50 protein-coding genes (1 of these 50 running past the window's edge) are annotated in these 57,671 nt (G+C 38.1%); 35 read left to right on the forward strand and 15 right to left on the reverse strand.

Annotated features, from left to right (window positions below; all coding sequences use genetic code 11):
* Nucleotides 1-561 precede the first annotated feature (561 nt).
* The 4 genes from rpsA (at nt 562) to SOP96_RS11850 (ending at nt 7,347) form a co-directional block, all read left to right on the forward strand.
* Nucleotides 562-2,358, forward strand: coding sequence for a 30S ribosomal protein S1 (gene rpsA, locus SOP96_RS11835; protein WP_326321146.1), 1,797 nt, complete (start codon nt 562-564; stop codon nt 2,356-2,358).
* Between the two features lie 217 nt (nt 2,359-2,575).
* On the forward strand, nt 2,576-5,173 hold the full coding sequence (locus tag SOP96_RS11840; protein WP_326321147.1) for a T9SS-dependent M36 family metallopeptidase: 2,598 nt from the start codon (nt 2,576-2,578) through the stop codon (nt 5,171-5,173).
* A gap of 128 nt (nt 5,174-5,301) precedes the next feature.
* Complete coding sequence (locus SOP96_RS11845) at nt 5,302-6,273, forward strand: EamA family transporter (RefSeq protein WP_326321148.1); 972 nt, start codon at nt 5,302-5,304, stop codon at nt 6,271-6,273.
* Nucleotides 6,274-6,354: 81 nt separating this feature from the next.
* Nucleotides 6,355-7,347, forward strand: a complete 993-nt coding sequence (locus tag SOP96_RS11850) for an alpha/beta fold hydrolase (RefSeq protein WP_326321149.1) — start codon at nt 6,355-6,357, stop codon at nt 7,345-7,347.
* Nucleotides 7,348-7,406: 59 nt separating this feature from the next.
* Here SOP96_RS11850 and SOP96_RS11855 read toward each other — a convergent pair whose 3' ends face one another.
* On the reverse strand, nt 7,407-8,369 hold the full coding sequence (locus tag SOP96_RS11855; protein WP_326321150.1) for a Gfo/Idh/MocA family protein: 963 nt from the start codon (nt 8,367-8,369) through the stop codon (nt 7,407-7,409).
* Between the two features lie 129 nt (nt 8,370-8,498).
* On the opposite strand from SOP96_RS11855, the gene SOP96_RS11860 reads away from it, so the two are divergent.
* From SOP96_RS11860 to SOP96_RS11890, 7 genes are all read left to right on the forward strand, one after another.
* Nucleotides 8,499-9,152 carry a protein-L-isoaspartate(D-aspartate) O-methyltransferase gene (locus SOP96_RS11860; protein ID WP_326321151.1) on the forward strand — a complete coding sequence of 218 codons (654 nt, stop codon included), beginning with the start codon at nt 8,499-8,501 and terminating at the stop codon, nt 9,150-9,152.
* Nucleotides 9,153-9,268: 116 nt separating this feature from the next.
* Entirely contained in the window at nt 9,269-9,664 is a 396-nt protein-coding gene (locus tag SOP96_RS11865) for a DUF1801 domain-containing protein (RefSeq protein WP_326321152.1), read from the forward strand.
* 196 nt (nt 9,665-9,860) lie between these two features.
* A complete protein-coding gene (locus SOP96_RS11870; RefSeq protein ID WP_326321153.1) occupies nt 9,861-10,841 on the forward strand; it encodes a 2-hydroxyacid dehydrogenase in 981 nt (326 codons plus the stop codon).
* Nucleotides 10,842-10,975: 134 nt separating this feature from the next.
* Nucleotides 10,976-11,266, forward strand: coding sequence for a hypothetical protein (locus SOP96_RS11875; protein WP_326321154.1), 291 nt, complete (start codon nt 10,976-10,978; stop codon nt 11,264-11,266).
* Between the two features lie 201 nt (nt 11,267-11,467).
* Complete coding sequence (locus SOP96_RS11880) at nt 11,468-15,667, forward strand: T9SS type B sorting domain-containing protein (RefSeq protein WP_326321155.1); 4,200 nt, start codon at nt 11,468-11,470, stop codon at nt 15,665-15,667.
* Between the two features lie 200 nt (nt 15,668-15,867).
* Nucleotides 15,868-16,284, forward strand: coding sequence for an endonuclease domain-containing protein (locus tag SOP96_RS11885; RefSeq protein WP_326321156.1), 417 nt, complete (start codon nt 15,868-15,870; stop codon nt 16,282-16,284).
* 287 nt (nt 16,285-16,571) lie between these two features.
* Nucleotides 16,572-18,557 (forward strand): urocanate hydratase, encoded by a 1,986-nt coding sequence (locus tag SOP96_RS11890; RefSeq protein WP_326321157.1) that lies wholly within the window; start codon nt 16,572-16,574, stop codon nt 18,555-18,557.
* Between the two features lie 345 nt (nt 18,558-18,902).
* On the opposite strand, the gene SOP96_RS11895 is transcribed toward SOP96_RS11890, so the two are convergent.
* The 5 genes from SOP96_RS11895 to gapS4a all read right to left on the reverse strand — a co-directional run bounded on the left by SOP96_RS11895 (nt 18,903) and on the right by gapS4a (nt 22,350).
* Entirely contained in the window at nt 18,903-19,304 is a 402-nt protein-coding gene (locus SOP96_RS11895; protein WP_326321158.1) for a hypothetical protein, read from the reverse strand.
* Nucleotides 19,305-19,409: 105 nt separating this feature from the next.
* Nucleotides 19,410-19,802, reverse strand: coding sequence for a hypothetical protein (locus SOP96_RS11900; RefSeq protein ID WP_326321159.1), 393 nt, complete (start codon nt 19,800-19,802; stop codon nt 19,410-19,412).
* A 2-nt stretch (nt 19,803-19,804) separates the two neighbouring features.
* Nucleotides 19,805-20,101 carry a hypothetical protein gene (locus SOP96_RS11905; protein WP_326321160.1) on the reverse strand — a complete coding sequence of 99 codons (297 nt, stop codon included), beginning with the start codon at nt 20,099-20,101 and terminating at the stop codon, nt 19,805-19,807.
* A gap of 197 nt (nt 20,102-20,298) precedes the next feature.
* Nucleotides 20,299-21,405 carry a GapS4b family protein gene (gapS4b, locus tag SOP96_RS11910; protein WP_326321161.1) on the reverse strand — a complete coding sequence of 369 codons (1,107 nt, stop codon included), beginning with the start codon at nt 21,403-21,405 and terminating at the stop codon, nt 20,299-20,301.
* A 9-nt stretch (nt 21,406-21,414) separates the two neighbouring features.
* Nucleotides 21,415-22,350, reverse strand: a complete 936-nt coding sequence (gene gapS4a / locus SOP96_RS11915; RefSeq protein ID WP_326321162.1) for a GapS4a family protein — start codon at nt 22,348-22,350, stop codon at nt 21,415-21,417.
* A 432-nt stretch (nt 22,351-22,782) separates the two neighbouring features.
* Between gapS4a and SOP96_RS11920 the strand changes: the two genes are divergently transcribed.
* The 3 genes from SOP96_RS11920 to SOP96_RS11930 all read left to right on the forward strand — a co-directional run bounded on the left by SOP96_RS11920 (nt 22,783) and on the right by SOP96_RS11930 (nt 26,829).
* Nucleotides 22,783-23,493, forward strand: coding sequence for a DUF6261 family protein (locus SOP96_RS11920; RefSeq protein ID WP_326321163.1), 711 nt, complete (start codon nt 22,783-22,785; stop codon nt 23,491-23,493).
* 120 nt (nt 23,494-23,613) lie between these two features.
* Complete coding sequence (locus SOP96_RS11925) at nt 23,614-24,207, forward strand: TonB-dependent receptor plug domain-containing protein (protein WP_326321164.1); 594 nt, start codon at nt 23,614-23,616, stop codon at nt 24,205-24,207.
* 993 nt (nt 24,208-25,200) lie between these two features.
* Nucleotides 25,201-26,829, forward strand: coding sequence for an NADP-dependent glyceraldehyde-3-phosphate dehydrogenase (locus SOP96_RS11930; RefSeq protein ID WP_326321165.1), 1,629 nt, complete (start codon nt 25,201-25,203; stop codon nt 26,827-26,829).
* A 488-nt stretch (nt 26,830-27,317) separates the two neighbouring features.
* On the opposite strand, the gene SOP96_RS11935 is transcribed toward SOP96_RS11930, so the two are convergent.
* Complete coding sequence (locus tag SOP96_RS11935; RefSeq protein WP_326321166.1) at nt 27,318-28,148, reverse strand: alpha/beta fold hydrolase; 831 nt, start codon at nt 28,146-28,148, stop codon at nt 27,318-27,320.
* 170 nt (nt 28,149-28,318) lie between these two features.
* On the opposite strand from SOP96_RS11935, the gene SOP96_RS11940 reads away from it, so the two are divergent.
* Nucleotides 28,319-28,825, forward strand: a complete 507-nt coding sequence (locus tag SOP96_RS11940; RefSeq protein ID WP_326321167.1) for an RNA polymerase sigma factor — start codon at nt 28,319-28,321, stop codon at nt 28,823-28,825.
* 11 nt (nt 28,826-28,836) lie between these two features.
* Entirely contained in the window at nt 28,837-29,430 is a 594-nt protein-coding gene (locus SOP96_RS11945; protein ID WP_326321168.1) for a hypothetical protein, read from the forward strand.
* A gap of 32 nt (nt 29,431-29,462) precedes the next feature.
* On the opposite strand, the gene SOP96_RS11950 is transcribed toward SOP96_RS11945, so the two are convergent.
* The gene (locus SOP96_RS11950; RefSeq protein ID WP_326321169.1) at nt 29,463-30,011 is read right to left on the reverse strand and encodes a YdcF family protein; all 549 of its coding nucleotides are present in this window, start codon (nt 30,009-30,011) and stop codon (nt 29,463-29,465) included.
* Between the two features lie 29 nt (nt 30,012-30,040).
* Nucleotides 30,041-31,576, reverse strand: a complete 1,536-nt coding sequence (locus SOP96_RS11955) for a S41 family peptidase (RefSeq protein ID WP_326321170.1) — start codon at nt 31,574-31,576, stop codon at nt 30,041-30,043.
* Nucleotides 31,577-31,708: 132 nt separating this feature from the next.
* Between SOP96_RS11955 and SOP96_RS11960 the strand changes: the two genes are divergently transcribed.
* Complete coding sequence (locus SOP96_RS11960; RefSeq protein WP_326321171.1) at nt 31,709-32,809, forward strand: MBL fold metallo-hydrolase; 1,101 nt, start codon at nt 31,709-31,711, stop codon at nt 32,807-32,809.
* On the opposite strand, the gene SOP96_RS11965 is transcribed toward SOP96_RS11960, so the two are convergent.
* Nucleotides 32,810-33,097 (reverse strand): GNAT family N-acetyltransferase, encoded by a 288-nt coding sequence (locus tag SOP96_RS11965; RefSeq protein ID WP_326321172.1) that lies wholly within the window; start codon nt 33,095-33,097, stop codon nt 32,810-32,812.
* Between the two features lie 197 nt (nt 33,098-33,294).
* Here SOP96_RS11965 and SOP96_RS11970 point away from each other — a divergent pair, with 197 nt between their 5' ends.
* From SOP96_RS11970 to SOP96_RS11980, 3 genes are all read left to right on the forward strand, one after another.
* On the forward strand, nt 33,295-34,188 hold the full coding sequence (locus SOP96_RS11970; protein WP_326321173.1) for a helix-turn-helix domain-containing protein: 894 nt from the start codon (nt 33,295-33,297) through the stop codon (nt 34,186-34,188).
* A gap of 88 nt (nt 34,189-34,276) precedes the next feature.
* Entirely contained in the window at nt 34,277-35,278 is a 1,002-nt protein-coding gene (locus SOP96_RS11975; RefSeq protein ID WP_326321174.1) for an aldo/keto reductase, read from the forward strand.
* A 51-nt stretch (nt 35,279-35,329) separates the two neighbouring features.
* Nucleotides 35,330-36,520, forward strand: a complete 1,191-nt coding sequence (locus SOP96_RS11980) for an MFS transporter (protein ID WP_326321175.1) — start codon at nt 35,330-35,332, stop codon at nt 36,518-36,520.
* Nucleotides 36,521-36,768: 248 nt separating this feature from the next.
* Here SOP96_RS11980 and SOP96_RS11985 read toward each other — a convergent pair whose 3' ends face one another.
* Nucleotides 36,769-38,988 (reverse strand): NADP-dependent isocitrate dehydrogenase, encoded by a 2,220-nt coding sequence (locus SOP96_RS11985; RefSeq protein ID WP_326321176.1) that lies wholly within the window; start codon nt 38,986-38,988, stop codon nt 36,769-36,771.
* A gap of 166 nt (nt 38,989-39,154) precedes the next feature.
* On the opposite strand from SOP96_RS11985, the gene tpx reads away from it, so the two are divergent.
* Together tpx and SOP96_RS11995 are read left to right on the forward strand one after the other, a co-directional pair.
* The gene (gene tpx, locus SOP96_RS11990; RefSeq protein ID WP_326321177.1) at nt 39,155-39,655 is read left to right on the forward strand and encodes a thiol peroxidase; all 501 of its coding nucleotides are present in this window, start codon (nt 39,155-39,157) and stop codon (nt 39,653-39,655) included.
* 259 nt (nt 39,656-39,914) lie between these two features.
* Nucleotides 39,915-41,126: a DUF763 domain-containing protein gene (locus SOP96_RS11995; RefSeq protein ID WP_326321178.1), complete on the forward strand. Its 1,212-nt coding sequence runs from the start codon at nt 39,915-39,917 to the stop codon at nt 41,124-41,126.
* 63 nt (nt 41,127-41,189) lie between these two features.
* Here SOP96_RS11995 and SOP96_RS12000 read toward each other — a convergent pair whose 3' ends face one another.
* Together SOP96_RS12000 and SOP96_RS12005 are read right to left on the reverse strand one after the other, a co-directional pair.
* Entirely contained in the window at nt 41,190-42,029 is an 840-nt protein-coding gene (locus tag SOP96_RS12000) for an SDR family NAD(P)-dependent oxidoreductase (protein WP_326321179.1), read from the reverse strand.
* 298 nt (nt 42,030-42,327) lie between these two features.
* Entirely contained in the window at nt 42,328-42,756 is a 429-nt protein-coding gene (locus SOP96_RS12005; protein ID WP_326321180.1) for a DUF4268 domain-containing protein, read from the reverse strand.
* Nucleotides 42,757-42,912: 156 nt separating this feature from the next.
* Between SOP96_RS12005 and SOP96_RS12010 the strand changes: the two genes are divergently transcribed.
* From SOP96_RS12010 to SOP96_RS12035, 6 genes are all read left to right on the forward strand, one after another.
* Nucleotides 42,913-43,320, forward strand: coding sequence for an RrF2 family transcriptional regulator (locus SOP96_RS12010; RefSeq protein WP_072884541.1), 408 nt, complete (start codon nt 42,913-42,915; stop codon nt 43,318-43,320).
* 84 nt (nt 43,321-43,404) lie between these two features.
* Entirely contained in the window at nt 43,405-44,097 is a 693-nt protein-coding gene (locus SOP96_RS12015) for a phosphoadenylyl-sulfate reductase (protein WP_326321181.1), read from the forward strand.
* A 19-nt stretch (nt 44,098-44,116) separates the two neighbouring features.
* Nucleotides 44,117-45,025 (forward strand): sulfate adenylyltransferase subunit CysD, encoded by a 909-nt coding sequence (gene cysD / locus SOP96_RS12020; RefSeq protein ID WP_326321182.1) that lies wholly within the window; start codon nt 44,117-44,119, stop codon nt 45,023-45,025.
* Between the two features lie 67 nt (nt 45,026-45,092).
* Nucleotides 45,093-46,334 (forward strand): sulfate adenylyltransferase subunit 1, encoded by a 1,242-nt coding sequence (locus SOP96_RS12025; protein WP_326321183.1) that lies wholly within the window; start codon nt 45,093-45,095, stop codon nt 46,332-46,334.
* 39 nt (nt 46,335-46,373) lie between these two features.
* Nucleotides 46,374-47,258 carry a sulfite exporter TauE/SafE family protein gene (locus tag SOP96_RS12030; RefSeq protein WP_326321184.1) on the forward strand — a complete coding sequence of 295 codons (885 nt, stop codon included), beginning with the start codon at nt 46,374-46,376 and terminating at the stop codon, nt 47,256-47,258.
* Nucleotides 47,259-47,349: 91 nt separating this feature from the next.
* On the forward strand, nt 47,350-47,640 hold the full coding sequence (locus SOP96_RS12035) for a putative quinol monooxygenase (RefSeq protein ID WP_326321185.1): 291 nt from the start codon (nt 47,350-47,352) through the stop codon (nt 47,638-47,640).
* Between the two features lie 125 nt (nt 47,641-47,765).
* Here the strand turns inward: SOP96_RS12035 and SOP96_RS12040 are convergent, their stop codons facing one another.
* Nucleotides 47,766-49,073 (reverse strand): T9SS type A sorting domain-containing protein, encoded by a 1,308-nt coding sequence (locus tag SOP96_RS12040; RefSeq protein ID WP_326321186.1) that lies wholly within the window; start codon nt 49,071-49,073, stop codon nt 47,766-47,768.
* 212 nt (nt 49,074-49,285) lie between these two features.
* Complete coding sequence (locus SOP96_RS12045) at nt 49,286-50,104, reverse strand: T9SS-dependent choice-of-anchor J family protein (protein ID WP_326321187.1); 819 nt, start codon at nt 50,102-50,104, stop codon at nt 49,286-49,288.
* 96 nt (nt 50,105-50,200) lie between these two features.
* Between SOP96_RS12045 and SOP96_RS12050 the strand changes: the two genes are divergently transcribed.
* The 7 genes in view from SOP96_RS12050 to SOP96_RS12080 are tightly spaced (at most 42 nt apart) and all read left to right on the forward strand, a layout consistent with a single transcriptional unit that may run on beyond the window.
* Nucleotides 50,201-52,336 (forward strand): TonB-dependent receptor plug domain-containing protein, encoded by a 2,136-nt coding sequence (locus tag SOP96_RS12050; RefSeq protein WP_326321188.1) that lies wholly within the window; start codon nt 50,201-50,203, stop codon nt 52,334-52,336.
* Nucleotides 52,337-52,347: 11 nt separating this feature from the next.
* The gene (locus SOP96_RS12055; protein ID WP_326321189.1) at nt 52,348-53,475 is read left to right on the forward strand and encodes an HmuY family protein; all 1,128 of its coding nucleotides are present in this window, start codon (nt 52,348-52,350) and stop codon (nt 53,473-53,475) included.
* Between the two features lie 42 nt (nt 53,476-53,517).
* Complete coding sequence (locus SOP96_RS12060; protein WP_326321190.1) at nt 53,518-54,396, forward strand: heme/hemin ABC transporter substrate-binding protein; 879 nt, start codon at nt 53,518-53,520, stop codon at nt 54,394-54,396.
* Nucleotides 54,380-55,423, forward strand: coding sequence for a FecCD family ABC transporter permease (locus tag SOP96_RS12065; protein ID WP_326321191.1), 1,044 nt, complete (start codon nt 54,380-54,382; stop codon nt 55,421-55,423). The genes SOP96_RS12060 and SOP96_RS12065 overlap by 17 nt, the downstream gene beginning before the upstream one ends.
* Complete coding sequence (locus tag SOP96_RS12070; RefSeq protein WP_326321192.1) at nt 55,420-56,190, forward strand: heme ABC transporter ATP-binding protein; 771 nt, start codon at nt 55,420-55,422, stop codon at nt 56,188-56,190. Before SOP96_RS12065 ends, SOP96_RS12070 begins: the two co-directional genes overlap by 4 nt.
* A 1-nt stretch (nt 56,191) precedes the next feature.
* Nucleotides 56,192-56,842, forward strand: coding sequence for a class I SAM-dependent methyltransferase (locus tag SOP96_RS12075; protein ID WP_326321193.1), 651 nt, complete (start codon nt 56,192-56,194; stop codon nt 56,840-56,842).
* A gap of 4 nt (nt 56,843-56,846) precedes the next feature.
* Nucleotides 56,847-57,671, forward strand: partial view of a hemin-degrading factor gene (locus tag SOP96_RS12080; protein ID WP_326321194.1) — the 5' portion only. The gene runs 204 nt beyond the window's last position; the window shows 825 of its 1,029 coding nt (coding positions 1-825); it begins with the start codon at nt 56,847-56,849; its stop codon lies beyond the right edge, outside the window.

Raw genomic sequence — 57,671 nt, forward strand, 5'->3', positions numbered from 1 at the left:
TTTTTTTGGGGCCGGGCGCCGCCCCCCCCCCCCCGGAACCAAAAAAATTAGCTCAGACAATTGCTGCAATCCGGGCTAGGGTTTCAGTAGCCATTACAATAATTGTCATGGTGACCAGTTTTGCTTTATTAAAATTTTTCTATTAGCATCGGAAATTCAGCTTTAAACTACATTTTATGGTGTTGATGTAATGAAAAAGACTTTATTACAACTGTGGCTGAGGTCCCCGAAGCCACCGTACCTGCTTTCCTAGCCTTGATAGAAACGGTTACCCCGCAGCAAGAGTGGAGGGCGCAGGCTTTAGTCGGGAGCGCACCGGAGCGAGGAGTATGAGTGGATAGCAAGATTAAGCTTCTTAAAAATATTGGCAATGAGCAGGTTATAATTAAAAGCGTGTTGCGTATGACGCTTGTTTATTTCAAATAAATGTTGTACTTTTGCACCCACTTTTGTGGCGAAAGGTTTGAAAAGTAAATAACTAAAAATTAATTACTTCCGTATTTTTCAATTCACATTCATTCAAACCGTTGAAAGAGAAGGAATACAAATTTTATTAGAATTATGTCAAAAGAGACAAATTCAGCAGAATTAATATTAAACCAAAACGTAGCACCTGAACAATTTGACTGGGATTCTTTCGAATCTGGTCTTGATGCTGATGCTAGAAAAGAGAAAAGCGATCTTGAGGAAATCTACAACGGATCTTTAAACAACCTGGACGATAACGACGTATTGGTTGGTAAAGTGGTTAGATTAACTGACAAAGAGGCTATCGTAGACATCAACTTCAAATCTGAAGGTGTTATTTCTCTTAACGAATTCCGTTACAACCAAGGCCTTAAAGTAGGTGATGAGGTAGAAGTAATGGTAGACAGAAGAGAAGACAAAACCGGTCAGTTACAATTATCTCACAGAAAAGCAAGAACGCTTAAAGCTTGGGATAAAGTAAACGAACTTCACGAAACAGGTGAAATCGTAAACGGTTTTGTAAAATCAAGAACGAAAGGAGGTATGATCGTAGACGTACACGGAATCGAAGCATTCTTACCTGGTTCTCAAATCGACGTTAAGCCAATTAAAGATTACGATCAGTTCGTAGGTAAAACAATGGAATTCAAAGTTGTGAAAATCAACCCTGAGTTCAAAAACGTAGTTGTATCTCACAAGGCATTGATCGAAGCAGATATCGAAGGTCAGAAAAAAGAAATCATCGCTCAGCTTGAAAAAGGTCAGGTTCTTGAAGGTACTGTTAAGAACATTACTTCTTACGGTGTATTCATCGACTTAGGAGGTGTAGACGGATTGATCCACATTACAGACCTTTCTTGGTCCAGAGTGAACCACCCATCTGAAATCCTTGAAGACGGACAAACTGTGAAAGTGGTTATCCTTGATTTCGATGATGAGAAAACAAGAATCCAGTTAGGTATGAAGCAACTTGAAGCTCATCCTTGGGATGCTCTTTCTGCTGACCTTAAAGTTGGAGACAGAGTTAAAGGAAAAGTAGTTGTTCTTGCTGATTATGGTGCATTCGTAGAAATCGCTCCGGGTGTAGAAGGATTAATCCACGTTTCTGAAATGTCTTGGTCTACTCACTTAAGATCTGCAGGAGATTTCGTGAAGGTAGGTGATGAAGTGGAAGCTGAAGTATTAACTTTAGACAGAGACGAAAGAAAAATTTCTTTGGGTATTAAGCAATTAAACAAAGATCCATGGGAAAATATCGAAGCTAAATATCCTGTAGGATCCAAGCATGTAGGAACAGTAAGAAACTTCACTAACTTCGGTGTATTCGTAGAATTAGAAGAAGGTATTGACGGATTAATCTATATCTCTGATCTTTCTTGGACGAAGAAAATCAAGCACCCGTCTGAATTCTGTGCAGTTGGTGATAAATTAGATGTTGTAGTTCTTGAATTAGATATTCAGGCAAGAAGATTATCTTTAGGTCACAAGCAATTGACTGAAAATCCTTGGGATGCGTTTGAAACGAAGTATGCTGAAGGAACAATCCATGCTGGTAAAGCGGTAGAAGTTCACGATAAAGGAGCTTCTGTACAATTCGAGGATGCTGAAGTTGAAGCGTTCTGCCCATCAAGATTATTGGAGAAGGAAGACGGATCTAAAATCAAGAAAGGGGAAGAAGCTGATTTCAAAGTAATCGAGTTCAACAAAGAATTCAAGAGAGTGGTAGTTTCTCACACAGGAATCTTCAGAGATGAAGAGAAAAAGAATGCAAGAGAAGCTTCTAACAACAGATCTAACAATACATCATCTTCAAACAATGAAGAAAGATCTACTCTTGGAGATATTGATGCATTAGCAGAATTGAAAAGAAAAATGGAAGAAGGTAAATAATCTTCACATATTTTTGAAATAGGCCACTCGTTTGAGTGGCTTTTTTATTTTATACATATTTTGCGAATATTTTTAAGCTATTTGAACAAAGTAAAGTAATTCTTTATAAGGTGAATTTATTAATTTTTAATCTATATTACTAATTATTTATAAATAAATTTTAATTTAGTTGTTTTAATTGTATTTTGTTTTTAATTTAGCTTTTTTATTTGCTATTATGAAAAATGATAAATTGCAATTGTTATTGGCTATCTGCATGTTTTTACCCTCTTTTATTTTTGGTCAGGATCATGAAAACTTAATAAAAGATTATATCTCTCAAAATAAGATCAGGGAATACAAAAAATCTGATCTTACAAACTTCATCGTTGATAATATTGACAATTCAAAATCAATGAACGCTGATGTTGTAAAATTTCAGCAGACCTATAACGGATATCCGGTTTATAATGCTGAAGGGACAGTACTCATCAGGGATCGGAAAGTTATATATTATTCAGATACATTTTTGAAAGATTATAATTCCGCACTATCGGCTGTTCCGGCAATAACAAAAGTTAAAGCATTGCAAAGAATTTCTGAAGAACTTCAACAGCCGGAAATCCAATCATATCCAATATTAGCATTTGATGAGCGTGAACCTGAAAACGATAAAATGGTAAAGCAGAGATTAGTATATGTTTCTGATAATGGAATCCTGAAACTGGCCTATAACTTTTCTGTTCCTGAGCCGAATGCGCTGCATTATTGGGATATTCTTATTGATGCTGATAACGGAAAAATGATCAGCAAAACAGATCTTAATCTATCTTGTAATTTTCATCACGACGCTTATTCTCATCATGAAGATCATTCTCAACATCATTTTATTGGTCCTGTATTGGAGCATTCAAAAAATATTTTTTCACTATTAGCTCCGGATAATGCAAGTTATAATGTTTTTCCTTTACCCATTGAAGCTCCTACTTTCGGTTCAAGATCTGTTATCAGTAACCCATGGATTTCGTCAGCCTCTCCTGAAGGATGGCATTATGATGGTAATACCCGCTATACTATTACAAGAGGGAATAATGTCTACGCATATGAAGACAATGCCGCAGTGAATTCAGCCGGATTTTCCCCGGATGCTGGCGCAGCAAGAAATTTTAATTATTATTTCGGAATTAATGATGATCCTTTTACCAATCAGAGTGCAGCTATTACCAATTTATTTTATCTGAATAATAGAATACATGATATCTTTTATACCTTTGGATTTACTCCTTCTGCAAGAAATTTTCAAAATACCAATTTTGGATTGGGCGGTTCCGGAAACGATTATGTGCAGGCAGAAGCTCAGGATGGAGGAGGTACTAATAATGCAAACTTTGCAACACCTGCCGATGGAAGCAGGCCGAGAATGCAAATGTTCCTCTGGTCTACTGTAAACCGGGTCTTTTTTTACAATGCTCCAAGCGTAGCCGCGAATAGGCAGCCGGGAGCAGGAACAGCAACATTCGGGACTGCTCTTGATGCTGTAGGAATCACCGATAATGTTCAGTTATCATCCGTATTAGATGGTTGTACAGCAATTCCAGCGGGATCACTTAGCGGAAAAATAGGTTTGATAGAAAGAGGGAACTGCAATTTTACTGTGAAAGTAAAGAATGCCCAAAATGCCGGAGCCACTGCTGTAATCATATATAACGATTCAGCGAATGGTGATGCTATCGGGAATATGTCTGGAACAGATGCCACTATAAACATACCTTCTGTCTTAATTTCAAATACTGAAGGAGAGTATATCAAGACCCTCATTTCAGTCAATACGACTGTAAATGTAACGTTAAAAAATGATCCTGCACTTGGTATAACTCCTGATGGAAGTTTTGATAATGGCATTGTTGTTCATGAATATGGACACGGAATTTCAAACAGATTGACAGGAACGGGCTCCAACTGCCTAAGTTCCACTTCAAGCAGAGAACAAATGGGAGAAGGATGGTCAGACTTTTTTGCCTTAATGCTTACCAATAAGCCAGGTGACAATTCTTCTATCCCGAGAGGAATCGGAACTTATGCAATAGGGCAACCTACAATAGGCAAAGGAATCAGACCTGCCAGATACTCGCCGGATTTTGCAGTCAATGATTACACTTACGGTGATACAAACGGTATGGAATTTACAAATTCAAACGGACAATTAGTGCCGGATGTACATTCAATAGGGTTTATTTGGGCCTCTGTGCTTTGGGATCTTCACTGGCAATATGTGGCAAAATATGGCTATTCATCAGATGTTACAGCCAATACAACCAATGGGAGCTCAAGAGTGCTGCAGCTCGTTACCAATGCTTTAAAACTTCAGGTTTGTAATCCGACATTTATAGATGGAAGAAATGCAGTACTTAATGCAGAATTGGCAATGACACAAGGTGCAGACAGATGTATGATCTGGAGAACTTTTGCCAAAAGAGGGTTGGGTGTAAACGCTTCAGCAGGATCTAAAACCAATATTAATGATCAGATCGAAGACTTTACGACACCGGGAGATTGTATTTTGGCAACCGATGAAGTCAATGCAAACAATAATACAATTTCTATTTATCCTAATCCTGCTAAAAATGAATTTTTCATTAATTTCTCAGGTAAAATTTTAGGAAAAGTACGTGTTGAAATTTATGATATGTCCGGTAAACTGGTTTCAGCAGAGAATAAAGTGTCTCCTGATACTAAGAAATCAATTTCTACTGATCAGTTAGTAAACGGAACTTATCTTGTAAAAGTAAAAGGAATCGGAATCGATGCAACATCGAAACTGATTGTAAAAAAATAAATTGATATAAAATCAGCAGAAATATTCAGGCGCAAGCGAAGCTTGCGCCTGAATATTTTATCTATAATCACCATGCCAAATTATTTCATTTATTAGCCGTACCTTTGCAGGCTTTTAAAAAATGAATCATGCAGAAGAAAAATATATTGAAAGGAGTATTGTTTGTAGGAATCGGAGCCAGCATCTACGGAATGCTCGCAACCTTTGTAAAACTCGCTTATCAGGACGGCTATACAACTTCAGAAGTTACCACCTCGCAGTTTGTTTTAGGCCTAATCGGGCTTTTGATATTAAATTTTATTCAAACCATTACATCAAAAAAAACACTTTCGTCACCTAATTCCGGAGAAGTGAGAAACTTACTGTTGGCAGGGACTTCTTTAGGCTGTACAAGCTTGTTTTATTATATTGCCGTACAGTATATCAATGTTTCAATTGCGATTGTGCTGCTGATGCAGTCGGTATGGTTTAGTGTTGTTGTTGAAAGCTTTACGACCAAAAAGCTTCCGCAGAAGCGGAAAATTATATCGGTAATCATCGTTTTGGCAGGAACAGTTTTGGCGACAGATTTGGTCAATACACAAATTGAACCTGATTTTAAAGGGATATTTTGGGGCCTAATGGCAGCATCATCATACACGCTTACCATGTTTACCTCAAACAGACTGGCCACCCATCTGCCGGTTTTCAGGAAAAGTATCATCATGCTTGCCGGAGGGTCTGTTATCATCTTTTTGTTCCTAATTTTTGCCCAGATCGGACCGCTATATATTGATGGTTTAAAAAAAATCTATCTCAATTTTACGGAAAATACCGAACATATCCATGTTTTCAGATATTCAATTCTTTGGAAGTACGGTTTTATTCTGGCATTGTTCGGAACAATCATTCCGCCGATTTTATTTAATATCGGTTTTCCTAACGCAGGACTGGGATTGGGAAGTATTGTCTCTTCCCTGGAGCTGCCGGTTTCCGTAACGATGGCTTTTGTGTTGTTAGGCGAAAAAGTTGGCATTATCCAATGGATGGGAATTGCAATGATTCTTTTCGCAATTGTCTTAATGAATCTTCCCTCAAGAAAGGATATTGCTGTGGTATAATGTTTGAAGAAATATCGTATCTGAAGAAAAACAGTCAAAACCATCTCTTCGACAAAAATTTTTAATTTAAAATAAATCTTTATGAAATATTTTAAGAATATTCTTACTGCATTACTATTGATGCTTTCCGGTATGCTTTTTTCGCAAATAAAGCCTCTTGATGCAGAACTCACCAATTATCAATACCCGTTTGAAGTACATTTTCTGAAGTTCAGATCCCAGAATAACGATCTCAAAATGGCGTATATGGATGTAAAACCTAAAAACTCCAACGGAAAAACCATTATGCTTCTTCATGGTAAAAATTTTAACGGAGCGTATTGGGAAAAAACGGCAAAAGCTCTTTCAGATAAAGGCTTCCGGGTAATTATTACGGATCAGATCGGCTTTGGGAAATCATCCAAACCGCAGCATTATCAGTTCTCATTTTCACAGCTTGCCGAAAATACAAAAGCAATTTTAGATCAGCTTAATATAGATAAGACCATCGTTTTAGGACATTCCATGGGCGGAATGGTTGCCACGAGATTTACCCTTCTTTATCCTGAAAGAGTTGAGAAGCTGGTTCTTGAAAACCCAATCGGACTGGAAGATTACAAAACATTTGCGTCCTACCAGACAATAGACCAAGCGTATCAATCCGAATTGAAAAATACGGCAGAATCATACAAAAATTATCAGCTTAAATTTTATTATGATAATAAATGGAAACCTGAATATCAGCCCTGGCTGGATTTGATTGCCGGCTGGACCTTACACCCGGATTACCCGAAAGTAGCTTGGAATGCTGCTTTAACATCGGATATGATTTACAATCAGCCTGTTTGTTATGAGTTTAAAAATATTAAAGTTCCCACGCTTTTAATCATCGGAACAAGAGACCGAACTGCTATTGGAAAAGACAGAGCGCCGAAAGAGCTGCAGCCCAAAATGGGACAGTATCAGCTGTTGGGCAAAAAAACACAGCAGGAAATCAAAGGTTCCAAATTGGTGGAGCTGGAAAGCGTAGGCCATCTTCCGCATATTGAAGTCTATGATCAATTCTGGAATGTATTATATGATTTTATCAGGTAAGCAAAATAATTCCGGCTGCCAGGAACTGGCAGCCGGAATTTTATTTCAAATTTTTCCAATCAGGAAATAAGTTCCATAATCCGTAAAGCTACTTTCAGGGCTTCCGTTCCGTCTTCAATAGGAACTTCCACATTTTTATTTTCCATAATAGAGTCAGCGAAAGAATTTAGTTCATCGAGAATAGCATTATTCGGCTGAATATCAGGATATTCAAATAAAATCTGATTCTTTTCACCGTCCGCATTTTCAATAATCATATCAAAAGGAGTAGGATGTTCCGGTGCATCTTTCATTCGGATCACCTCGGCTTTTTTCTCCAGAAAATCAACGGAAATATAAGCGTCTTTCTGGAAAAAACGGCTCTTTCTCATCGCTTTCATAGAAATTCTGGAAGTGGTAAGATTGGCAACACATCCGTTTTCAAATTCAATTCTCGCATTGGCAATGTCCGGAGTTTTACTCACCACACAAACGCCGCTTGCATGGATATTTTTTACTTTCGATTTTACAATGCTTAACAAAATATCAAGATCGTGTATCATTAAATCCAGCACTACCGAAACATCCGTTCCGCGCGGATTAAATTCCGCAAGTCTGTGGATTTCAATGAACATCGGGTTTTTAATATATTCTTTGGTGGCAATAAAAGCTGGATTGTATCGTTCAACATGGCCTACCTGCGCTTTGATTCCCTTTTCCCGGCATTGTCTTAAAAGCTCTTCAGCCTGCTCAAGCGTTTGGGTTACCGGTTTTTCTATAAAAAAATGAAGACCTTTTTCAATGGCCTGTAAAGCATAATCGTAATGATAAATAGTAGGTGTTACAATATCGAGCATGTCAATTTTGTTCAGCAATTCATCAAAATTTTCGAAATAAGGATATCCGAATTCTGCTTCAAGTTTTTTTCCGTTTTCAGCATCTTTATCATGAAAACCTACAAATTCATATTTATCCGACTGATTCAGAAGCCTTAAATGAATCTTTCCCAAATGTCCGGCACCTACCAAACCTGCTTTTAACATACGCTTATTAAATTTTTGTAAATATAAGAATTTTAGAAACGGTAAACAGATGATAGGTTTTAGGTTGATAAATACTGAATGTTTTTTTACTTTTGTAAAAATTAAACCTGAAATCTAAACTAAATTTAAATGGCGCAAGACTCGTTTGTACACAAAGGAAAAAGAAAAATTTTGGTGGATTATCTCAGGAACAGAATCGGGATTTCAGATGAAAATGTACTTTCGGCAATGAATGAAGTTCCGAGGCATCTCTTTATAGAAAGCATCTTTGAAGATTTTGCCTATGAAGACAGGGCTTTTCCTATTCTTGCCCATCAGACGATTTCTCATCCTTCAACTGTTGCGGAACAGTCCGAGCTTTTACAGGTAAAAGAAGGTGAAAAAATCCTTGAGATCGGCACAGGTTGCGGGTATCAGACAGCCGTTTTACTGGCAATGAAAGCATTGGTATTTACCGTTGAAAGACAAAAAGATCTTTTTGATTTTTCTAAAAAGAAATTCAGGGAAATGGGCCTTTATCCTAAATTTCAGAGTTTTGGCGACGGTTTTGCCGGGCTTCCCACTTTTGCTCCTTTTGATAAAATCATCGTGACCTGCGGCGCTTCCGTTTTACCTACCGAATTGCTGAAACAGCTTAAAGTGGGCGGTAAAATGGTGATTCCTTTAGGTCCTGCTGATGAACAGGTTTTATACAGGTTTACCAAAATCTCACCAACCGAATTTGAAAAAGAAGAGTTTGGAGCCTATAAGTTTGTTCCGATGCTCGGAAAAACTAATCAATAATCATATAAAGGAAAAAATTTCAATACTTTATTGATATTTTGCATATATTGAAACGGTCTCAATAATCTAAGTAATTTGATGGTTCTAAATTAATCATAAAAAAAAATCAAGATAAGATGAATTCCAGCATTCTAAATTACAACGAATCACAAACAGAATCTGATAGATTAATTTGTGAAAAACTCTATGAAATCATTAATGAAAATCTTGTTGATTCTGATTCAAAAATCTGGCACGCTCATCCTGTCTGGTTTTTAGATGGAAATCCTATTGTAGGCTATAGCAAACAAAAAGGAGGAATCCGATTAATGTTTTGGAGCGGAAAATCATTCAATGAGGAAATTTTAGATGTTCTTGGCGAAAAGTTTCAGGATGCCTCTGTTTTTTACAATGATATCTCAGAGATTAAAGAGAATGTTATTAAAAGATGTTTAGAAAAGGCTGAAAAAATTCAGTGGGATTATAAAAATCTGGTTAAGAGAAAAGGCCAGCTCATTCAAATAAAAAAATAATTGGTTATTTCGGAATGAAAATTGAATTAAACTAAAAGCCTGACATAAAAAAGAAGTCCTTCGCAAAATGGGCTCCTGAGATTAGGTGAATAATGAGATACCAACAATCAATAATTTTTAATAGCAAACCATAAAGACCTCATTTTCTTGAAAATGAGTTTTTTTATTAAAATAATTTAACCTGTCACAAAGTAATATGAAAGTATTTATCAATAAACAGATTCCGGAAATAGGAGTTCACATGCTGGAAGAGGCAGGTCTGGAAGTTTTCATTCCTGACCACGATAATTTGCCGAGAGAAGAATGGATAGGATATTGCCAGAGCCACGATATGATTTTAAGTGTAGGATCTGAATTTAAATTTGATATAGATTTTTTCAATGAATGTCCGGATTTGAAAGCCATTGCTCTCTATTCTGTTGGTTTTGATCATGTCGATATCCAGGAAGCCAACCGCAGGAAAATCCCAATAGGAAATACGCCCGATGTGCTAAGCAAAGCGACTTCGGATATTGCATTTCTTCTGATGCAGTCGGTTGCCAGAAGAGCGAGCTACAATTTTGAAAAAGTAAAATCCGGTAACTGGGGAGATTTTGATCCGCTTCACGCACTCGGACAGGAACTCTACGGAAAAACTTTGGGCATTTTTGGATTGGGTAGAATCGGCTATGAAATGGCTAAAAAGTCGAAAGCTGCTTTTGATATGGAAATTATTTACCATAATCGCCACAGAAATGAAGAAGCTGAACAAGAATTAAATGCAAAATATGTTTCCTTTGAAGAACTCGTTTTACAATCTGATGTGCTGAGTATTCATGCCAACTTCAAGCCCGAGCAGGAAGAACTCTTCAATGCATCGGTTTTTGAAAAAATGAAAGAAAATGCCATTTTTATAAACACTGCAAGAGGAGGATTTCACAACCAAAAAGAGCTTTATGAAGCGCTCGCTGAACATAAAATATGGGGAGCCGGTCTGGATGTAACCAACCCGGAGCCTATTTATAAAGACGATCCGATTTTGGAACTGTCAAATGTTTGTGTTCTTCCCCACGTCGGTTCGGCAACCGTAGAAGCAAGAAACGGGATGGCAAAAATAGCCGCAGAAAACCTTATTGCCGCTTCAAAAGGTGAAAAAATGCGAGCTTGCGCCAATCCTGAAATTTATTCTGAAAAATAAAAAACTAATTGATTTTATTCTTAAATTTAATGTACCTAATATTAATATAGTTTTACTGTAGTAATAAATCAAACCACCTGTTGCAAACTTGGAATTATTTTTGTTTATGTTGAATAACACTAAATATAAATATTATGATACCCGAAAACAGCGAACAGGAACAGGAAAGAAGACTGGAGCAGAGAGATTATCAGCCTTCCGAAGATATCTTCAATCAGGAAGAACACATTCCCTTAGACGGAGATGGAAAGCCCGTTTTTAATGAAAATACAGAAGACGATACGTTAGATAAAGGACTTGATATCCCCGGAACCGATGACCAGGCCGGAACCAATGATATTGGGGAAGACGAAGAAAACAGCTATTGGGGATACAGCGATAACGAAGACGACCACGAAGAACAAAATAACGATTTGATACGTTAACCTTGCCTTAACCGGTAGGGTTTTTTTATTGTTTGACTTTAAAGAATTATTAAATTTTCTCAGTTAAAAACCTAAATGTTGAAAGAAGATTATATAAATGTTAAGCATATTAATTTAACATAAATAATTACCATTGGTGTGGGAATTACAGTTTTTAATTATTAAATTTATCATTGATTAGTGATTAATTATAATTAAATTATGCTGAAATATTTACAAATTTTGTTCGTTTCCATTAGCATGTTCACATTTTCTCAAGCTCCTGTAAATGTGAAGGTGAAAGATGCCGCAGGAAATGAAAGTTTTAACGTTACTTGTAACAATAATCTGGACACAAACGGATGCATAGCCTTAAATGTTGAATATCCTGTTCTGAGGCAGACAGCAAGCTACCAGGTCAGCCAGGAACCCTACAGTCCGCCAGTTCCTATTAATCAGGGAACACCGCTTAATGCCAATTACGATGACCTATTTGCAGCAAAGCTGGATCTGCCGTTTAAATTTTGCTTTTATAATCAATATTTTCAATCGCTGGTTGTAGGTTCCAACGGAATGGTCACCTTTGATCTCACGCAGTTAGGGAATATCAATTATCCGAACGTACAGTGGACGAATCCAAGTCCAAATCTTCCGAAAAACTCTATTTTCGGAGTTTATCATGATATTGTGTTTTCTTCGGGAGATGCGTCGGAAATTTATTATTCTACCGTTGGAACTGCTCCGTATAGGAAATTTGTCATTAATTTTTTTGAAGGCCGCGTCTCCGGATGTACCGACAGATCCTCCTCACAGATTGTTTTGCACGAAACAACCAATATCATCGAAGTTTTTGTTGAAAAAAAGCTTACGCCGTGTCTAACCCGGAAATTTGAAAATGCCTTAATCGGTGTTCTCAACAGTGACGGAACACAGGGTGTATCTCCTGCAAACCGTAATACAGGGGTTTGGCAGTCTCTCCAGGAAGGATGGAAATTTAGCCCGTTGGGAAATGTGATTGAACCACAGGTTACCTGGACAAATGCTGCCGGACAAACTGTAGGAACAGGTGTTCAGACAACCGTTTGTCCTACCCAGAACGATACTTATACGGCCAATGTAAAATTTAACATCTGTGGAAACAGTGAGCTTACCTTAACGGATGCCTTTCCGATAACCTTCGATCCCACCTATCCCGTAGCAAAAAATTATACCCAGAACTTTTGTGGAAATACCTCAGTCAATCTTACCTTAAGCAGTTTTCAGGGAAATGTCACCACGCAGAATCCTGCAAATTTTCAGTTCAGTTTTCATACCAGTCAGCAGGATGCGCAAAACAATATTAATCCGCTGCCAAATAATTATTCACTCACAGCCAATACGGTTTTATATGTCAGAATTCAGAACCCGGCTGCACCTTCCTGTTTCAGGATTGCGGTGCTTACCTTAAACCTTATTTCTAAAAGTTTGCTTACAAATACAATTGAAATCTGCGACACCAATAACGACGGAGTAGAATCCAATTATAATGTAACTTCTTTAAATCCGGAACTTTTCCCTGCCGGAACCACCGGAATTTCTTACCATCCTTCTCAATCTGATGCCCAGAACAATACAAATGCATTAACCACGGTAAATATTACATCGGCTACCAATCTCTGGATAAGATTGCAAGACGGTAATTGTACCTATATTTTAGGGCCTGTTAATTTTCAGCTAACGCCGGGGGTGAACTTAACAAATCCTGTGAACTTTACGTATTCGGTGTGTGATATTAATGCCGATAACCAGGAGCCATTTAATTATTCAACGGTTATCGGTCCGCTGATTACCAATCAGAGCGGGGCTGTATTTGAAGCGTATAATACCTATAATGAAGCATTTTCCGGAGCGGGAACAGCTTTAAATACCATTAAAAGCGGAATCTATACTATTTACATCAGAGTTGAAATTCCAAACGGGTGCTTCGCGGTAGCTACTGTAAATATGAATGTCACCTTCACAAAAATTGTTGCTAATGAGAAGAAAGAATACATCTGTTTCAACGGAACAGAAGATATTACGGTGAATCTTTCTACACTCATTGCCGGAATGCTGGTTTCTCCATCTTCAGTTCCTGTTATAGAATTTTACGCGACAGCAGCAAATGCCAATGCAGGAATCAATCCTATCAGTCCCAATCAGACGATTACAACAAACGGAAATCTTGTTACACAGACTTATTTTGTTCGGTTTGAAAATTCTGATGATTGCTTTACCGTACGACCATTATTGGTAAATCTTGTACATCCTGTAATTGTACAGTCTGCATTTACAGTATGTGACTTCAATAATGATAATACCGAAAATGTACAGCTTTCCCAGTTCTCTCCGGCAATTATCGGAAATCAGAACGCCACAACGATTTTCTACCAGACTTCAGCGAATGCCATTGCAGGAACCAATCCGATTACCAGTATTTCTTTAAATGGAGCACAGCAGATTTTCTTAAAAATAACATCGTATAACTGTCAGCAGATTTATCCGGTGAATCTAAGCCTTACCTCAACACCAACGGTAAATCCTGAAGTTAATATAACGCTTAACAGCATCTGCGATAATAACAATGACGGCAGTGAAAACTATAACCTAACCCAGGCTCAGCCCCAGATTTATTCAGGATCAAATGTAAGTTTTACCTATTATCTGAATTACAATCCTGCAACAAATGTATTTTCCGGTCAGATTGCCAATCCGGCACAGTTTCCTGTTTCTGCAGGAAGTGCAACGGTGTATGTAAAAGTAAAATTCAATAATAGTGAATGCTTTTCAGTTTCAAAACTCAACATTCAGATCGCATTTTTACCGCCGGTTGTTTTAAATCCAGCCGTTCTGGAAAAATGTGATGAAGAATTTAATCTGAATGAAACATTCGTGCTCAGTGATGCAGTTTCCCAATTATTTATTGCCTCACAGAATACGTATCCTTTGTCATCAATAACAATCACCTATTATAATACTGCAGCTCAGGCGAATGCAGGAAATCCGGCCAATCAGATTGGACCGTCCGTAACAACAACTGTTTCTTCCGTTCAGGTATGGGTGAGATTTCAGTCACAGACTACCGGGTGTTATTCCGTAGCGCCAATCCAGCTCAAAACGTATTTTCCGCCGAAAGCTATTAACTCAACCATTACCGTCTGCGATGAAAATTTAGACGGAAGCTACGAAGTAAATCTCTTGAATTTTACCAACCTCATGGTGGATATTCCGAATCCTGCCAATTCATTCTCTTTTTATCTTACTCAGCAGGATGCCACGAATGGAACCAATGCTATCGCCAATCCGGGTAATTTTTCAGCCAATCCTTTTCCTGCGCAGATATGGGTGAAAGTTCAGAACATTCCGGGCTGTGATGATATTGCTGCTGTAAATTTCACATTCGGAAACAAAGTAGTTTTACAGAATTCCGGACCTTTCACGATGGCGGTCTGTGATGCGGGAAATAACGGAACGGAAACTGTTGATCTCACACAATTCCAAAACCAGATCTATGCAGGAACAAATGTTACTTTCACGTATTATCCTTCTCTGGCTGATCTTAACAGTGGAACGAATGCTATTGCATCACCTTCAGCCTTTAACTATATTCAGGGGCCCGGCTCAAACATTGTCTATGTAAAAGTAAGTGTTCCCGGTTCCTGCCCCAGTGTTGCACAGATTAATCTGTCACTGAAATCAACGCCAATATTTGATATTCCGACGCTTTATTTCTGTCCGGAAGGATCACTGGATTATACCGTAAATATTGAAGGGTATACCATTACAAGCTATGTGTGGACGAATCCTTCAGGCCAGGTTATTTCAACAACAGATACCATCACCGGAGTTACGGTACTCGGAACCTACACCCTTACCGTCACCGCTGCTAATGGATGTACTTATACGGATACTTTCGAAATTAAACATTTTGATGTTCCCGTAATACAAAGCCTGGAATTCAACGGAAATACGGCGGTAGTGTATGCTACAGGTCTGCAGACCATCCTTTATTCTATCGATGGAGTAACATGGCAGGCCGGAAATACATTCTACAATCTGCCGACCGGAATTACCACCTTCTATGTAAAATACGTAAACAGCGACTGTATCGTAAAACAACAGGGTGTTGTTCTGGATATTAAAAATGCCATTACACCGAATGGAGATGGTATCAATGACCACTGGATCGTTAAGGACCTCCAGGTTTTTGGCGACAGAAGATCTACCGTTAAGATTTTTGACAGGTATTCGGTACTGGTATTCGAGCAGAGTTCCAATACCCAGTTTTTCTGGGACGGTACTATTAAAGGACGTGCAATTCCAACTTCCAGTTACTGGTATGTTATCACCCTTCCGGACGGTAGAACCTTCACCGGCTGGATTCTGGTAAAGAATAATAATTAAACCTTAATCAATTAATAAAAACCTCATTGAATGTTCAGTGAGGTTTTTTTATTTTTGAAAACATTCCTCATGCCCTCAAAGAATTTTCCTATGTGGATGTATAACGAACAGTAATTCCCCTCCTTCGGAGGGGTGGATTTGACCAACGGGAGAAGACGGGGTGGTTAAAAGAACAACAACAAATAAAAAAACAACAAATAATGAAAAAAGTCCTCACCGAAATAAACGGAATTGCCATTCGTAGAAACTTCGTAGAAAACCTACCTTATAATCCCCAATTAAAACCCTTATTAAACGGGAAAAGAAAAGCTGGAATCCTCAGTGAAGTTGTATTCTGGAAACAGGTTCGGGCAAAAAGCTTCCACCAATTACATTTCGACAGGCAGCGGATTATCGGGAATTATATCGTTGATTTTTATGTCAAAACATTAGGCCTCGTTATCGAAATAGATGGTTGGAGTCACCACAACAAAGAAATCTACGATGACGTAAGACAGCGATATCTCGAATCTTTAGGGTTAACAATATTCAGAACAACGGATTTTGATGTAAGAAATAACATCGCTGTTGTAATGAAAGACTTGGAAAATTTCATTATCGAACATTATAAATATTAATAAATTACTTATCTCCAGGATCAAAATTCCCCTCCTTCGGAGGGGTGGAATCGACCAAAGGGAGAAGACGGGGTGGTTAAAAACAGAACAACAAATCAATAAATAGCAAACTATAAGACCACCCCGTCAAAAATTCTTCGAATTTTCGCCACCCCTCCAGAGGAGGGGAATTTAATGCCCGTCAAATTTTCACGCATTAGTTGCAGGGATTTTTGAATTTGAATATCTTTAAAACCTTGAATTTTCAACCAACTGTAAACATTAAACATAGAACTTTAAACTGCAATATGACTTTCCAGGAACAGATACAGCAAGGCATCCCGAGCCAACTGCCACAGCCGAAACCATACGAAACCAACATCAACCATGCTCCCAAGCGTAAAGAAATTTTAGGCGAAGAAGAAAAAAAGCTTGCCTTGAAGAATGCTTTGCGGTACTTTGAGCCTCGGTTTCACGCAGAATTATTGCCTGAATTCAGGGAAGAGCTCGAAAAATACGGAAGAATCTATATGTACCGTTTCCGTCCGGATTATGAGATGAAGGCAAGGCCGATTTCAGAATATCCCGGAAAATCCGAACAGGCAAAAGCAATCATGCTGATGATTCAGAACAATCTGGATTATGCAGTGGCGCAGCATCCGCACGAGCTGATTACCTATGGCGGAAACGGAGCGGTTTTCTCCAACTGGGCGCAGTACCTTTTAACGATGAAATATCTGTCGGAGATGACGGATGAGCAGACTTTGGTCATGTATTCCGGGCATCCGATGGGACTGTTTCCTTCCCACAAAGATGCGCCGAGAGTGGTCGTAACCAACGGAATGATGATCCCGAATTACTCCAAACCGGACGATTGGGAAAAGTTTAATGCATTGGGCGTAACGCAGTACGGACAGATGACGGCGGGAAGCTATATGTACATCGGGCCGCAGGGAATTGTTCACGGAACAACGATTACCGTTCTTAATGCATTCAGGAAAATAAATAAAGAACCGAAAGGTGGATTGTTCGTTACCTCAGGATTGGGCGGAATGAGCGGTGCGCAGCCGAAAGCAGGAAATATCGCGGGCTGTGTTACGGTATGTGCGGAAGTCAATCCGAAAATCACCAAAATCCGCCACGATCAGAAATGGGTAAACGAAATTCATGAAAACCTGGATGAACTGGTGGCAAGAGTAAGAAAAGCGCAGGAAAACAAAGAAACCGTATCCCTGGCTTACCTTGGAAATATTGTTGAGGTTTGGGAAAAATTCGATCAGGAAAATTTAAGAATTGATATCGGTTCAGATCAGACATCGCTTCACAATCCGTGGGCGGGAGGCTATTATCCTGCGGGGCAGAGCTTTGAAGAATCCAATAAAATGATGGCTGAAGATCCTGAATTATTCAAAGAAAAAGTGCAGGAAACGTTGAGACGACACGCCGAAGCAATCAATAAACATACCGCCAAAGGAACCTACTTCTTCGACTATGGAAATGCTTTCCTTCTCGAAGCTTCCAGAGCCGGAGCGGATGTCATGGCGGAAAATCCTACACTCGGAAGAGAATTTAAATTCCCTTCTTATGTTCAGGATATTATGGGACCGATGTGTTTCGATTACGGTTTCGGGCCGTTCCGTTGGGTTTGTACCAGCGGAAAACCGGAAGACCTGCAGAAAACGGATGACATTGCCTGTGCGGTGTTAGAGGAAATTCAACAGCATTCTCCGGAAGAAATCCAGCAGCAGATGAAAGACAATATCCAGTGGATCAAAGGGGCACAGGAAAATAACCTGGTCGTGGGTTCGCAGGCGAGAATTTTGTATGCTGATGCCGAAGGCAGAATGAAAATCGCCGAAGCATTCAACAAGGCCATCCGAAACGGGGAGATCGGGCCGGTAGTGTTGGGAAGAGATCACCATGATGTTTCGGGAACGGATTCGCCGTACCGCGAGACTTCCAATATTTATGACGGTTCCAGATTTACCGCAGATATGGCGATCCACAATGTGATTGGTGACAGTTTCCGTGGGGCAACCTGGGTGTCCATTCACAATGGAGGCGGAGTAGGATGGGGTGAAGTGATCAACGGAGGTTTCGGAATGCTTCTTGACGGAAGCGAGGATGCCGACCGAAGATTAAAATCCATGCTGTTCTGGGATGTTAACAACGGGATTTCCCGCAGAAGCTGGGCCCGAAATGAAGGGGCTGTTTTCGCCATCAAAAGAGCGATGGAAGCAGAACCAAAACTCAAAGTAACGCTCCCGAATTTTGTGGATGAGAATCTTTTTTAATTTGACAATTTGAAAATAAGCTAATTTGAAAATATTTTCAATCATTCCGTCATTGCGAGGAGGGAACGACGAAGCAATCTGTTGAACTCGTCAAACTATTTGAAAGGATTGCTTCGCTTTGCTTGCGATGAAGGATACGTTCTCAATATATCCGATTGCAACGGTCGCCCTAACTGACGGAGTGACACTTGTATGGTTACCCACACTTTGTCAAAGTTCCGATCTTTGACAAAGTTTAAAAATAAGAAAACCTGCTGTACGGCAGGTTTTTGTTTTATGATAGCGCGGATTTGGAATCCTTGCTTTTTTATAGTACTCACAGATTGTAAATTTGCGAAATTGATTTTATTGAATTGGAATAACTAATCTATTACTTTCTTCCACTGACCATTGAACCTGGTATACATTTCCATCAATTTGGTCAAGCAGTAGAAAATTAAATGTATTTTCGGAAGGATATAGGGTAAATCTGCCATTCACTTCTTTTTCTTCACTTACTAATGGAAATTTATTAAGGTCCAATGTAACACGTGCATCCGTTTCTGTAATCCCAAAATGTACCTGCCACATTTTTCCATTTCGTGTATTTAACTTGATAAATGTCCAAAAATTTTTAGTTGGAAATAATTGATACACTTTGTTTTCCGATAATTGCTTCGACTTAATAACAGTATTTGGTTTTTCTTGGCTGAATAAAAAACTTAGAGATAAAATAAAAATAAAAGTAAAAATTTTAATGTTCATCATTAATTTTATTAAAACTATGAATTGATTGCGTGTAGTTAATTATTGCTTTATGTTAATTTTGATATTGTTTAAGCAACTATATTTCACTTTTGTGTATATAATTTATTAAACCATAACTTTGCTATTTAGAAAAATTATAATCAAAATATAAGCTATAATTAATAAAATTATTTTTGCACTAAAAAGTATCCAAGAAGTATAATTTAAATATTCAGGAGAATATATAATATCATCATCATTATTACCATTTCGCTTTTTCGTATAATAAAATACAGACCATGTAATTGATTGATATGTATATTGAAGTAGATCAGCTGCGAGGCTTAATATGATGAAGGTGGCAGCATATTTTAATGAAGCGTCCAGTATGATTTTATCTTTAACGGTTGTTTTGAATATCCAAATTATTGCAATGCCTGCCAAACTCAATTGTCTGGAAATATCACTTAATTTACCTGTAAAAGTGTAGTAATCTTGTTGATATTCTGAAAGTTTCATAATTATTTATTTCTGGGTCCTGTTCCTTTGATATTTGTTTTGATTTTACCTTCTTTTTGGCTTAACGTACTTCCTGCTATACTTTTTGAATCGGAAGAAGTTCTTTCATCTTTCAAAACTTTTGATGCGGCTGTTGCTGTCTTTTTTGAAGTGGTCTTTTTAGAATCTTTTGCTTGCGAAAGAGCACTTCCCGCAGAAGCTTTTGAATTTTTTCCAGTTGATGGACTATTTAAAACTTTAGAAGCTTTACTTGCTACTTTTGATGATGTTGCTTTATTTGAACCGTTTTTTTTTGCCATATTTACTGATGATTTACATTGTCGTATCAAATATAGAAAAACAGCAATTTATCAATCTCCGTATTTCTACTGAATTTTAATAATGTTAAAATAAAAAACTGTGTTTAAAATAACACGGATTTACATTTTATTTATGTACTTACCACGGACTACAAATCCACTATATTGGGTATTATTTAAACACACTCTGCCAAAGTTCAGATTTTTTTAAGTTTCTCATAACTTTCAACTTTCTTTATTTCAAATATTTCAAGCAACTTTTTTCTAATTTTATTTTCGTTACTACTATTTTTATGTTGCTTGTTAAATAGTAAATCAATAGTGATTTGAAAATCGGAATTTTCATCTTTTGATTTCACATAGTCTGGAAACCCTAAATTAATTGTTGCAAATGCGGGAATTCCTTCATAATTAACTTTGTATTTCAATTTGATCGAACCAAAAATTAATTTGGGGTAATATTGGATTTTATTTAATAAAATATGATTTTGTAAATCTTTGCCATTTATCCTTAAATTATCAATCTCATCTAAGAAAATTTTAACATCTGGATGGCTATCGACACTCTCATCTAAAGAAATCTCAATATCTGTGGTAGAAACATACTCAGTAAAAATATTAAAGTTTTCTGTAAATGAATAAAAAAATTGAATTCTCGTAGTATTGTCAAAATGATTAAATTTTACGGTTATTATGTCATTGGCAGATTTTATAATAGCTTTTTTAAACAGATTTTCCTTTAAAGAATTAATAATAATTGAGTTGACTTCCAATGTTTCTTTTGAAGTTGAGTTTTGTTGAACTGAAATTTGAATATCACCTTCTGAGTTTTTTTTTAAAGTTATAGAACCTTTATGATAAGTTTTATTTTGAGTCCAATCATTTAAAAGATTTTCTCTAACAATTTTGAAATCATATACAGCTGTATTTACATCTTCAAAGTAAAATGTAGGTTCACCGATAACTTGGTAATTTGGTTTATATGTATGTCTTTCAACTATTAATTGATTGATATCTATTTTTTCAGTTAAAATTTCTGGAAAATCAAAATCTTTCGAACATTTTATTGAAGAAGTCCTGTATTTAATACTTTCTTCTTTTGACTTTTGAGTTTCATATAATGATTCATAATCATTTGGGCTAATAATGCTTTTCATTAATAATGGAACAGAATTATTTTTTTCGTTATGTCCAAGAAAAATGCCCTTTTCCCGTAATAATAAGTTAATATTTGAATTGCTTATATTTGATTTAACAAGTAATTGACGTATGTAGTCACCTTGAGGTAAGATTTCTTTATTCATTTTGTGAAACTATTTATTTCGAAAATCGGAAGGGAATTGATTAATCTCTAAATTCTTATTTAAGATATACATTGGAAAATTAGTTAATTTTTCTTTTACACTTTTTTCATTTATTAAGTAATCATAATTTCTAAAGTTTAAAATTATTTTATTAACTGAATTTAAGTGGTCAAATGATTTTGCAAAATTTAAAAATTGTGCAAACTTTGATTCTTCAAAATAATCATTGATAAAAATTGACAGCAATATACCTTCTTTAGATATAATCCGTAATGCGATTATATCGGAATATAAATAATTTAAAGGAAAAATTTTACCAAAAGAATTTTGCTGTGAAACAATATTTAATCCACTATTATGATATACAAAATCAACATTTTCAGAACCGAATGTTTTTTTGACATTGAAAATACTGTCATATAAAAAAGTAACCTTATTATTATCTAGCAGGATAATTCTGTCAAAAATTAAATCACTGTCAATTTGTATATTGTTAACCTTTGAAATTAAATCGAAGCTTAAATCGCTTTTATTTGATAGCCAAACTAAGATTCCAACAGTTTCCGTTTTTGTAACTTCTGTATAATTTTGATTAAGGTTATTTATTATTTTAGAATTACTAAAACATTCAATTGTCTGTGCTAGGTCTGCTAAATGTTCTTTGAAAACTGTGGTCGGAGAATTTGGATATGAATCAGCAGTATATTTGGAGGAAATAATCCCGATGTCTAGACTGTAGTCTTCTAATGGGTTTCGATACGATACTAAACCATCTATTCCATGTGTTTTTCTATTTGATTCTGAGTTTTTTTTTCTGTGTTTTGAACCTTTTATGCAAGAAATAGATTCATTCTCTATAAGTGAATTAAAATTTAGAATGTTTTCAAAAATAAATTTACAAACATTTTCACCTTTTTCTCCAACTGATTTGGACCACTCTCCCATTTTTATTAGTTTTAATTATAAATTCAAATATAACGATTAATAATATTCTAAAAATGAGGTTTACCATAATAATCAAAAAAAATAACTAAAAAATAAATCAAATTATCATATTAACTCTTATACTCGCGAAAACTTAGAAAAATCTTTAAACTAGCATTCTCTATCTGAATTTTACTTAGGACAAGTCTGTTTGTAACCTCCTTCAACTGCATGAAGTCTCCCACAACTTGCGGGAAACCTTCTGCATCTGCATTTTGTATAAAACAAGTCTGTTTATAACCTCCTGCAATTGCATGAAGTCTCCTGCAAGTTGTGGGGAACTTCATGAAACTGCATTTTGTTTCCCGCAAAATGTTTTAAACTAAATGCAGAATTTTTTATATTTGTTCGTCTCAATTCATAAATAATTAACAATAAAAACACATTTCAAGTATGAAAATCTCATTAGTGAGGCTGAGTACCAAAGATCTGGCTACTCTTGCTCAAAGAATTATTTCGAATGCCCAGTCGGGAAAATACCCTGTTATTTCCAACCATCCTCTTGTCTCAGCGATACAGACGTCTTATGCGGCGTATGATGAGGTGTACACCAAGCAGATCTACAGCGGGAAAGGAGCGGATGTTGCCAGTGCAGATTCTGCACGCGATGCTGCGTACAAAAGCCTCAAGGCATTTCTCAACGGCTACCGCAAGCTTTCCACGGCAGTCAATTATCAGCTGGCCGAAGAGCTGTACCAGGTGTTTAAGCAGTTCGGACTGAACCTGAACCGATTAAGCTATTCGTCGCAGACTGCCCAGATGAAAAAGCTGATTGAGGAACTGGAACGCCCTGAAAACGCACAGAAAATCACCGCCCTTTCTCTTGATGCAGCATTCAACGAGATGAAAACAAAGCATGAAGCTTTTGAGCTGATCTTCGCCGATCAGGCGGAAGCCAATGCAGACCTCCGTCAGATGTCCAGCGCATCGGCCATCCGAAAGGATCTTGAGAAAAACCTGAAATCGTATTTCAACCTGCTCACGGCCATGAAGGACGTACCGGGATGGGAGCTTTTCTATAACGATGTGAACGAACTGGTAAAAGCCGCCAAAAATTCTTCATACGGAAAAGGCAAAGAAAACGATCAGCCTAAAAGCGAATAGCTTTATCGACCCAGCACCGCGCTGGGGTTTTTATGACTGTACGGAAGGATTATGGAAAATAAATGACATGCCTTTCCAACCTTTTCAGCGGGCACTGCATCTTTATAATAAAAGTATGCTATGAAACTAACGATACCAACCCCATGTCATGAAAACTGGAACCGGATGTCTCCCGCTGAACAGGGAAGATTCTGCTCCGTATGCTCTAAAACCGTACAAGATTTTACCGCCGTTCCCGATGAAGAAATCGTTGACGCTTTTTCGCAAAATTCGGAAAATGTCTGCGGGCGTTTTAAAACGTCACAGCTCAACCGCGACCTGCAGTTTTCCTTTATCAACAACCTTTTCGCAAAGTTTGCGGTAGGTTTTATCCTGACCGCCGGAGGATTTACCGCTGTTAAAGCCCAGCAATGCGAACCTAAACGCGACAGCCTGGACGGGGAAAAAATTAAAGGAAAAGTGGTTTCGCCTGTACAACAGGATTCTGTTAAAACGAGAAATATTGTTCTGGGAGGCATCCATTCCGAAAGCATAAGAACGAATGTTCCTTTGTATGTGGTTGATGGAAAAGTAATGAGTGAGAAAAGATTCAGAAACATTGATACCCAAAATATTGAAAGCGTACGGATTATAAAAGATGAGCCTGCTATTGCCGCTTATGGAAGGAAAGCGAAAAACGGCGTTATTGTAGTGACGATGAAGGTAAAACGGTGATCTTAAAACAATGAGTAATTGTTTTGAAGTGGGTTGTTGTTATTCTGAATAGAGCGAAGCGGCGTGAAGAATTTTTAACCGCAGATTTCTCGGATTTGCACGGATGATTGAGTATTTATGGCGTGGGTGAGACTCTTCCTTCGTCGGAATGACAAATGCGAATGATTTTTTATAACAATAAATACTTGTTTGATAGTTCGGCGGTTTGTAGTGATGGATGTTCTAAACCACCCCGTCAAAAATTTTTTCAAATTTTTGCCACCCCTCCAATGGAGGGGAATTTTTATTGGTGTTGATTGGTATTGGTTGTGTCATTCTGAATAGAGCGAAGCGGCGTGAAGAATTTTTAACCGCAGATTTCTCGGATTTGCATTTATGATTGAGTTTTTATGGGGGTGTATGAGATTCTTCCTTCGTCGGAATGACAGTGGCGAATGATGTTTTAATAACAATAAATACTTGTTTGATAGTTCGGCGGTTTGTAGTGATGGATGTTCTAAACCACCCCGTCAAAAATTTTTTCAAATTTTTGCCACCCTTCCATTGGAAGGGAATTTTTATTGGTGTTGATTGGTATTGGTTGTGTCATTCTGAATAGAGCGAAGCGGCGTGAAGAATTTTTAACCGCAGATTTCTCGGATTTGCACGGATGATTGAGTGTTTATGGTGGTGGATGGGATTCTTCCTTCGTCAGAATGACAAATGCGAATGATGTTTTTATAACAATAGATACTTGTTTGATAGTTCGGCGGTTTGCAGTGATGGATGTTCTAAACCACCCCGTCAAAAATTTTTTCAAATTTTTGCCACCCCTCCATTGGAGGGGAATTTTTTTGTCTTACTTATTCGAGGGATGGAGAATTTTAGATATCATATTAATTTTATTTTAAATAGAACAAATCTATTAATTCAACCTTTTTAAAATCAATTTTTAGGTCTACCTTTATTCTATTCAAATAAAAAACACTTACTATTAATTAATAAAGAAGATCTATGGAACCATCAAACGCACCTTCATTTCACGAAATATTCAAATCTTACAACGAAATTCCCGAAGAGTATAAAGTTCCCGAAATCCATCAGCGCGAATACCTCCTTAATGGAGAGTTGGTCGTGTGGAGTGGTGACGTTCAGGAAATTTACTCGCCGGTTTGCATTCCTACGGAAAACGGACTGCAGCGCAAACTCTTGGGCAGCGTTCCCAATATCGGCCCGAAAGAAGCAATGGATGTTCTGGAGGCCTGTGTGAAAGCTTATGACAACGGGCTGGGAGAGTGGCCTACGATGTCGGTGGAAGGAAGAATCAAATGCATGCAGAAGTTTGTGTATCTGATGATCAAGGAGCGCGATGTGATCATCAGGCTTCTGATGTGGGAAATCGGAAAAACTTTGGCCGATTCCACAAAAGAGTTTGACAGAACGGTAGATTATATCAACCAGACGATTGATGCGCTGAAGGATCTTGACCGCGAGTCGTCCCGTTTCCAGCAGGCAGAAGGCACAATCGCACAGATCAGAAGAGCTCCTTTGGGAGTGGTTCTGAGCATGGGACCGTTCAATTATCCTTTAAATGAAATATTTACCACGCTTATTCCTGCGCTGATTATGGGAAACACGATTTTGTTTAAACTTCCTAAGCATGGTGTTCTGGCGCATTATCCGCTGTTAAAAGCTTTTAAGGAGGCATTTCCTAAAGGAACGGTCAATACATTGTACGGAAAAGGATCTGAGATCATCACCCCGATTATGGAAAGCGGAAAGGTGAATGTCCTTGCTTTCATCGGTTCGAGTAAAGTGGCGAATGGGTTGAAAAAGCTTCACCCAAAGGTTAATCGTTTACGTGCTATTTTAAGTTTGGATGCCAAAAATGCAGCGATTGTTACCAAAAATGCGAATCTGGATGTTGCAGTCAACGAATGCATCCTGGGATCGCTCTCTTTTAACGGACAGCGTTGTACGGCTTTGAAGCTTATTTTCGTACAGAAAGATGTAGCAGAAGAGTTTACCCAAAAGCTGACGGCTGCTGTTGCTGCTTTAAAACCGGGGCTTCCATGGGAAAAGGATGTTAAGATAACACCGCTTCCGGAGGTAAATAAACCGCCTTATCTGAAGGAATGTATTGAAGATGCAAAGTCAAAAGGCGCGAAAGTTCTTAACGAAAACGGTGGCTTTGGTGAGGAATCATTCTTCTTTCCTGCTGTGGTTTATCCGGTGAACAGCGACATGAAGCTGTATCATGAAGAACAGTTCGGGCCGGTAATCCCGGTGGTTCCTTTTGAGAGTATTGATGAACCGATCGATTATCAGGTGAATGCAGATCACGGAATGCAGGTGAGTATTTTCAGTGAAGATCCATTGGAAGTTTCGAAGTTGATTGACCCTTTCGTGAATTTGGTAAGCCGGGTGAATATCAATTGCCAGGCTCAGCGTGGCCCTGATGTTTTTCCTTTTACGGGAAGAAAAGATAGTGCGGAAGGTACGCTTTCGGTGTTTGATGCGTTGCGTTCATTCTCGATTCGATCGCTGGTAGCGGCGAAAGTTACGGATTCTAATAAGAATCTTTTGAATACGATTGTGAGGGATCATGATTCTAATTTCCTGAGCACGGATTATATTTTTTAGATTGGAAACGAAAGGTGAACTGTTGTCATTTTGAGCGGTGCAGCATGAAGAATCTCTTTAACCGCAGATTTCTCTGATTTACACGGATGATTGTGTTTTATCGTGTTGGGTGAGATTCTTTCTTCGTCAGAATGATAGAGGATTTGTTCATGAGATTAGAAACAGGAAAAATTTGGCAAAACAATAAATGCTTGTTTTGAGTGAATTGTCAATATTGTGATTTTTTTAAACCACCCCGTCGTAAATTCTTTGAATTCCCGCCACCCCTCCGAGGGAGGGGAATTTATTGTGTTGTTGAATGTTTTGATTTTCTGTCATTTTGAACAGAGCGGAGGGGCGTGAAGAATCTCTTTAACCGCAGATTTCTCTGATTTACACGGATGATTGTGCCAAAGACCGTATAATTTACATCATAAAATAAATCCGCAGCACCAAAGGTGCTGCGGATTTTTGATTAATGAAATCAAAACATATATTGAAGAGAATTGTTATTGCGAAGTGAGGAATCTGCTGATAATTGCATTGAGCTCTTCGGCATGGGTAACATTAAGACCATGTGGAGCTCCTTCTATGATCATGAAATCGTTGTTGATAATTCCCTGCGCGGCCTGCTTTCCTGCGGTGTCAATCGGTACGATGTTATCGGAATCTCCGTGTACAATCAGTGTTTTTACCGTTACATTTTTCAATTCGGGGCGGAAATCGGTGTTGGCCCAGCTTTCCGCGCATTTTATTGTTGCAATAGGGTTGGCGAATGAAGCAATCGCCCAATCGTAATCAAGCTGCTTCTGGCTGACTGTTTTTGAAAGCAGTCCGACATTGTAGAAGTCTTTGTGAAATGACTCCAGGAAGGTAATACGGTCTGTTTTCAAAGCATTCATAATTTCATCCAGCTTTTCCTGCGGAACGCCGTCCGGATTGTCGTCTTTTTGCTTGACAATCGGAATGATGGATGAAATTAAAGCTACTTTATCGATGTTTTCGGTTCCGTAATTGGTCATGTAGCGAACGACTTCGCCACCACCCATTGAGAATCCGAAAAGGATTACATTTTTAAGTTCGAGCTGTGTAATGATTTCATGAAGATCTTTTGCTAATCCGTCATAATCGTAACCGTCGAAACTCGGAGATGATTTTCCGAATCCTTTTCTGTCGTAAGCAATAACGCGGTATCCGAGATTGAGGAGAACGGGAATCTGCATTTCCCAGGATTTTCCGCTCAGCGGCCATCCGTGAATTAAAATAATGGGTTGTCCGATTCCTAAGTCTTCATAGTAAAGCTGAACGTTTTGATCGTCCTGTTTTGTAATAAAAGGCATATTTATATTTTTTTGGTGTACCTCAAGAATCACAAATATTAAGCCATTTATTTTGTAATTAGCATTACGTCAGATTCAAATAAAATTACGGGAAGAACATTTATAAAAATTAAACATCTGCTGTAACATTTTTCCAAAGAGATGACTAACTTCCCAGAGAGTACGAAATTATGGCCTCAACAGAACAGGATTTTTTAGATAAAATGGAAAAGCATAAAGGAATCATTTTCAAGATTTCTAAAATGTACATGGACGATAAGGACGACCGTGATGATCTTTTCCAGGAAATTACCTATCAGGTCTGGAAGGCTTATCCCAATTTCAAGGGGCAAAGTGAATTTTCTACCTGGCTGTATCGTATTGCTCTTAACACGGCTATTATTTTTCTTAAGAATGAGAAAAAAAGAAGTTTTATCAGCAGCGGATCTTACACGGAATATAAGATTGCCCATGAAGAATTTAATAATGAAAAAGAAGAAAAACTGAATGCGATGTACAAAGCTATCAACCAGCTGAATCCTATCGACAAAGCCTTTATCTTTTATTATCTTGAAGATTTTTCGGGGAAGGAAATTGCCGAACAGATGGGAATCTCTGAAGGAAATGTGCGGGTAAAGATGAACCGCGCAAAAAATAAGCTTAAAGATATATTAAACTCAAATGAATCAAAATATTAAAATCAATTGTTATGAATATCGATGAATTAAAAAATACATGGAACGAGGATGATTCTTTTGAAGGTACCCCGGAGATCAGCATGGAGCAGAAGGCTAAAATCAATCTTCCGCTGGAGAAAATCCGCAGCAACATGCGCATGGAATTCTGGTCTACGGTAGGGATTTTTATTTTTGCTTTCGGTGTCATCGCATTATCGCCCGGTCCGTTTAAGTTTAAGTTTTATATTACGATTCTTATTGCATCCATGGTTTTTGTGACTTTCTTTTTTTTCAGTAAGTTTTTCAAACTGTACAAGAATATGAGCAGCCCGATGATGAAGACCTACGACAGCCTGAAAGACCTGCTTCATCAGTTCGAGCTCAATAAGCAATATTATTCTTCTTTTTATCTTTCTTTTGTCCCGTTTTTAGTGTGCGAAATTATTATTGTCCTCGAATTTATTCCACGGCCGGTTCCTTTGTCACATCTTACGATTGCAGGAATTCTTATCGGCAGCATCGTGGTTGTAATGCCTCTGCTTTTTGTGATGGGAAATTGGTGGTTCAAAAAGTTTTACGGCAAATTTATCAGGCAGATTGAGGATCTTGTTGATGAGCTTAAATAGTGGTTTCGGCGGCTGAAAGCCGCCGAAACCTTTTACTGGGTATAATAAGCCGGAAATTCTCTCACCACAGCGTAAAGATCTCTCCATTCAAAATAATCCGGACTTGCGCTGCTTACATTTTTAAAGCCTTTCTCACGAAACAATTTTTTTGTTCTGGAAACATGAAAGTATTGTGAAACGACGATAATACTGTTGAAGCGAATCTGTTTTCGTAATGCTAAAGTATTTTCAACAGTAGCTCTGGTATTGTTTCCGAGATTATCAACAATGATCAGGGAATCCGGAACGCCCTGTAGTATAAGAAACTCTTTCATTTTGTCACCTTCATAAAAACCCTCTTTCCCCAGTCCGCCGCTTACTAGAAGACGTTTTACGTGTCTGTTTTTGAATAGTTGTACACCGGTTTTCAGCCGCATTTCGAGCCGTTTGGATAAGGTTCCGTTTTCATTAACCTTATTTCCGAGTATCACGGCAAGATCCGCTTTTTCACCATTGTCAGTATATCCGTCATAAATGATGAATACCGAATGACTGAGAAACCAGATAAGTATTGTAAAAGCAAATATTTTAAGTACTTTCAATATGTTTTTAATCATCAACTTAAACATGATTAATTTGCCGCTTTTTCCTTTTTAATTTCCTTGAGAATCCAATCGAGCTGAGGATCTTTTTTGTTGATGATATCATCCATTGTTTCCTGAACGGGAATATCAGGAACGACGCCTTTTTTGGTATTTGTAGGGGTGATATCCGGCTGTACGAAAACAAGTCCGATGGGCAGATCTATTTTTGAATTGGGCAGGGTTTGGTAGGAATAAAATCCGGCTACCGTTCCGTCATTGGCGCCCCCGGTTTCCTCACCCACAAGAACAGCACGCTTATCATTTTTAAGCTTTGAAGTAAGGATAGATGATGCTGAAAAGCTGGCCCCGTTGATTAGCACGAAGATTTTTCCGGTGAACGCATTTTTATCTGGTTTTGAGAGTTTGTCGGCTTTTATCTTATAATAGAACTTTCCGTCTTTTTTGTAGGTGCTGAAGGTCTGCGCAAAGAAGAAAGCAGGATATGCAAGAGTTTTGAAGGTATACTGCAATGCATTTCCCTTCCGGAAATAGTTGGTCTTTAATGGCGTTGTTGCAGAGTTCACCTGGGAAGGTTTAATCAAAATATACGGTTCGGGAGAAAGATAGGAATACAGCTTATGAATCTCTTCCAGAGAGCCGCCATAATTATTTCTTATGTCAATAATGAGATATTTTGACCGGGCATTTTTTATTTTTTCAAAAGCATTTTTATAAAACTTTCCGGAATATACTCCGGAAAAACTCCTTACCTGAATATAAGCGGTGCTGCTGTCTTTATCCAGAAACCTGAAATTTCTGTTGTAAGAATCACTTAAAGCAACATAATCATTGATTTTTTTCTCATCCGTTCTTTTTTTGTTTTCTTTTTCTTTCTTTAAATCATCCTCAGATTTTGATTCGCGTGTAAGCTGATAGGTTTTTTTCTCACCATTATAAATGGTTTCAATAATTGCCTTGTTTTGAAAGCCTTTTTCCGCCACATAATAGCTGAAAAACAGATCTTTCAGGAAATAAGGTTTAAAGGTGGTGTTGAATCCGTCGGTACTAATGAGCTTCCTGTATCTTTCAATATAATAAGAAACAGGCGTATGGTCGATGGACAGGATTTCTGTTCCGGGTTTGATATTTTCAATCGAATCTTTATTACGGATGATAAAAAGGCGGTCATCATCAATATAATAATCAAAACGGCTGAACATTCCTTTTTTATTTTCCAGCTCTTTAATTTCTTTTTTGCTGATTCTTTTGGAAGGGATTCTCAGGGAAAGATGACCTTCACGGATATCTGAAATTACCGGCTGCAGCTTAAAATAAAACTGGAGCGGTGTAAGGGGTGAATTGATGGTTTTTTTGATGCTGTCGAATTTATAATCAAGTTGCTGTTGTGATATATACCAGAAAAGCTGTGGATGCATTTCTTTAATTTTAGAATATGCAAAATCTACATCCTGCTTCAATTTTTCAGGTGGAATAGATATTTTCTGCAGTTCGTTGTGTTTCCGGACAGAACCGCAGGCTGTCATTAAAAGAAGAAATAACAGGAAGAAATAATTTTTCTGCACTTTTTTATTTCAAAATTAAAATTTTAGTTATTATGTTTAAAAAAAAGGTGTACTTTTTTCATATAAATTAAAGGTTTTATTTTCATGAACCGTCTTATTCAATAATATCATCCATTAACATTAATCTAAAAAATGATTTACATACTTATCGGTCTGGTTCTTTTACTTGTTTTATTGTATTTTATCGTAACCGGGCAGGAAGTCTTTGGTGCCGAAGCAAAAGGAGAAAGGCTGCTCAGAATACAGCAATCCCGTTATTATAAGGATAAACAGTTTCATAATATTTCCCATACTCCGGCATTGGCAGAAGGATATTCGATGCCAAAAGTGATGTTTGATTTTCTGTTTAATAAAAAAAATCCTCATGTAAAACCTTCATCAGAAATTCCGTCGATTCATACCAATCTGAAAAGTTTTTCTAAAGATCAGGATGTTTTTGTGTGGCTTGGGCATTCATCTTATTATATGCAGACCGACGGCGTTTCTTTCCTGATTGATCCTGTGCTGAGTTCTTACGGTTCGCCTTTTAAGTTTTTTAATAAAGCATTTCCCGGAGCAGATATTTTTAAGCCTGAAGATATTCCTGTAATTGATTATCTTGTTATCACCCACGATCATTACGATCACCTGGATTATCCGACCGTAAAAGCAATCAAAAACAGAGTTGGAAAAGTAGTTCTTCCTTTGGGAGTAGGTGCACATTTTGAACGGTGGGGCTATAAACCGGAGCAGCTGATCGAGGAAGAATGGGGCGCTGAAGTTGAGCTGAAGAATACAATTAGTATCATATTTACTCCGGCAAGGCATTTTTCAGGCCGCAAGATGAGAAGAAATACTACCTTGTGGACTTCCTATGTTCTCAATACACCCACCAAAAGGTTATTTCTTGGTGGCGACAGCGGCTATGATACTCATTTTAAAGAAATCGGAGAGACTTACGGGCCGTTTGATTATGCGATTATCGAAAACGGACAGTACAATGAAGCCTGGAAATACATTCATGCACTGCCGGAAGATGTAATTCAGGCAAGTATTGATGTGAAAGCCAAAAATATTATTCCGGTACATTCCTCCAAGTTTGCTCTTGCTCTGCATGCCTGGAATGAACCTTTAAAAAAAGTGACAAGCCTCGCCGAAAGTAAGAATCTGTCTCTTGTAATTCCCATGATCGGCCAGCCTGTAGATCTTAATTCAGCAAAGCATTATTTTGAAAAATGGTGGGAATTTGAATAATTAAGCATGCCAGATATTTTTGTAGCGTGCAGGATGGTTTTCAAATTGCCGGCGTACAAAATCGCACTCTGGGTCTATTAGTAGGTCTTTTTCTTCCGCATAGCGCACAAGTTCATCCAGCAGCATCTTAGCATAGCCTTTGCCTTCAAGATCTTCGTCAAGTTTGGTGTAATAAACAATCAGCAGTCTGCCATCAACCTCGATAGACATATAGCCGGATTTTTTACCGTCAATCAGCATCTGCAGCTCATCCTCATAGGGAGATATGTGAAATTTTATATTTTCCATGATATTGAGATTTTCGGTGTTAATGAATGATTTGAGAATTTCTCCTTTTAAAATTACAAATTAAAATTGATATATAAACTGTAGTAATTTATTCAGCATTCAACTTTAAATGACTCTTCACAAGATCGGTTGTTTTTATTTTATCTATTGTTGTTATTTTTATGTTAAATTTTGTTTGAATTTTATAATTTTGATGAATGGAATTTAATGAAACAATAAAAGGTTTTTATAAGCGTGTCGGGCTGGAATGCACTAAAACCCCGGGAATAGGCCATTTTAATGTATTTACACGAGAAAATTGCTCTTTAATAACTCCTTACAGCAGAAGGGATTATTATAAAATTTCACTCATTATAGGAAAGGGTAAATTGCATTATGCCGATAAATGGATTTACGTAGACCGTCCCGCAATATTGTTTTCAAACCCATTAATTCCCTATTCATGGGAAGCGGAAAATAATGATCAGAAAGGTTTTTTTTGTCTTTTTACCGATCAGTTTGTTCATGACGGAAACCGTTTGGGGAATCTCCATGATTCTCAGCTTTTTAGAATCGGGGGAACCCCGGTTTTCTTTATCAATGAAGAACAGCAGAAAACAGTTACTGATATATTTATGAAAATGATGATTGAAATTCAGTCGGATTATCTGCACAAATATGATATGCTCCGGGCATATCTGCATCTTCTGATTCATGAAACCATGAAAATACATCCCGCAGAAAATTTTGAATTTTATCAGAATGCCTCTCAGAGAGTAACTTCTTTATTCATGGAGTTGCTGGAAAGACAGTTTCCGATCGACAGCCCGCAAAGATTTTTAAAATTAAAAAGCCCGGTCGATTACGCAGAAAGCTTATCCGTTCATGTTAATTCATTAAACCGTTCGGTGAAAGAGATTACCGGAAAAACCACCAGCCAGCAGATTGCAGCCAGGATCATCCAGGAAGCCAATGCATTATTAAAACATACAGACTGGAATATTTCCGAAATTGCTTACGGTTTAGGCTTTGAAGAACCTGCCTATTTCACAAACTATTTTAAAAAACAGACCGGAATCTCACCCAATGCTATAAGAAATGTTGTTGTTTGATTTTTATAATTCTTTGTTTGAATTCTATATTGAATGCAAACCACTGCTGTTATAATTTTGTATTACAAATTTTAAATCACAAGCTATCATGAAATTTAGAACATTAGGAAACACAGGAAAAAAACTTTCTGCCATTGGTTTAGGGTGTATGGGAATGAGTACAGCCTACGGGCCAACCGACGAGCAGCAGAGCATCAGCACGCTGCACAAAGCATTGGATTCGGGGGTCAACTTTTGGGATACAGCCGATGTATATGCCAACGGCGAAAATGAAAAATTAATTTCAAAAGTGTTGGTTCCGAACCGGGATAAAATTTTTATTGCCACAAAATTCGGGTTTCGTTTTAAAGATGGAACAGCCGGTCACAGCGGGCTTCCCGGAACGTATTTTGACGGTTCCCCTGAATGGATTAAAAAAGCGGTAGATCTTAGCCTTCAGCGTCTGAAAATTGACGAAATCGATCTGTATTATGCGCACAGAATAGATCCGAATATTCCCGTTGAAGAAACCGTTGGTGCAATGGCTGATTTGGTTAAAGCAGGGAAAGTTCGCTATTTAGGATTGTCGGAAGCTTCTGCGGAATCCATTAAAAAAGCACATAAAATTCACCCGATTACTGCATTACAGTCAGAATATTCTTTACTGACAAGAGATGTTGAAAAAGAAATTCTTCCAACGATCAGGGAGCTTGGAATTACCTTAGTACCGTATTCACCATTGGCGAGAGGGCTTTTTTCTAATATTAATGAGACTGCAAATTTCAGAGATGATGATTTCAGAAAATCACTGCCCCGCTATCAGGAAGAATATCTGGAAAATAACAGAAATCTTGCAAGAGAAATCAATGAATTTGCTCAATCTAAAGGGATCAAAGGAACGCAGCTGGCTTTAGCATGGGTGCTGAACCAAGGTGAAGATATTATTCCGATTCCGGGAACGAAACGTATTCAATATTTGGAAGAAAACATTGAAGCAGCGAATATTGAGCTTTCTCAGGCTGATCTTGAAACACTTGATTCGATTTTAATAAAATATCCAAACATTGGCCCACGATACAGCGAAGGCGCAATGAAATTGGTCAATAACTAAATATTACTTTTAGGTTTTTCATCAGGAAACCTGAATTTTACGAGTTTAAAAATGGTTACACTAAAAGAAAAAAATAAGTTTATTGCGACGATTCTGGCATTCGCCGTAATTCCGATGTCGGGTTTGGCAACAGACATTTATCTGCCGTCTATGCCAAGTATGGCGACAGAGCTTCACCAACCGGAAAGTAATATTCAACTGACGCTTTCCATATTTTTAATCAGTTATGGATTGACGCAGTTTTTTGCAGGAAGTATTGTAGATTCATTCGGGAGATACAGGATTTCCATGCTGTCGCTTGGTTTGTTTGTCGCCTCCTTTTTAATTACGGCAACTACCCAAAATATTTTTGTGATTTATGCCATGCGTATTCTGCAGGGAATTTTGTCGGGATTTGCGGTTGTGGCAAAGAGGGCTTTTTTTGTCGATGTCTACGAAGGAGAGGAGCGGAAACATTATCTCAGCATCATGACGATTGTGTGGTCTGTTGGTCCTATCATTGCACCCTTTATCGGCGGTTATTTACAAAAAAGCTTCGGATGGCAGTCCAACTTTTACGTACTGGCGGGCTACAGCTTACTTCTTTTAATTCTGGAATTCATTTTTTCAGGTGAAACCCTCAAGAAAAGAAATCCTTTTCATCTTGAATTTCTTATTAAAGAATACAACACGATGTTCAAAGCCAAAGATTTTTTTTACGGAATGATTATGTGCGGACTGAGCTATTCAATGATTATGTTTTTCAATCTCTGCGGATCATTCATTATCGAGCATAAAATGGGTTATTCTGAAGTAGTTGCAGGTTATGTCTCACTGATTTTGGGATTTGCATGGATGACGGGAGGATTCTTAGGAAAAGCATTGATTAATAAAGCATTTCTGCCGAAAATACGGAATGCGAATTTCATTCAGCTGCTGTTGATTGTCCTTATGTTTTTTGCTTCCTTTTTTTCCAATAATATCTACAGCCTGGTTGCCTTTGCATTTCTGATTCACGTTACGGCCGGATTTATCTTTAACAATTATTTCTCCTACTGTATCGGAAGATTTCCTAATTCCGCAGGAATAGCAGGCGGACTTACCGGCGGTGTTGCTTTTATCATCACTTCAGCCATCAGCTACGGAATTGTTGCGGTTATAAGACCTCAGGTTCAGCTGGAAGTTGCAGAAGGGTATTTCGTGCTGGGAATTTTAGGGCTGTTTATTTTAAGCCTGATTAAATTAAGAAAGGCGCATACTTAATAAGATTTTTTTTCATCAATAGGAACGGGCTTTAGCCCGTTTTTACGTTAAATTACAATCAAAATGGCTTTAGCCAAAACTTAATATTTGGGTGATTCAGTTTCTTCGTTTGCCAAAATCAAAAGTAGGCATAGTTAATGACAATCGGATGGAACCTTTTTTGTGTACGATAAGATATTTAAGTTATGTTCAAGTAAACAAAAAAGCTCCCTTTTTAAGGGAGCTTCATTTATATCAAAACTTGGAAATTAAATTCCGTCGATGATTTCATTTAAAACCGTGCTTGGCCTCATCGAAGCATACGTTTTGTATGCATCTGTTTTGTAATATCCTCCGATATCCTGAGGTTTACCCTGAGCGCCAATCAATTCAGCATTGATTACTTCTTCGTTCTCTTTCATTGCCTCGGCAACCGGAGCAAATTGTGCCGCCAGTTCTGCATCAGCAGTCTGGTTCGCCAATGCTTCAGCCCAATACATTGCTAAATAGAAATGAGAACCTCTGTTGTCGATTTGTCCTACTTTTCTGGCAGGAGATTTATCAGTTGCTAAGAATTTAGCGTTGGCTTCATCCAATGCATCTGCCAACACCTGAGATTTTATATTTCCCTGAGTTTGTGCCAAATGCTCCAGAGAAGCCTGTAAAGCTAAGAACTCACCCAAAGAATCCCATCGTAAATAACCTTCTTCCACAAACTGCTCAACGTGTTTTGGTGCAGAACCTCCGGCTCCCGTTTCAAAAAGGCCACCACCGTTCATCAATGGAACGATAGAAAGCATTTTTGCAGAAGTACCGAGCTCAAGGATAGGGAAGAGGTCAGTAAGATAATCTCTTAATACGTTTCCGGAAACAGAAATAGTATCTTTTCCTTCTCTTGCTCTCTTTAAAGTTTCAGTCATCGCATCTTTAACATCCATAATTCTGATGTCAAGACCGTTGGTATCATGATCTGCTAAGTATTTTTCAACTTTTTTGATGATTTCTCTGTCGTGCGCTCTTCCTTTATCTAACCAGAAAATAGCAGGTGTATCAGATAATCTTGATCTGTTTACGGCTAATTTTACCCAATCCTGGATAGGCGCATCTTTCGTCTGGCACATTCTGAAAATATCTCCTTTTTCAACCTTCTGGGAAAGAAGAATATTTCCGTTTTCGTCCTGAACTTCAATGGTTCCTTCAGCAGAAGCCTGGAATGTTTTATCGTGAGAGCCGTATTCTTCAGCTTTCTGTGCCATCAAACCGACATTCGGAACAGAGCCCATTGTGGTAGGATCCAATTTTCCATGTGCTTTCATATCGTCGATTACAGACTGGTAGAATCCAGCATACGAACGATCCGGAATGATACAAACCGTATCTTCTTCTTTTCCGTCTTTGTTCCACATCTTTCCTCCGCCTCTTACCAAAGCAGCCATAGAAGCATCAACGATGATATCAGAAGGAACGTGGAAATTGGTAATTCCTTTATCTGAATTTACCATCGCTACTCTCGGTCCGTTTACCAAAGCAGCTTCAATATCTCCTTTAATATTGGCTTCCTGCTCGTTTCCTTTGATTTTATCAAAAAGATCGGCAAGACCGTTGTTCGGATTAATATCTAAAGATTTGAACGTTTCAGCATATTTAGTGAAAACTTCTTTAAAGAAAGTTTCTACGATTGCTCCGAAAATGATTGGATCAGAAATTTTCATCATCGTTGCTTTCAAATGTGCCGATAACAATACATTTCTGTCTTTAGCTTCCTGAATTGCTTTTTCTACAAAAGCTTTCAAAGCATTTAAATTCATTACGGATGAATCGATTACTTCTCCTGCCTGAAGATTGGCAAAATCTTTTAGCTGAGTTTCAGAACCGTCATTTCCTTTAAATACAATTCTGAATTTGGTAGCATTTTCTACAGTGGTTGAAGTTTCCGTTCCGTAGAAGTCCCCGCTTTCCATGTGCGCAACATCTGTTTTGCTGTCAGAAGCCCAGTCGCCCATTCTGTGAGGATTTGCCTTGGCGTAGTTTTTAACAGCTTTAGGAGCACGTCTGTCAGAATTTCCTTCCCTTAATACAGGATTTACAGCACTTCCGAGCACTTTTGCATATTTAGCTTTGATTGCTTTTTCTTCATCATTTTTAGGCTCAGCAGGATAATCAGGAACTGCAAAACCTTTAGCCTGCAGTTCTGCGATTGCCGCATCAAGCTGAGGCGCCGAAGCAGATATATTAGGTAATTTGATAATATTAGCGTCAGGTTGTGTAGCCAATTGACCCAATTCAGCCAAAGCATCACCGATTTTCTGATCATCTTTCAGAAATTCCGGGAAGTTGGCTAAAATTCTTCCTGCCAAAGAAATATCCGGTACTGCAATCTCAATGTTTGCTGATTTTGTGAAAGCTTTTACAATCGGTAAAAACGAGTGTGTAGCCAACATCGGAGCCTCATCTGTAAGGGTGTAATAGATTTTTGATTTGTCTGACATTATACTGTTATTTATTATTTGATTTTTTAAGACTCACAAATTTAGGTAAAAATTAATTTTTTAGATGATTATAAGCCAATATTTTCCACTTTAAGATTAATTTAACCTCAAACCGGATAAAAAGCATTGTTTTTTAATTAAATTTGAAGAACTTAAAACAAGAATTATGTCAACAACAATTACTTTAAAAGGAAATGAAGTGCATACAATAGGGCAGTTGCCATCAGTAGGAACAACGATCAGGGATTTTGCACTGGTAGATTCAGGGTTACAGGTGAAAACGCTTGAAAACTTCAAGGGAAAGAAAAAAGTATTCAATATCTTCCCGAGCATTGATACGCCTACATGTGCATCATCTGCAAGAAAATTCAACGAAGAAGCTTCTGCAATGCAAGATACGGTTGTTATTAATGTTTCTAAAGATTTACCTTTTGCTTTAGGAAGATTCTGTGCTGCGGAAGGCCTGAATAATGTTGAAACCCTTTCAGACTTCAGAAGCAGCTTCGGGGATGATTATGAAGTAACGATCACGGATTCTCCCATGAAAGGGCTTTTGAGCCGTGCCGTAATCGTTACTGATGCCGACAATAAAGTAGTGTATACAGAACAGGTTCCGGAAATTGGCAACGAACCGAATTATGAAGCCGCTTTAGCTGCATTGAAATAATTTAAGATTATATTTTAATAATTGCCTTGTGGGATTTCCGCAGGGCTTTTTTAATTAAACACGAATGTCACGAATATTTTCACGGGTAACACAACCTCTATCAATAGGAACGGGCTTTAGCCCATTTAATCAAATAGCAATTCAATTGGCTTTATCCAAACTTTATAAATTTAATTAGTGAATATTCGTGAAAATATTTGTGCTTAAATTACTGACCTTAATCACTAAAATTTAATTCTAATAACCCTACCTTTACCTCATGAAACGTTCCGGAACAGCAGATTTACCGCTTCACTATGGCAAAGTACCGCCGTGGCTTTATGAACGGATGTCTATTCTGGGGCTTTCAATCATAGAGGTGATTCTTGCGGATTACGGAAAAGATGAGGTATTAAGAAGGCTCGCAGATCCGTTTTGGTTTCAGAGTTTTGGTGCGGTAATGGGCATGGACTGGCATTCATCAGGGATTACTACCTCCGTTATGGGTGCGCTGAAACGTTCCATTAACCCGAATTCCCATACTCTCGGATTGTATATCTGTGGCGGAAAAGGAAAATTTTCACGGGAAACTCCTTCGGAACTGATTCAAATCGCCGATAAGACAGGGTTGAACGGAACCGAACTGGTAAGAGCCAGCAAGCTTTCGGCAAAAGTAGATAATACAGCTATTCAGGACGGTTATCAATTATATTTGCATAATTTTATCCTGGCAGACAACGGAAACTGGAGTGTCATTCAACAAGGCATGCATGAATCCGACAGTACGGCAAGGCGTTATCATTGGCATTCCGAAAATATAAAGTCTTTTGTAGAAGAACCTCACACAGGAATCAACGGAATTTCAAGAGGTAAAATTTTAAATCTTACCGATTCGGATGCTTCCGAAAATAGGAAAGGAATTTTGGATATCTCCCACACCGATTCTGCGGAAATCATGAGCGATTTTGCAAGGTTAATTCTTCCTGCACACCACGATGTACAGTCTTCCGACGTTGATTTGAAACGTCTTGGAGCCTTGTTGTATGTAACCCGCGAGCAACAGCCCCAAAATTTTGAAGATCTGCTGATGCTGGAAGGAGTAGGGCCAAGAACCATGCAGTCGCTTGCTTTGGTAAGTGAAGTAATTCACGGGGCGCCATCAAGATTTACGGATCCTGCAAGATTTTCATTTGCTCACGGTGGAAAAGACGGTCATCCTTTCCCGATTCCCACTAAAGTTTATGATGAAAGCATCAGCATTATCAAAACAGGAATTGAAAAATCAAAGCTCGGTAATTCCGACAAATTAAAGACATTGAACAAGCTTCACGATATTGTTGTAAAAACCGAACAGGATTTTACCCCTGATTTTGATATTCAGGAAGTCATTGAAGAAGAGAGACAGAATTCATGGCGATTTGGCGGTAAAACTGTTTTCGGTGATGCTCAAAAGCCTTCTCCACCAAAACCGATCCAGCTTTCCCTGTTCTGACAAACTAAAAAGCCTTATACTTTTTTAGTATAAAGCTTTTGTCTAAATTGTGGATTCTGAATTTTAGATTCCTGTAGATAAAGTTAAATCTTCCCAGCTTTTAGCATCTTTTGTAATGGCTTCGATCTTATTGTTCAGGAATTCCGGAGCTCCGACTCCCAACAGCAAATGTACCGGCGGATTTTCTTCTTTGCTGATCTGTATTAAAACATCAGCCGCTTTTACAGGATCATTCGGCTGGTTACCATTGATCTCATCCAGGTGTGCTTTCTCTGAATTTCTTGCCGCTTCGTAAGCTTCAATAGAATTTTCAGGTGTTTTTACAGAATCTTTCGTCAGGAAATCCGTACGGAAATAAGCAGGATAAACAACCGTTGCATGAACTCCAAAATCTTTTGCTTCTTCCGCCAGAGCTTCCGTAAAGCCGGCTACTGCAAATTTTGTGGAACAATAAACACCCCATCCCGGAAAACCTCCGTAATACCCGCCAACAGATGAAATGTTGAAAATATTTCCGGATTTTTGACCTCTGAGATAAGGCATTGCATTTCTGATGACATTTAAAGTTCCGAAAACATTAACGTCGAAATTCGCTCTTGCTTCAGCATCGCTTAATTCTTCCAACGTTCCCAATTGACCGTAACCTGCATTGTTAACGATCACATCAACATTTCCGAAATGTTCTACTGTTTTGGCTAAAACAGATTGTACATCGTTGTTGTCCGTGATATTCATACTCAACGGGAGGAAATTTTCAGAAACCTCTCCGAATGCATCTGTTAAAGATGTTACCGTGCGGCTTGTTGCAGCTACTTTATAGCCATCAGATAATAATTTTTTTACCAGTTCGAACCCAAGACCTTTAGACGCTCCTGTCACGAACCATACTTTTTTTGCTTCCATTTTTTAATATTTTTATTGTTTTAAATGATGGTACAAAGATGGTAAGAAGCATGGTTTTAAAAGTAGCCGAATCCACGAATGATGTAATCAAATCGTGAATGATCCAATGATCTGCATTTTATTATGAATGAGTTTGGAAATTGAAAGATTGAGGTTAAGGATCATGTAAACACTCCGGTTTTAATCTTTTATCTCCCATCTTCTATGCAGAAGGTAACTTTTTTAACTATTATTGATAATCTACCAAGTAAGGAAAGGAAATATTGCGGCATTTGTCATTTGGCAAATAAAAAGAACATTAAACATCCTTTATAAAATCTTCGTATTCATAATAAAACCTTTCAAAGCCATCCATTTTATCAACAAAAAACTGGAAAGTTTCCTGCCATGTATTTTTATTGAAAATCGAAACACCATGCTTTTCAGCCCAGATTCTGCTGATGATTTTTCCGTTTTCCAGCGTATAAAATTCTTCCTTATAAAAATCGCCGATAAAATCTTTCAGAATATCCTCAAGCGACCAGATCTTTTCATAATAAGCATTCCTGAAAATCTCATCTTTCATTTCAATGTCCAGAGACACCTCCGCCTTTTTATTATCTGCATAAAATTTGAACGACATATCTTTGATCTTGGTATCGTATAAAATCCATTTTCTCGGGAAAGACTTTCCAAAAGCCGTCCAAAACTCTTTTTTTAACTGTTGTGCTTCCTGTTTGCTGAACATGGGACAAAAATAGGAAAAAAAGTAAAGTCAGGTAAATGGGTAAAAGAAGAATCTAGGTAAATGCCTGAAATTAAATATTTCACTGAAAATTCTTTTTACTTTTTACATTTGCCCTGGCTCTTTTACTATTTCACTTTTTTTCCTATTTTTGTAGTAATGCTGTCTAAAAAATCTCAATACGCCTTTAAAGCACTGTCTTACCTTGTAGAAAAAAGGAACGACGGCCCGATTCTTATTTCCGAAATTGCGGATCATAGAAAGATCCCTTTAAAGTTTTTGGAAAATATCCTGCTTGAACTGAAAAAAGCGGGAATTCTCGACAGTAAAAAAGGAAAAGGAGGAGGCTATTTTTTTAAAGAAAATCCTGAAAATGTAAAGCTTGCCAAAATCATTCGCCTCGTCAACGGGCCCATAGCACTGCTTCCCTGTGTAAGCCTGAACTTCTACGAAAAATGTGAAGACTGTACGGAAGATCATTGTGGTCTGCATGATGTACTCATTGAGGTAAGGGATGCTTCATTAAATATTCTTGAGAGAAAAACCCTAATGGATCTGGTCGATTAACGGCCCTTTTTTTAATTATTAGTCTACTTTTTTGGTGGGATAATAATTTTATTGGATATTTGCATTACTTCAAATGAACAAAGTATGATTTCAAAAGAAGATGCAGAAACACTCAGACAGCTTTCAGCAGAGGACGGATTGAAATTTATTTCATCAAAATTTCCGGAAACAGCTGCTTTTTCAACCTCACTTGGTCAGGAAGATCAGGTTATTACCGATATTATTTTCAGAAATGAGCTTCCGATAAAAGTTTTTACCCTGGACACCGGAAGACTTTTTTATGAGCATTATGAATTGCTTTCAAAAAACAATTCAAGATACAACATAAAAACGGAAGTCTATTTTCCGGATCCATCGGATGTGGAAAAATACACCAATGAAAAAGGAATTAATGCTTTTTACCATTCTGTGGAGAACAGAAAAGAATGTTGTTTTATCAGAAAGGTTAAACCTTTAAACCGCGCCCTTGAAAATGCAGACATTTGGATCACAGGATTGCGTTCGGAACAGTCTGAAAACCGCGAAAATATGCCGGTCATCGAATGGGACGAAGAACGTAAGCTGTACAAATACAATCCATTAATCAGCTGGAATTACCAGCAGGTTCTCGTATATCTTCGGCAAAATAATGTCCAGGAGCTGTCTTTGCACAAAAAAGGATTCATCAGTGTTGGCTGTCAGCCTTGCACAAGAGCAATTGTTGAAGGAGAAAATCCCCGTGCAGGACGTTGGTGGTGGGAAAATTCACAAAAAGAATGCGGTCTTCATTCGCATTAATTTGAATATTACTTTCAAAATGAATACATATAAACTAGACTACCTGGAACAGCTTGAGGCTGAAAGTATTTATATCATGCGGGAAATCGCCGCACAGTTTGAAAAACCGGCTTTGCTTTTCAGCGGCGGAAAAGATTCCATCACATTGGTTCATCTTGCAATAAAAGCTTTTGCGCCCATGAAAATCCCGTTTCCTTTGGTACATATCGATACTGGACATAACTTTCCGGAAGCATTGCAGTTCAGGGATTATCTTGCACAAACGATCGGTGCAGAACTGATCGTGAGAAGCGTAGAAGATACGATTAAAGCTAAAAAATTAACAGAACCTAAAGGGAAATTTGCCTCACGAAACTGGCTTCAGACCCACACTTTACTTGATACGATTGAAGAATTCGGGTTTGATGCATGCATCGGCGGAGCCAGAAGGGACGAGGAAAAAGCAAGGGCGAAAGAACGTTTTTTCTCTGTTCGTGATGAATTCGGACAATGGGATCCGAAATTACAGCGTCCGGAACTCTGGAATATTTATAACGGAAGAATCAGCAAAGGTGAAAATGTAAGGGTTTTCCCGATTTCCAACTGGACGGAACTGGATGTCTGGAATTATATAAAAACAGAAAATATTCAGCTTCCATCCATTTATTTTGCGCATGATCGTGATGTGATCGAACATGAAGGACAGTTGATTGCCGTTTCGGATTTTATACGGATTGATGAGCATGATACAATTGTCAATAAAAAAGTCCGGTACCGAACCGTAGGAGACATGACCTGCACGGCAGCCGTAGAAAGCTACGCTGAAACGCTTGATGAGGTAGTCAGTGAAATTACAGCCTCCAGGATTTCCGAGAGGGGCGAAACCAGAATTGATGATAAAGTAACAGAAGCCGCCATGGAAGACCGAAAAAAAGGTGGATATTTTTAGACAGAAGACTAAAAGCAGTCAGTTTATCAATCATCATTTATTAATCATCAATCATCATAAACTAAACATGGACATATTAAGATTTATCACTGCAGGAAGTGTGGATGACGGCAAAAGTACCCTCATCGGAAGGCTTCTTTACGACAGTAAAAACATATTGGTCGACCAGCTGGAAGCACTGGAAAAACAATCGAAAAACAAAAATGAAAACGGAATAGACCTTGCGATTTTGACAGACGGATTACGCGCGGAAAGAGAACAGGGAATCACCATTGATGTTGCCTACCGTTATTTTTCGATGCCCAAAAGAAAATTTATCATTGCCGATGCACCGGGACATATTCAGTACACGAGAAATATGATTACAGGAGCGTCAAACTCGCAACTGATTGTTATTCTTATTGATGCAAGACAGGGCGTTATTGAGCAGACCAGAAGACATTCCATCATTGCCTCATTATTAAAAATGAAAAATGTGGTGGTTGCCATCAACAAAATGGATCTTGTTGGTTATTCACAGGATGTTTTTAATGATATAAAAATTCAGTATGATGAAGTTGCGCAAAAACTGGGACTGGAAAATGTAAGCTATTTCCCGATATCAGCGTTTTATGGTGATAATATTGTTTCGAAATCGGAGAATATGAGCTGGTATGAAGGGCCTTCACTACTTGATTTTCTGGAAACGGTTGATGTTCATAATCAGGATGAATTTGAACATCCCAGATTCCAGGTGCAGTACGTAATCCGTCCGCAAACCGATGATCTTCATGATTACAGAGGTTATGCCGGAGAAGTGATTTCAGGAATATACAGAAAAGGTGACGAACTTACCGTACTTCCGCAGAATATCCGCACAAAAATATCGAGAATTGAAACCGGAGGAAAAGAAGTTGATTCCATTTTTGCAGGTCAGCCTGCCGTTATCCATATTGAAGACGATATTGACATCAGCCGTGGTGATTTTCTCGTAAAGCCTGAATCTGAGCCAAAAGTGGAAAATGAAATTGAAGCGATAGTTTGTTGGCTGGATAAAAAGGAATTAACAGAAGGCGGCAAATATTTTATTCAGCATAAAAGCAAGCTTCTGAAGGCTCTTGTAAAAGAAATTGAATACAAAATTGACGTCAATACACTAGAAAAAATACCGGTTACGGAAAATATCAGGCTCAATGAAGTAGTAAAAATTCGGATGAAAACGGCTTCGCCTCTTGTATTCGACAGTTTTGATAAAAGCCGAAGCACAGGAAACGCGATCCTGATCGATGAAACAAGCAATTCTACCGTAGGCGCTGTCATGATCTTATAGTGTAAAAATTATTGTTTTATCAATATAAAATTAACCGCAATGATCATCTCAAGAAAAATTCAGTTCAGGCTCAATGTCTTTTTTGTAACGGCTGCCGTGCTTTCTGTTGCTGTATTTACGATGTATGAACTTGGATATCTGGATGAACTTTTCACCATCCTGGCTAAAGATAATTATATTTTTTACTGGATGCTGCTGGTGGGAATTTTAGCTGAGGTTGTTGCGGGATCTATGGGAATGGGTTATGGAGTTATCTGTACCACCACATTACTGTTTCTCGGGATTCCGCCGCATGCGGTGAGTGCAAGCATTCATTCTGCGGAAAGCTTTACGACGGCGGCCGGGAGCATAAGCCATATCAGGCTGAAAAATGTAAGTAAAAATTTGGTCCAAAAGTTAGCAATTCCTGCTGTGATCGGAGCGGTGATTGGGGCTGTTTCCTTGACGTATCTCGGAGAATATTATTCAAAAATTACCAAAACAATTATTTCTTTTTATACGCTGTATCTGGGAATTCAGATTTTCTCTAATGCATTTAGGCATAAGCAGGATAAAAAATTAAAAAGGAAAACAAACCTTACCAGGCTTGGTCTTGCAGGAGGATTTATAGACTCTTTTGCCGGCGGCGGATGGGGACCTCTGGTAACCGGAACATTAATTAAAAATTCATTCACCCCAAGATTTGCGGTAGGAAGTTCTACAGTGGCCAAATTTATTTTGACGCTTACCGCTGCCATTACTTTTATTTTTACATTGGGCATTCAGCACTGGAACATCATTCTCGGGCTTCTGATCGGTGGAATTTTTACGGCACCTTTCTCCGCAATGCTTACAGCGAAGCTTCCTGTGAAAAGTATGTTTTTAGTAATAGGATTGCTCGTTATCATTATGAGTTCCATAACCATTTATAAATCTGTTTTTTAGAGTGAATCATCTTGCTTGTGGAAAATAAAAGCAATAAAAAAATATTTTCGGTTTTGAAAATATTTTACTTTTACATCATTAAAAAAATACTATGAACATACACGTTGTTGCCGTTTTTAAATTCAATGAAAATTATTTAATGGAAGCCGTTGAGCACTTTCAAACGCTCGTAAGAGAAACCAGAAAAGAAGAAGGCTGCCTGCAATATGACCTTATTGAAGATAAAAATAATAAAGGAACATTTTTTATGGTGGAATTATGGGAAACTGAAGACCATCTTAACCGTCACAGCGGACAGGATCATCTGCTAAATTTCAGAAAAGATGTATCCAAAATGCTGGAAAGTTCTATCGAAGTGTATAAAGGTTTTAAAACACTTTAAAAAGAATCAGTTCCGAAAAAGCTAAAAGGCTGTCCACAATTGCGGGCAGCCTTTTATTAGAAAAAATAGAAAGTATTATTTTAAAAGTGAAAAGTGAACATTCAACTTTAAAAATTCATAATTGCCTATTTCACAATCAGCTTTTTCGTTTCCGTTTGTCCGCCGAAAGTTATTTTCACCAGATAGTTTCCGGAAGAAAGATGAGAAAGATTCAAATCCTGCTTATAAAATCCTGCCTGGTTGGTTAATTCAGCAGCATGTACTTTTTTGCCGGATAGGTCATACACTTCCACATTTCCTTTGCTGCTGAGTTTTTCTTTAACATCAAATAAAACAGTTACCTGCTTATCTGCTGTTGTTGGGTTCGGATAAATCCCGAAAGAAGCTTTTTTACCTGAAACATCGGTTGTTCCTAAAACAGAAGTGATGTTTTTATATTTGAAGTACATATTTCCGGTTTGCGAGCCTTCATTGGAGGTAAAATACATTCTATAATATTCAGATCCCTGTTTAATGTAATACACCACATCATTATAAACACCCATTGTCGGTTTCCAGGAATGGCCGATTGCAGTAATATTGCTTGAAAATGAAGCAGATGCAGGAAGGGTAGTGGTTGTTGTTGCCTGTGTTTCAGGCTGTACCTTCGCTACGGTAATATTTGAATTCTGAATAACACCGGACATTCTGTACTTCATCGTAGCAGGCAGTCCTGTATTCGGGTCGGTGTAGGGATAATCGGTCCAGTACCTGGTGAACATAAAGTCCCAGCTGGTTTTTGAAGGTTCGAGATTGGTCACCTTATCACCGGTTGCAAAAGAGAAATAATTAAAATAAGCATCATCCGTTCCGTTGGCAATGGTTTTTGTAACAGTTGTGTCCCAAGAAGAATTGGCAGCATTCCATTTGGCATATTTAAAAGTGTAGCCTCCGAAATAATCGTCAATCATAAATTTATAATACGTATTGCTCGAAACATATTTCAGGATAAAAATGACTTTTCCTTCGATGTGGTGATTTCCCGGATTGTATTCGCCCCAGCCGTACGTAGCGGTTCCCTGCTCGAAAGCACCTTCCTGGATGGAATTGGTATTATCAAGGTTAAATAATGGCGATCCGTAGGAAGAGACAGCATTCGTGGTGATGGAATTCCAGTCATTCGGATTGTTGGAAGCCTGATAGACTTCTATATTTTGTGCATCATTAATTCTCGTCCCGAAATTCATGCTCGAATTTCTATAGAACGCAATATCCCAGGTATTGGCAGGCTGAGATACCATTACATTGGCACTCAAGTCAAAGAATACACGGTTCTGGTAACTCGCTCCCATGGACATATTTACTGTTGTATATCCATTGGTGTCTACTTGAGAAAAGACGGATTGCTGTATGCTTAATGAAAGCAATGATGCAAAAAGTAGTTTTGTTTTCATAATCAGATGTACATTATTATTTAGAATTATTCTACAAAACTAAATAAATTATTTTTAATTGTTCTAAATAAAATATGATTTTTATCGTGTTTTACATTAAAATTTTATTTGTATCATTGAATAGGAATGCATTCGGATAGCTTATTAAACAAAAAAGACCGACTTATGAGATCATAAATCAGTCTTTCGCAGTAAGAGTAGTCTAATAAATCTTACTTTTTAACAAATTTGGATTTTACAGCAAAGCCTTCCGAATTTTCAATAATAATATAATATACTCCAGTCTGAAGCGTGCTGATATCGAAAGATTTTCCTGATAGTTTTCCACCTGCAACTTTCTGTCCGGATGCAGAATAAATACTGATATTTTTAAGGTCTTTTTTAGTGATGAATTCTAAAGCTGTATTATCGGAATTCACTGCAAATTGTATAGGTTCCTGAGATTTGATCTGATCAGAAACCGAAAGGTTTGAAGCGGTATTATACACCACATTATCAATCTGTATCGCAACGTGTGTCGCCGAAGGGGTAAACCTGAAAACAATATACTGTGAAGACGAAGCCGGAATAGGAACGCTGATATTCTGTATGGTTCCGATGGTTCCTACAGTAACAGGAATACCAACAGCAACAAAGGTAGACATATCGGCAGGATTTGAAGCCAGACCAATCTGAATTGTTCCCGGACCCGGTGACGGAGAAACCAAAGTCGTCTGAAAAGATAATGTTTTATCCCCTGCAGGAGCTGCAATCTGCGGAGAAATGAGGTAAGACGGTGCAGTGCCGTTGTTTCCGGCATAAGACTGTACAAATTTATTGGTAGGATTATCGTTATCCTGTGCAACGATCATTCTCGGAGATACCTGAGGAAAATCCGGAGTGAGAGAAGCGGTTATGGCCGACCAGCCACCTTGCGGGAATGTAGTGTTTCCTGCGGTAAAGCTGTCAAAGTTTTCATTAAGCGTTGCTACCTGCGCCTGTGCAGTTATTGCTGTAAACAATAAAGTTCCTAAAAGTAGTCTTAAGTTCATAATGTTATTTTTATTTAGAATTATTCCACAAAATTATAATAATTATTTTTAACTGTTCTAAATAAAATTATATATTTGTCAAAAATTTTTCTCTCTATGAAAAAGAAAGTGCTTTCCATACTATCCTTATCCGTTATTTTATGGGTGAATGCACAGGAAAAAGATTCTCTTAAGCAAAAAACAATTGATGAGGTGGTCATTACAGGGCAGTTCATGCAACAATCCATTGATAAATCGATTTATAAAGTTGAAGTGATTGATTCGCAGCAGATCAAAAATATGGCCGTAACGAACGTTGCCGAAGTACTCAATCAAAATCTTAATATTTTAATAGAACCCAGCAAAAGCTCAGGAAATTCTACTGCAAATATTATGGGTCTCAGCGGTGAGTATACAAAGATTCTTATCGATAATATTCCGGTGGTAAGCGATGAAGGCATGGGAAATCTTGTGGATCTTACGAAGATCAACGTCAACAATATCGAAAGAATCGAAATCGTAAAAGGTTCAATGGGCGTAGAATACGGAAATAATGCTGTAGCCGGAGTCATCAATATTATCACGAAGAAAAATTACAGCAAAAAATTTACTGCATTGGCATCTGTACAGGAAGAAACCGTAGGAAAAGATTACGACTGGTTCAAGAAAGGAAACGGACGCCATATTCAGTCACTGAATCTTGGTTATAGGTTTAACGATTATTGGTCAGTTTCCGCAGATATCAACCATAATGATTTTCAGGGATACAAAGGTTCGCTTAACGGGTATAAATATTTCAGCGAAAATAACGACGGCAAGCGAGGGTATGATTGGCAGCCTAAAGATCAGCTTACGGCAAACGGAACCATCCGTTACAGCAAAAACAATACAAGCTTTTTTTACAAGCTGAATTTTCTTACGGAAGAAATAAACTATTACAATCCTTTAGTGACAGATCTTCCTTTGGGCGGAGGAAACAGAACGTATACCGCAAACGATAAAGATTACCATACCAACCGATGGATTCACCAGTTTAATATTCAGACAAAACTCGGAAGAATTAATTATAACGGAGATTTCTCATACCAAAGCCAGGAAAGGAAATCACAGGTTTATACGTATGATGTTCCCAACAGGCAGAAAATCTCAAGAGATCCTGAAATCACATTCTACAAATCTGATGTATTATATTCAAGAGGGATGTTCAGTAATTTTTTAGATAATGAAAAAATTAATTTCCAGCTTGGCTACGAATTAGACCGGACCAAAGGCTTTGCCGATGCCACCACTTTTGAAAGCAATAACAATGGCAAAAGTATTGAACGCGCTATATTCAATTATGCTAATTTCTTATCAGCTGAATGGAACATAAATGACAGGTTTTCATTTCGTCCGGGAGTTAGATTGACATTAAGCGACAGGTTCAGTTCGCAATATAACTATTCGGGAACATTAAGATTTATCACCTCCAAAAATTCGGACATCCGTGCCGTTTTCGGTTCTGCCAACCGATTTCCGACCTACGATGAATTGTACACATTTGTGGTCGATAATAATCATGACATCAGAGGAAATGAAAATCTTAAACCAGAAACCGGTTACTCAGCGTCTGTCTTCTGGGATTATGCTTTAACCAACTCCAGCAACTGGAAGTTTAATTTCAGCCTATCGGGAATGTACCTTGATGTACAAGACAGGATCGAAGATGTCATCATTAACAACAGTCCGCTGCAAATTACTTTTCTGAATGTAGATGACTATAAATCAATATTATTCGGAGGAGGAATTCATGTGAGAAAAGGTGATCTTTCCTTGAATGCTGGAGTTTCGGTGATGGGCGTTTCACAGGTTTTAAATACAGGAAATATTACTTCACCCGATGATTATAATTATTATGCTGAAGCCAATCTGGCCGCCAACTACACGTTACCTTCTACAAAAACACTGTTTGCCCTTTATTATAAATATACCGGAGCGCAGCGACGCTATACCTATCAGGGAAAAGAAAACGATCCGGGAGATCCGGGACAATATATTTTGGGAGAAATGGGAGATTTCAGCATGATGAATTTCACGGTAAGCCAGCCTTTCTTTAAAAATCATTTTGAAATAAGTGCGGGGGTCAAAAATATTTTTGACGTAACGAGTGTAAGAAATACGATTCTGGCGGGGGATACCCACAACGCTTCTTCCGGACTGCAAAACCTGTTCTACGGCAGAAGCTATTTCATGAGGTTAAATTATAATTTTTAAATACATTAAAAATGAAAAAAATACTCTATTGTTTGCTTGTTGGGGCTTCTTTTATCACTCAGTCCTGTATTAATGACAATGAAGATCCGGTGTCGGTTGCGAAAATAGAAGGATCCATCGCAGATCCGAGAGTAGGAGGTGCCAAACAACCCAATCAGGTGTGGATTGATCTTAGTGAAACGGATCCGGTGACGAAAGGGCCTGTACAGAAACTTACCAGAAGAACCGACTGGGATCTTGCCCTGTATTCAGGATCGGAATTTAAAGTGATGTTGAATTCTTCCATCATGATGGCTGCGGCTAAAATTCCTGGCGTTACAGATTTCAGCCAGGTTACGGAAGCCACGGTTTCCACCCTGAAAAATCAGGTTCAGGTAGCCAATTTCAATCCGTCCAATGAAATTTATATCGATGATGTTAAAGGAGATTTTCCTTCCGGATATACCGCCATTGAAGAAATTAAAGCTAATGATTCAGAAAACGGAGTTTACCTGGTCAATATGGGAAAAGAAATTTACACCGGATCGGTACCTGTTGGTTCCGTAGCAACAGGAGGCGACAGCCGCGGCTGGAAAAAAGTACAGATTGTACGTTCGGGAGAAGGATATAAAGTTAAATCTGCCGATATAGACGGAAGCAATTATTATGAAGTAACCGTGACTAAAAATGCGGCCTATAACTATAATTTTATCAGCTTAAAAAATAAAACCGAAGTATCCATTCAGCCTGAAAAGAAAAGATGGGACCTGTGTTTTACGGTATTTACCAACACCATTGCCGGAGCGGGAAGTTATATTTATGCAGATTTTGTAACAATCAATAATGTAGGCGGAACAGGTGCGTATGAAGTAATTGTTCCTGCAGGAACTTCGGGAGTGGAGGCGTATAACAATTTTAAAACTACTGATATTAATCCTTCAAAATTCATTTACAATGATCAGCGCGTCATCGGTTCCAATTGGAGAAATCCTGTAGGTACCAATGGTCTGGAAGTTTACGGGGACCGGTTTTATATTCTCAAAGATGCCAACGGATATTATTTCAAGCTGAGGTTTACAAGACTTACCAAAGCCAATACAGACGATCAGGGGGTGAAAGATGAAAGGGGTTTCCCTTCTTTCGAGTATAAGCCTTTGTAAGATTTACATTTTCTCTATTCAATAAATCAAATAAATATATCTATGAAAAAATTCATTCTTGCAGCTTCTGTTATTGTGGCAGTATATTCCTGCAAAAAAGAAGAGGGTGCTAAAACGGAAACTCAGACCGAAACAAAAGCGGAAACACCAAAATCCAATAATAAAATCGTAACGCTTAACGGTGGAATTACGGAAATTGTAGCAGCTTTAGGCCACGAAAAAGAAATCGTGGGAACAGATGTTACCAGCACGTATCCGGAATCGCTGAAAGCTACCGCTAAAGATTTAGGGCACGTAAGATCAATGACAATTGAGCCGATTATGGCCGTATCTCCGACATTGATTTTAGCTTCAGATAAAGACATTAATCCTGAGTTGATGGGTAAAATAAAATCTTCCGGAATCAAAACTGAAATTTTCAAACAGGAATTTACCGTAAACGGAACCAAAAAGCTGATTGCTGACGTGGCAAAAGCTCTCGGAAATACAGATTACCAAAAGCTTAACGATAAAATTGATGCGGATTTAAAGCAGATTCAGCCTATTGCTAAAAAACCGAAAGTATTATTTATCTATGCCAGAGGAAACATGCTGATGGTTTCAGGGAAAAATACACCAATGGCTTCTTTAATCGAAATTGCAGGAGGCGAAAATGCGGTTAATGACTTTGAAGATTTTAAACCTTTAACACCTGAAGCAGTGGTAAAAGCAAATCCGGATGTTTTGTTCTTCTTCACGAGCGGATTGCAGGGAGCGGGAGGAAATGAAGGCGCCCTGAAAATGCCGGGTGTTGCCCAAACCAATGCCGGGAAAAATAAAAAAATTATTGCGATGGATGGCGGACTGGTTTCCGGTTTTGGGCCAAGGCTGGGTGAGGCGGCTGTACAATTAAACAAACTGCTCATTGAAAACGCAAAGTAAATTATACGTTTACCTTACCATAAGTGCCATACTGCTTGTCATCATAGCAGTATGGTCACTCAATACCGGAGTTTACGACTTCGGAGGACAGTCTGTGTTTGAAATTCTGGGAAAAATAATGAAAGGAGATTCAACAGTATCAGTGAGCGACAAATATGTAGTCTGGGACGTGAGAGCAGCCAGAATTATCATGGCGATCCTCATCGGAAGTATGCTTGCCGTTTCCGGAACGAGCCTTCAGGGATTATTTAAAAATCCATTGGCAACAGGAGATTTAATAGGACTGACATCGGGAGCAACACTACTTGCCGCGATTACTATTGTTTTAGGAGGACATTTCAGACAGTATCTTCCTGAAGCTGTGCAATTTTCGCTGGTGGGTATTGCCGCTTTTGCTGGTTCATTATTATCAATGTTGTTGGTGTATAAAATCTCGACAAGCGGAGGAAAAACCAATGTGGTCATGATGTTGTTGTCCGGAGTTGCCATTACAGCCATCGGATTTTCTATCACCGGATTCCTGATTTATATTTCAAAAGACGAGCAGTTGAGAGATTTAACATTCTGGAATTTAGGAAGTTTAGCCGCTGCGACCTGGACGAAGAATATCATTTTAGGAATTGTCCTTCTGATTTCCTATATCATTCTGTTGCCTAAAGGTAAAGCATTGAATGCCATGATGCTGGGTGAAAAAGATGCGCAACACTTGGGAATCAACGTCGAAGCCTTGAAAAAACAGATTATCATTATTACGGCATTAATGATTGGAAGCTGTGTGGCATTTTCAGGAACAATTGGGTTTGTCGGACTTATTGTACCGTATATTTTAAGGCTTTTATTTAAATCAGATTATGCTTTTATCCTGCCTTTATCAGCAATCTGCGGAAGTGTTTTATTATTAACGGCAGATACATTCAGCAGGAGCATTGTTGAACCTTCGGAACTTCCTGTCGGGATTTTAACAGCATTAATGGGAGGTCCGATTTTCATTGCCATTTTAATTAAATTCAAAAAATCACTGTCATGATAAAGGCACATCAGATCAGTTACAGACATAAAGAATTTCATATTCTGGATTCGGTTGATGTTCATCTCGGATATGGTGAATTTCTCGCTATCGTAGGTCCGAACGGAGCCGGAAAATCCAGTCTGTTAAGTATTCTGGCGAATGAAGTGAAATCAAAACAACGAATTTTATTTAAAGATAAAAATATCAGTGAGTGGAAGGTTAATGAACTTTCAAAGCATAAAGCAAAGTTTTCGCAGCATAACAGCAACGATATTCCGCTTGAAGTAAAGGATGTCGTGATGATGGGACGCTATCCGTATTTCGAGACACAGCCGGCTCAGGAAGATTATGAAGCCATGAACAGCATGATGTACGAAACCGATGTTTTCCATCTGAAAGAAAGGGAATACAACACTTTGTCAGGAGGAGAAAAGCAGAGGGTACATTTATCCAGGGTAATGGCGCAGCTTCAGAATGAGATTGCCCATAAAGTCCTTTTTCTTGATGAGCCTTTGAATAATCTGGACGTAAAGCATCAATATAAAGCTTTGGAAATTATTAAAAAATTCACAACAAAAACCAATTCTGCCATTGTTGTTCTTCATGACCTCAATCTTGCAGCGCAATATGCGGATAAAGTTTTATTGATGAAATCGGGACGTGTAGCAGCCTGCGGAACACCGGCGGAAGTTTTTACCGCAGAAAACATCAGTGAAGCTTACAATTTTCCCTGCACGATCTGTGAGCATCCCATTACCGCTAAACCAATGATTATTTTTGGATGATATGGAAAAAAAGGATTTAAAAATAGTAGCACAGAACCTTGCGAATCCACAGGGAGAGAAGGGAATTGAGATTGGTGAAATGATGAATGCCACCAATATCGGAATGACGATGGAAAGTATTCAGACACTTTTGATAGAAGACAACGAAAGCATTCTTGAAATCGGGCACGGAAATGCAGACCATGTCAAAAGCATTTTAAACAAAGCAACAAACATACAATATACGGGAATTGATATTTCCGAAACCATGCATCAGGAAGCAAAAATGCGGAATGAAATGTTTGTAAATCAGGTAGATTTTGTCTTGTATGAAGGTAAGAAGCTGCCTTTTGGAGATAAAACTTTCGACAAAATATTTTCGGTAAACACGGTTTATTTCTGGGAAAACCCAATTGAATATGTAAATGAAATCTACCGCGTGCTAAAAGATAACGGCACATTCGTACTCACTTTCGCACAACGGGATTTCATGGAAAAACTGCCTTTCACACAGTTTGATTTCAAACTGTACAGCAACATTGAAATGGAAGAGATGATTTCGAAAAGCCATTTTAAAAGAATGAAAATTTCAGAGCGGGAAGAGCAGATCAAAAGCAAAACATCAGAAGAAACAATAACAAGAAATTATACAATTTTAACCATTAAAAAATAAAATAATGAGCACATTAGTAAACGATCTTAAAGAAAAATGGGAAGCTCTTAAAGCAGATAATCCTCATTTGAGAATCCGCAACGCAGCAGCAGAGCTGGGAGTGAGCGAAGCAGAATTGCTGGCTACAAACGTAGGAGAAGGCGTAACGGTTTTAAAGCCGGAATTTAAAGATATTCTTACGGAAGCAGAAGAATTGGGAAAAGTAATGGCGCTTACCCGTAATGACGAATGTGTTCATGAAAGAAAAGGAACGTACCTGAATGGTGATTTCAGCAGCCCTCATGCACAGCTTTTTGTGGGAGAAGATATTGACCTGAGAATTTTTCTTAACCACTGGAAATTCGCTTTTGCGGTGGTGGAAGGTGATAAAAAAAGCCTGCAGTTCTTCGGAAAAGACGGACTGGCTCTGCATAAAATCTATTTAACCAAAGACAGCCATGAAGCTGCTTTCGATGCAATCATAGAGAAATTTAAAGCAGATGAGCAGCATTCAATCATAGAATGTGAAGCTATTGTTCCGAAAGCTGAAGAAAAACCGGATTCCGAAATTGATGTGGAAGGTTTCCGAAAAGCATGGACAGATCTGAAAGATACCCATGATTTCTTTATGATGACCAGAAAATTCGGTGTGAGCAGAACGCAGGCATTACGACTGGCTCCGGAAGGATTTACCCAAAAAATCGACAGCGCGAAAGTAGTTAACGTTTTGGAAGATGCTTCTGAAAAACAGCTTCCGATCATGATTTTTGTCGGAAACAGGGGAATCATCCAGATTCATACGGGAACTGTTAAAAAAACACTTTGGCACCAGCAATGGTTTAATGTGATG

The organism is Chryseobacterium salviniae, from assembly GCF_035819015.1.
GTDB lineage: Bacteria > Bacteroidota > Bacteroidia > Flavobacteriales > Weeksellaceae > Chryseobacterium > Chryseobacterium salviniae.

Excerpts from the sequence above, each read along its gene's own strand:
- rpsA (WP_326321146.1), top strand. The coding sequence starts at position 562 with ATGTCAAAAGAGACAAATTCAGCAGAATTAATATTAAACCAAAACGTA.
- SOP96_RS11840 (WP_326321147.1), top strand. The coding sequence starts at position 2,576 with ATGAAAAATGATAAATTGCAATTGTTATTGGCTATCTGCATGTTTTTA.
- SOP96_RS11845 (WP_326321148.1), top strand. The coding sequence starts at position 5,302 with ATGCAGAAGAAAAATATATTGAAAGGAGTATTGTTTGTAGGAATCGGA.
- SOP96_RS11850 (WP_326321149.1), top strand. The coding sequence starts at position 6,355 with ATGAAATATTTTAAGAATATTCTTACTGCATTACTATTGATGCTTTCC.
- SOP96_RS11855 (WP_326321150.1), bottom strand. The coding sequence starts at position 8,369 with ATGTTAAAAGCAGGTTTGGTAGGTGCCGGACATTTGGGAAAGATTCAT.
- SOP96_RS11860 (WP_326321151.1), top strand. The coding sequence starts at position 8,499 with ATGGCGCAAGACTCGTTTGTACACAAAGGAAAAAGAAAAATTTTGGTG.
- SOP96_RS11865 (WP_326321152.1), top strand. The coding sequence starts at position 9,269 with ATGAATTCCAGCATTCTAAATTACAACGAATCACAAACAGAATCTGAT.
- SOP96_RS11870 (WP_326321153.1), top strand. The coding sequence starts at position 9,861 with ATGAAAGTATTTATCAATAAACAGATTCCGGAAATAGGAGTTCACATG.
- SOP96_RS11875 (WP_326321154.1), top strand. The coding sequence starts at position 10,976 with ATGATACCCGAAAACAGCGAACAGGAACAGGAAAGAAGACTGGAGCAG.
- SOP96_RS11880 (WP_326321155.1), top strand. The coding sequence starts at position 11,468 with ATGCTGAAATATTTACAAATTTTGTTCGTTTCCATTAGCATGTTCACA.
- SOP96_RS11885 (WP_326321156.1), top strand. The coding sequence starts at position 15,868 with ATGAAAAAAGTCCTCACCGAAATAAACGGAATTGCCATTCGTAGAAAC.
- SOP96_RS11890 (WP_326321157.1), top strand. The coding sequence starts at position 16,572 with ATGACTTTCCAGGAACAGATACAGCAAGGCATCCCGAGCCAACTGCCA.
- SOP96_RS11895 (WP_326321158.1), bottom strand. The coding sequence starts at position 19,304 with ATGATGAACATTAAAATTTTTACTTTTATTTTTATTTTATCTCTAAGT.
- SOP96_RS11900 (WP_326321159.1), bottom strand. The coding sequence starts at position 19,802 with ATGAAACTTTCAGAATATCAACAAGATTACTACACTTTTACAGGTAAA.
- SOP96_RS11905 (WP_326321160.1), bottom strand. The coding sequence starts at position 20,101 with ATGGCAAAAAAAAACGGTTCAAATAAAGCAACATCATCAAAAGTAGCA.
- gapS4b (WP_326321161.1), bottom strand. The coding sequence starts at position 21,405 with ATGAATAAAGAAATCTTACCTCAAGGTGACTACATACGTCAATTACTT.
- gapS4a (WP_326321162.1), bottom strand. The coding sequence starts at position 22,350 with ATGGGAGAGTGGTCCAAATCAGTTGGAGAAAAAGGTGAAAATGTTTGT.
- SOP96_RS11920 (WP_326321163.1), top strand. The coding sequence starts at position 22,783 with ATGAAAATCTCATTAGTGAGGCTGAGTACCAAAGATCTGGCTACTCTT.
- SOP96_RS11925 (WP_326321164.1), top strand. The coding sequence starts at position 23,614 with ATGAAACTAACGATACCAACCCCATGTCATGAAAACTGGAACCGGATG.
- SOP96_RS11930 (WP_326321165.1), top strand. The coding sequence starts at position 25,201 with ATGGAACCATCAAACGCACCTTCATTTCACGAAATATTCAAATCTTAC.
- SOP96_RS11935 (WP_326321166.1), bottom strand. The coding sequence starts at position 28,148 with ATGCCTTTTATTACAAAACAGGACGATCAAAACGTTCAGCTTTACTAT.
- SOP96_RS11940 (WP_326321167.1), top strand. The coding sequence starts at position 28,319 with ATGGCCTCAACAGAACAGGATTTTTTAGATAAAATGGAAAAGCATAAA.
- SOP96_RS11945 (WP_326321168.1), top strand. The coding sequence starts at position 28,837 with ATGAATATCGATGAATTAAAAAATACATGGAACGAGGATGATTCTTTT.
- SOP96_RS11960 (WP_326321171.1), top strand. The coding sequence starts at position 31,709 with ATGATTTACATACTTATCGGTCTGGTTCTTTTACTTGTTTTATTGTAT.
- SOP96_RS11965 (WP_326321172.1), bottom strand. The coding sequence starts at position 33,097 with ATGGAAAATATAAAATTTCACATATCTCCCTATGAGGATGAGCTGCAG.
- SOP96_RS11970 (WP_326321173.1), top strand. The coding sequence starts at position 33,295 with ATGGAATTTAATGAAACAATAAAAGGTTTTTATAAGCGTGTCGGGCTG.
- SOP96_RS11975 (WP_326321174.1), top strand. The coding sequence starts at position 34,277 with ATGAAATTTAGAACATTAGGAAACACAGGAAAAAAACTTTCTGCCATT.
- SOP96_RS11980 (WP_326321175.1), top strand. The coding sequence starts at position 35,330 with ATGGTTACACTAAAAGAAAAAAATAAGTTTATTGCGACGATTCTGGCA.
- SOP96_RS11985 (WP_326321176.1), bottom strand. The coding sequence starts at position 38,988 with ATGTCAGACAAATCAAAAATCTATTACACCCTTACAGATGAGGCTCCG.
- tpx (WP_326321177.1), top strand. The coding sequence starts at position 39,155 with ATGTCAACAACAATTACTTTAAAAGGAAATGAAGTGCATACAATAGGG.
- SOP96_RS11995 (WP_326321178.1), top strand. The coding sequence starts at position 39,915 with ATGAAACGTTCCGGAACAGCAGATTTACCGCTTCACTATGGCAAAGTA.
- SOP96_RS12000 (WP_326321179.1), bottom strand. The coding sequence starts at position 42,029 with ATGGAAGCAAAAAAAGTATGGTTCGTGACAGGAGCGTCTAAAGGTCTT.
- SOP96_RS12005 (WP_326321180.1), bottom strand. The coding sequence starts at position 42,756 with ATGTTCAGCAAACAGGAAGCACAACAGTTAAAAAAAGAGTTTTGGACG.
- SOP96_RS12010 (WP_072884541.1), top strand. The coding sequence starts at position 42,913 with ATGCTGTCTAAAAAATCTCAATACGCCTTTAAAGCACTGTCTTACCTT.
- SOP96_RS12015 (WP_326321181.1), top strand. The coding sequence starts at position 43,405 with ATGATTTCAAAAGAAGATGCAGAAACACTCAGACAGCTTTCAGCAGAG.
- cysD (WP_326321182.1), top strand. The coding sequence starts at position 44,117 with ATGAATACATATAAACTAGACTACCTGGAACAGCTTGAGGCTGAAAGT.
- SOP96_RS12025 (WP_326321183.1), top strand. The coding sequence starts at position 45,093 with ATGGACATATTAAGATTTATCACTGCAGGAAGTGTGGATGACGGCAAA.
- SOP96_RS12030 (WP_326321184.1), top strand. The coding sequence starts at position 46,374 with ATGATCATCTCAAGAAAAATTCAGTTCAGGCTCAATGTCTTTTTTGTA.
- SOP96_RS12035 (WP_326321185.1), top strand. The coding sequence starts at position 47,350 with ATGAACATACACGTTGTTGCCGTTTTTAAATTCAATGAAAATTATTTA.
- SOP96_RS12040 (WP_326321186.1), bottom strand. The coding sequence starts at position 49,073 with ATGAAAACAAAACTACTTTTTGCATCATTGCTTTCATTAAGCATACAG.
- SOP96_RS12045 (WP_326321187.1), bottom strand. The coding sequence starts at position 50,104 with ATGAACTTAAGACTACTTTTAGGAACTTTATTGTTTACAGCAATAACT.
- SOP96_RS12050 (WP_326321188.1), top strand. The coding sequence starts at position 50,201 with ATGAAAAAGAAAGTGCTTTCCATACTATCCTTATCCGTTATTTTATGG.
- SOP96_RS12055 (WP_326321189.1), top strand. The coding sequence starts at position 52,348 with ATGAAAAAAATACTCTATTGTTTGCTTGTTGGGGCTTCTTTTATCACT.
- SOP96_RS12060 (WP_326321190.1), top strand. The coding sequence starts at position 53,518 with ATGAAAAAATTCATTCTTGCAGCTTCTGTTATTGTGGCAGTATATTCC.
- SOP96_RS12070 (WP_326321192.1), top strand. The coding sequence starts at position 55,420 with ATGATAAAGGCACATCAGATCAGTTACAGACATAAAGAATTTCATATT.
- SOP96_RS12075 (WP_326321193.1), top strand. The coding sequence starts at position 56,192 with ATGGAAAAAAAGGATTTAAAAATAGTAGCACAGAACCTTGCGAATCCA.